The sequence below is a fragment of the Mucilaginibacter sp. RCC_168 genome (assembly GCF_041355315.1).
Lineage (GTDB): Bacteria > Bacteroidota > Bacteroidia > Sphingobacteriales > Sphingobacteriaceae > Mucilaginibacter.
The window spans coordinates 1-57671 of record NZ_JBFUPN010000016.1 but is presented as its reverse complement, the minus strand read 5'-3'; the positions used below and the strand labels follow the sequence as shown (position 1 = coordinate 57671).

The 57671-nt window shown below is 42.9% G+C and carries 53 protein-coding genes (1 of these 53 running past the window's edge); 21 read left to right on the top strand and 32 right to left on the bottom strand.

The window, feature by feature from the left end:
* From AB6735_RS16330 to AB6735_RS16310, 5 genes are all read right to left on the bottom strand, one after another.
* A protein-coding gene (locus AB6735_RS16330) for a rhomboid family intramembrane serine protease (protein ID WP_370996914.1) crosses the window boundary here: on the bottom strand, positions 1–34 show its 5' portion. 596 nt of this gene lie to the left of the window's left edge; only the first 34 of its 630 coding nucleotides appear in the window; its start codon is at positions 32–34; its stop codon lies off the left edge, out of view.
* On the bottom strand, positions 35–1780 hold the full coding sequence (locus tag AB6735_RS16325) for a M14 family zinc carboxypeptidase (protein WP_370996913.1): 1746 nt from the start codon (positions 1778–1780) through the stop codon (positions 35–37).
* Between the two features lie 67 nt (positions 1781–1847).
* Complete coding sequence (locus AB6735_RS16320) at positions 1848–2249, bottom strand: ribonuclease E inhibitor RraB (protein ID WP_370996912.1); 402 nt, start codon at positions 2247–2249, stop codon at positions 1848–1850.
* A 33-nt stretch (positions 2250–2282) separates the two neighbouring features.
* Complete coding sequence (locus tag AB6735_RS16315) at positions 2283–2636, bottom strand: MmcQ/YjbR family DNA-binding protein (RefSeq protein WP_370996911.1); 354 nt, start codon at positions 2634–2636, stop codon at positions 2283–2285.
* Positions 2633–3385: a hypothetical protein gene (locus tag AB6735_RS16310; protein ID WP_370996910.1), complete on the bottom strand. Its 753-nt coding sequence runs from the start codon at positions 3383–3385 to the stop codon at positions 2633–2635. Before AB6735_RS16310 ends, AB6735_RS16315 begins: the two co-directional genes overlap by 4 nt.
* A gap of 78 nt (positions 3386–3463) precedes the next feature.
* Between AB6735_RS16310 and pepT the strand changes: the two genes are divergently transcribed.
* The 3 genes from pepT (at position 3464) to AB6735_RS16295 (ending at position 5840) form a co-directional block, all read left to right on the top strand.
* Positions 3464–4714: a peptidase T gene (gene pepT / locus AB6735_RS16305; RefSeq protein ID WP_370996909.1), complete on the top strand. Its 1251-nt coding sequence runs from the start codon at positions 3464–3466 to the stop codon at positions 4712–4714.
* A gap of 10 nt (positions 4715–4724) precedes the next feature.
* On the top strand, positions 4725–5219 hold the full coding sequence (locus AB6735_RS16300) for an N-acetyltransferase family protein (protein WP_370996908.1): 495 nt from the start codon (positions 4725–4727) through the stop codon (positions 5217–5219).
* A 63-nt stretch (positions 5220–5282) separates the two neighbouring features.
* Positions 5283–5840 carry a hypothetical protein gene (locus AB6735_RS16295; protein ID WP_370996907.1) on the top strand — a complete coding sequence of 186 codons (558 nt, stop codon included), beginning with the start codon at positions 5283–5285 and terminating at the stop codon, positions 5838–5840.
* 377 nt (positions 5841–6217) lie between these two features.
* Here the strand turns inward: AB6735_RS16295 and AB6735_RS16290 are convergent, their stop codons facing one another.
* Together AB6735_RS16290 and AB6735_RS16285 are read right to left on the bottom strand one after the other, a co-directional pair.
* Complete coding sequence (locus tag AB6735_RS16290) at positions 6218–8269, bottom strand: M13 family metallopeptidase (RefSeq protein ID WP_370996906.1); 2052 nt, start codon at positions 8267–8269, stop codon at positions 6218–6220.
* 84 nt (positions 8270–8353) lie between these two features.
* Positions 8354–8596 (bottom strand): helix-turn-helix domain-containing protein, encoded by a 243-nt coding sequence (locus tag AB6735_RS16285; protein WP_076373966.1) that lies wholly within the window; start codon positions 8594–8596, stop codon positions 8354–8356.
* A 402-nt stretch (positions 8597–8998) separates the two neighbouring features.
* Between AB6735_RS16285 and AB6735_RS16280 the strand changes: the two genes are divergently transcribed.
* Positions 8999–10138: an acyl-CoA dehydrogenase gene (locus tag AB6735_RS16280; RefSeq protein ID WP_370996905.1), complete on the top strand. Its 1140-nt coding sequence runs from the start codon at positions 8999–9001 to the stop codon at positions 10136–10138.
* A 332-nt stretch (positions 10139–10470) separates the two neighbouring features.
* Positions 10471–11712, top strand: coding sequence for a peroxiredoxin family protein (locus AB6735_RS16275; protein ID WP_370996904.1), 1242 nt, complete (start codon positions 10471–10473; stop codon positions 11710–11712).
* An 87-nt stretch (positions 11713–11799) separates the two neighbouring features.
* Here AB6735_RS16275 and AB6735_RS16270 read toward each other — a convergent pair whose 3' ends face one another.
* The 5 genes from AB6735_RS16270 to AB6735_RS16250 all read right to left on the bottom strand — a co-directional run bounded on the left by AB6735_RS16270 (position 11800) and on the right by AB6735_RS16250 (position 16034).
* Positions 11800–12537 (bottom strand): ABC transporter ATP-binding protein, encoded by a 738-nt coding sequence (locus AB6735_RS16270; RefSeq protein WP_370996903.1) that lies wholly within the window; start codon positions 12535–12537, stop codon positions 11800–11802.
* A 1-nt stretch (position 12538) separates the two neighbouring features.
* Positions 12539–14014: a DUF5687 family protein gene (locus AB6735_RS16265; protein ID WP_370996902.1), complete on the bottom strand. Its 1476-nt coding sequence runs from the start codon at positions 14012–14014 to the stop codon at positions 12539–12541.
* Between the two features lie 158 nt (positions 14015–14172).
* Entirely contained in the window at positions 14173–15453 is a 1281-nt protein-coding gene (locus AB6735_RS16260; protein ID WP_370996901.1) for a replication-associated recombination protein A, read from the bottom strand.
* Positions 15454–15513: 60 nt separating this feature from the next.
* Positions 15514–15816, bottom strand: a complete 303-nt coding sequence (locus AB6735_RS16255) for a type II toxin-antitoxin system RelE/ParE family toxin (protein WP_370996900.1) — start codon at positions 15814–15816, stop codon at positions 15514–15516.
* Positions 15801–16034, bottom strand: coding sequence for a hypothetical protein (locus tag AB6735_RS16250; protein WP_370996899.1), 234 nt, complete (start codon positions 16032–16034; stop codon positions 15801–15803). The genes AB6735_RS16255 and AB6735_RS16250 overlap by 16 nt, the downstream gene beginning before the upstream one ends.
* A gap of 65 nt (positions 16035–16099) precedes the next feature.
* Here AB6735_RS16250 and AB6735_RS16245 point away from each other — a divergent pair, with 65 nt between their 5' ends.
* A complete protein-coding gene (locus AB6735_RS16245; protein WP_370996898.1) occupies positions 16100–16765 on the top strand; it encodes a DNA-3-methyladenine glycosylase in 666 nt (221 codons plus the stop codon).
* An 85-nt stretch (positions 16766–16850) separates the two neighbouring features.
* Here AB6735_RS16245 and cphA read toward each other — a convergent pair whose 3' ends face one another.
* Positions 16851–19484: a cyanophycin synthetase gene (gene cphA / locus AB6735_RS16240; protein ID WP_370996897.1), complete on the bottom strand. Its 2634-nt coding sequence runs from the start codon at positions 19482–19484 to the stop codon at positions 16851–16853.
* Positions 19485–19751: 267 nt separating this feature from the next.
* On the opposite strand from cphA, the gene AB6735_RS16235 reads away from it, so the two are divergent.
* From AB6735_RS16235 to AB6735_RS16175, 13 genes are all read left to right on the top strand, one after another.
* On the top strand, positions 19752–20672 hold the full coding sequence (locus AB6735_RS16235) for a cyanophycinase (RefSeq protein WP_370996896.1): 921 nt from the start codon (positions 19752–19754) through the stop codon (positions 20670–20672).
* A 199-nt stretch (positions 20673–20871) separates the two neighbouring features.
* On the top strand, positions 20872–21714 hold the full coding sequence (locus AB6735_RS16230; RefSeq protein WP_370996895.1) for an isoaspartyl peptidase/L-asparaginase: 843 nt from the start codon (positions 20872–20874) through the stop codon (positions 21712–21714).
* A gap of 346 nt (positions 21715–22060) precedes the next feature.
* On the top strand, positions 22061–22684 hold the full coding sequence (locus tag AB6735_RS16225; protein WP_370996894.1) for a tetratricopeptide repeat protein: 624 nt from the start codon (positions 22061–22063) through the stop codon (positions 22682–22684).
* Between the two features lie 185 nt (positions 22685–22869).
* Positions 22870–25011: a carboxy terminal-processing peptidase gene (locus AB6735_RS16220; RefSeq protein WP_370996893.1), complete on the top strand. Its 2142-nt coding sequence runs from the start codon at positions 22870–22872 to the stop codon at positions 25009–25011.
* Positions 25012–25197: 186 nt separating this feature from the next.
* A complete protein-coding gene (locus tag AB6735_RS16215) occupies positions 25198–26316 on the top strand; it encodes a ligase-associated DNA damage response exonuclease (protein ID WP_370996892.1) in 1119 nt (372 codons plus the stop codon).
* Entirely contained in the window at positions 26313–27929 is a 1617-nt protein-coding gene (locus tag AB6735_RS16210) for an ATP-dependent DNA ligase (RefSeq protein WP_370996891.1), read from the top strand. Before AB6735_RS16215 ends, AB6735_RS16210 begins: the two co-directional genes overlap by 4 nt.
* 64 nt (positions 27930–27993) lie before the next feature.
* The gene (locus tag AB6735_RS16205) at positions 27994–28455 is read left to right on the top strand and encodes a MaoC family dehydratase (protein ID WP_370996890.1); all 462 of its coding nucleotides are present in this window, start codon (positions 27994–27996) and stop codon (positions 28453–28455) included.
* Between the two features lie 227 nt (positions 28456–28682).
* The gene (locus AB6735_RS16200) at positions 28683–29693 is read left to right on the top strand and encodes an LLM class flavin-dependent oxidoreductase (RefSeq protein WP_370996889.1); all 1011 of its coding nucleotides are present in this window, start codon (positions 28683–28685) and stop codon (positions 29691–29693) included.
* 315 nt (positions 29694–30008) lie between these two features.
* Positions 30009–30743, top strand: a complete 735-nt coding sequence (locus tag AB6735_RS16195; RefSeq protein WP_370996888.1) for an acyl-CoA desaturase — start codon at positions 30009–30011, stop codon at positions 30741–30743.
* A gap of 405 nt (positions 30744–31148) precedes the next feature.
* Positions 31149–32405 (top strand): pyridoxal phosphate-dependent aminotransferase, encoded by a 1257-nt coding sequence (locus AB6735_RS16190; protein ID WP_370996887.1) that lies wholly within the window; start codon positions 31149–31151, stop codon positions 32403–32405.
* Positions 32406–32614: 209 nt separating this feature from the next.
* Positions 32615–33199, top strand: coding sequence for a DUF4142 domain-containing protein (locus AB6735_RS16185; protein WP_370996886.1), 585 nt, complete (start codon positions 32615–32617; stop codon positions 33197–33199).
* A 523-nt stretch (positions 33200–33722) separates the two neighbouring features.
* Positions 33723–34742 carry a Gfo/Idh/MocA family oxidoreductase gene (locus AB6735_RS16180; protein WP_370996885.1) on the top strand — a complete coding sequence of 340 codons (1020 nt, stop codon included), beginning with the start codon at positions 33723–33725 and terminating at the stop codon, positions 34740–34742.
* A 42-nt stretch (positions 34743–34784) separates the two neighbouring features.
* Positions 34785–35273: a TlpA family protein disulfide reductase gene (locus AB6735_RS16175; RefSeq protein ID WP_370996884.1), complete on the top strand. Its 489-nt coding sequence runs from the start codon at positions 34785–34787 to the stop codon at positions 35271–35273.
* 104 nt (positions 35274–35377) lie between these two features.
* Here AB6735_RS16175 and AB6735_RS16170 read toward each other — a convergent pair whose 3' ends face one another.
* From AB6735_RS16170 to AB6735_RS16160, 3 genes are all read right to left on the bottom strand, one after another.
* Positions 35378–36343 carry a transglutaminase domain-containing protein gene (locus AB6735_RS16170; RefSeq protein ID WP_370996883.1) on the bottom strand — a complete coding sequence of 322 codons (966 nt, stop codon included), beginning with the start codon at positions 36341–36343 and terminating at the stop codon, positions 35378–35380.
* Between the two features lie 15 nt (positions 36344–36358).
* Positions 36359–37294, bottom strand: coding sequence for an alpha-E domain-containing protein (locus AB6735_RS16165; protein WP_076373942.1), 936 nt, complete (start codon positions 37292–37294; stop codon positions 36359–36361).
* 138 nt (positions 37295–37432) lie between these two features.
* The gene (locus tag AB6735_RS16160; protein WP_370996882.1) at positions 37433–38881 is read right to left on the bottom strand and encodes a circularly permuted type 2 ATP-grasp protein; all 1449 of its coding nucleotides are present in this window, start codon (positions 38879–38881) and stop codon (positions 37433–37435) included.
* A gap of 264 nt (positions 38882–39145) precedes the next feature.
* Here AB6735_RS16160 and AB6735_RS16155 point away from each other — a divergent pair, with 264 nt between their 5' ends.
* A complete protein-coding gene (locus AB6735_RS16155) occupies positions 39146–39508 on the top strand; it encodes a hypothetical protein (protein ID WP_370996881.1) in 363 nt (120 codons plus the stop codon).
* 63 nt (positions 39509–39571) lie between these two features.
* On the opposite strand, the gene AB6735_RS16150 is transcribed toward AB6735_RS16155, so the two are convergent.
* The 4 genes from AB6735_RS16150 to AB6735_RS16135 all read right to left on the bottom strand — a co-directional run bounded on the left by AB6735_RS16150 (position 39572) and on the right by AB6735_RS16135 (position 47381).
* Positions 39572–40702 (bottom strand): acyltransferase family protein, encoded by a 1131-nt coding sequence (locus tag AB6735_RS16150; RefSeq protein ID WP_370996880.1) that lies wholly within the window; start codon positions 40700–40702, stop codon positions 39572–39574.
* A gap of 105 nt (positions 40703–40807) precedes the next feature.
* Positions 40808–42577, bottom strand: a complete 1770-nt coding sequence (locus tag AB6735_RS16145; RefSeq protein ID WP_370996879.1) for a RagB/SusD family nutrient uptake outer membrane protein — start codon at positions 42575–42577, stop codon at positions 40808–40810.
* A gap of 22 nt (positions 42578–42599) precedes the next feature.
* Positions 42600–46088 (bottom strand): TonB-dependent receptor, encoded by a 3489-nt coding sequence (locus tag AB6735_RS16140; RefSeq protein ID WP_370996878.1) that lies wholly within the window; start codon positions 46086–46088, stop codon positions 42600–42602.
* A 234-nt stretch (positions 46089–46322) separates the two neighbouring features.
* The gene (locus tag AB6735_RS16135) at positions 46323–47381 is read right to left on the bottom strand and encodes a FecR family protein (protein WP_370996877.1); all 1059 of its coding nucleotides are present in this window, start codon (positions 47379–47381) and stop codon (positions 46323–46325) included.
* Between the two features lie 243 nt (positions 47382–47624).
* Here AB6735_RS16135 and AB6735_RS16130 point away from each other — a divergent pair, with 243 nt between their 5' ends.
* The gene (locus AB6735_RS16130) at positions 47625–48191 is read left to right on the top strand and encodes an RNA polymerase sigma-70 factor (RefSeq protein ID WP_370996876.1); all 567 of its coding nucleotides are present in this window, start codon (positions 47625–47627) and stop codon (positions 48189–48191) included.
* An 18-nt stretch (positions 48192–48209) separates the two neighbouring features.
* Here the strand turns inward: AB6735_RS16130 and AB6735_RS16125 are convergent, their stop codons facing one another.
* The 12 genes from AB6735_RS16125 to gcvH form a co-directional block, all read right to left on the bottom strand.
* A complete protein-coding gene (locus tag AB6735_RS16125; protein WP_370996875.1) occupies positions 48210–48695 on the bottom strand; it encodes a hypothetical protein in 486 nt (161 codons plus the stop codon).
* 26 nt (positions 48696–48721) lie between these two features.
* Positions 48722–49393: a TonB family protein gene (locus AB6735_RS16120; protein WP_370996874.1), complete on the bottom strand. Its 672-nt coding sequence runs from the start codon at positions 49391–49393 to the stop codon at positions 48722–48724.
* Positions 49394–49456: 63 nt separating this feature from the next.
* Entirely contained in the window at positions 49457–50143 is a 687-nt protein-coding gene (locus AB6735_RS16115) for a peptidoglycan DD-metalloendopeptidase family protein (protein ID WP_370996873.1), read from the bottom strand.
* A gap of 9 nt (positions 50144–50152) precedes the next feature.
* The gene (rbfA, locus tag AB6735_RS16110) at positions 50153–50524 is read right to left on the bottom strand and encodes a 30S ribosome-binding factor RbfA (RefSeq protein ID WP_172333987.1); all 372 of its coding nucleotides are present in this window, start codon (positions 50522–50524) and stop codon (positions 50153–50155) included.
* Positions 50525–50637: 113 nt separating this feature from the next.
* Complete coding sequence (locus AB6735_RS16105; RefSeq protein WP_370996872.1) at positions 50638–51015, bottom strand: hypothetical protein; 378 nt, start codon at positions 51013–51015, stop codon at positions 50638–50640.
* 99 nt (positions 51016–51114) lie between these two features.
* The gene (locus tag AB6735_RS16100) at positions 51115–52290 is read right to left on the bottom strand and encodes an FtsX-like permease family protein (protein ID WP_370996871.1); all 1176 of its coding nucleotides are present in this window, start codon (positions 52288–52290) and stop codon (positions 51115–51117) included.
* A 118-nt stretch (positions 52291–52408) separates the two neighbouring features.
* Positions 52409–53047, bottom strand: coding sequence for an MBL fold metallo-hydrolase (locus AB6735_RS16095; RefSeq protein ID WP_370996870.1), 639 nt, complete (start codon positions 53045–53047; stop codon positions 52409–52411).
* A gap of 153 nt (positions 53048–53200) precedes the next feature.
* Entirely contained in the window at positions 53201–53812 is a 612-nt protein-coding gene (locus tag AB6735_RS16090) for a SprT-like domain-containing protein (protein WP_370996869.1), read from the bottom strand.
* A 157-nt stretch (positions 53813–53969) separates the two neighbouring features.
* Positions 53970–56084, bottom strand: a complete 2115-nt coding sequence (gene feoB, locus AB6735_RS16085) for a ferrous iron transport protein B (protein WP_370996868.1) — start codon at positions 56082–56084, stop codon at positions 53970–53972.
* A gap of 11 nt (positions 56085–56095) precedes the next feature.
* A complete protein-coding gene (locus AB6735_RS16080) occupies positions 56096–56311 on the bottom strand; it encodes a ferrous iron transport protein A (protein WP_370996867.1) in 216 nt (71 codons plus the stop codon).
* 406 nt (positions 56312–56717) lie between these two features.
* Entirely contained in the window at positions 56718–57113 is a 396-nt protein-coding gene (locus tag AB6735_RS16075) for a VanZ family protein (RefSeq protein WP_370996866.1), read from the bottom strand.
* Entirely contained in the window at positions 57114–57494 is a 381-nt protein-coding gene (gcvH, locus tag AB6735_RS16070; RefSeq protein ID WP_370996865.1) for a glycine cleavage system protein GcvH, read from the bottom strand.
* Positions 57495–57671: the final 177 nt, after the last annotated feature.

Here is a 57671-nt window from a genome sequence, read left to right as displayed (position 1 = left end):
CAGATGCTACAGGCGTTACTATAAGATATTCCATTTATTTAAGATCGAGTTTTGTATCGGTTAGCAGTCTGCCCACGGGGTAGCGCATAAAAGTTTTTTCAAAATAGGGAGAATTGCGGTAAACAAAGAATAATTGTGCCTGGGCGCTGCCGGCCAGTTTTGGATCTTTACTTTTCGCGTCATCCAGTTTCTTTTTCAGTTCAGGGTCTTTTTTCAACAAATCAGCAGCGATATCTTCAAATACATAATCAGAAAAGTATTCCTTTTCGCCCAGTATCGAATCAAAAAAGTTCCAGGCAAAAAAGGAATCGACACCTTGTGGTTCCAAAGTTTCCACAATATAACGGTTAATAGGCTGGTTGGTATACACCACATAATCGCCGGCATAAAATTTAACCCGCATATCCACCGGCTTTAGTTTAACTGCCGAGTGCAGGTAATGCCCTTCGTAGGGTTTTTGCGGAGTTTTATAATCTTCAATATAATACATCTGTAAAGCCAATGTGGTATCATGCGCCAGCTGCTGCATTTTAACCCCATTCAGTTTAAACAGATCGATCACTTTGCCCCAGGCCTGTGGTATAACGTAAGCCACCGGTTTATCAGCCGTAGCAGTAACCTTATAGGTGTTCCAGTAGTTAATGGTTTTAGTATAGGATTTATCCTGGTCATAATACAGGCGATTTAGGCCGCTTACATCGCTGGTTTTATAATCGGCCTTATAGCCTTTAAAAGTGATGGTATCTATGGCTTGCCGGTCGACGGTCCAGTTGAGCGCGAAGGTTTTTTGTTGTGCCACCTGTTCATCGGCCTTTTGTTTGAGTTCGCCTATCAGTTTGGCATCGCGTTGGTTAATATCAATGAGGTGCTGCATAAAATCATACGTAGCATATACCCGTTTGTCAAATTCCTTTAGCATATGCGTTTCGGTAATATAACTGATGATGTTATGCTGGGCGGCAAAGCCGGTAGCAAAGCGCGGGGTTTCTAAAAAGCTTACAATGCCCGAGTCGGGCAGGCCTTCTTCACCAGCGCCATAAGGTATCATCTCGTACCCACTCTTTTTCATGTGGCTGTACAGGTAGGGGGTAAGCGTTTTGGTAGTATAATTAGCCAGGATTGGGTTTTGCTTATCCTTTTGTGTTTCTATCAGAGTCATTACATACTGGTAATCGGCGCCATCGCTGGTATGGTTATCCAGGAAGATCTCCGGTTTCCAGGTATTGAGTATTTGTGTAAATGCCATAGCATTGCGGCTATCGGCTTTAATAAAATCACGGTTCAAATCCAGGTTGCGGTAATTCCCCCTGAAACCATAGGCCACCGGTCCGTTCTGGCTCACCCGGCTCAAACCACGGTTCAGACTGCCATCAATATTATATAAAGCAATAAGGCAGATCACCACATCTTTGGGTAGTTTATTGCCTTTAAGCAGATCGCGCACCAGCATCATGCTGGCATCAATACCTTCGGGTTCACCCGGATGTATGCCATTGTTGATGAGCAATACCCGCTTGTTTTGTTCCTTGATCAGCGCAGGGTCAAAAACCTTATCGCGCGACAGCACAACGAGCGTCAATGGTTTGCCCACATCGGTAGTGCCGTAATTGATCAGTCTCATTTGTTGGGGATACAGCTTATTCAGGTTCTGATAATAAGCTATAACCTCGGCGTAGGTAGCGGTATAGTTGTGGTCTTGATGTTGCTCAAATGGGCTTAATTGGGCTTTAACTGAAAGGGCAGTAAAACAAATAAATAAAATAGAGAAAACGATTTTCATAGGGTACGTTATTGCCCAAATATAAGATTATGTATAAAAAGAGGGCGGAGATGCAAAGGTATTTTTACTATTGATCAGGTGTTGTGCCCCACCCATCAAATTCACAGTCGAAATCTTTTCCTAATTCACACATTTGTTTTGTCCAGGCTACCACAACAGCATCCCCCATTTGCATCCTTGTGGTCCAGCCGGTAATGACAAAGAGTTTTTTATCAGCCGCGGATGGACCAAATCCAACTTCGTAGTTTAGTTTTTGGAGCTCGTTGGCTAAGGCATTCGCTTTTTGGTCAGTATTTGTGTAAAAAAAGAATTCAAGTTTAAGGTAATCATCGTCTTTTACTTCAATTTTCCTTAGTTCAGTCATAGTCAGAGGTGCCATACTCATCTGCTTAGCTTTGCTATTTTCAAAAGTATCTTCAGATAAAAACTGTTTGTCACTTTGTTTTTTAAGAAAGCTAAATAATCCCATATATCTATGATTAAAAATATACTTGCATTTTTATTATGATCCCTTAATTTCGGCCTGCGCTTTTTTGGGTAATCCAAGAATCACCTGTTCATAAGAATGATCTATCATTTCGCAAAGTTGCCTGTGAGTTAGCGAACCATCCATATAAACGGTATTCCACATTTTTTTGTTCATGTGGTAGCCAGGCTGGACTTCAGGATAACGCTCGCGCAGGTCAACGGCAAGCTCGGGCTCACACTTAACATTAAACCGGTTACCGCTCCCCAGCCCGATGAGTAAAAACAATTTACCGGCAACTTTAAAAACAAGCGTATCTTCCCCAAAAGGAAAACCTTCTGTTACTCCTGGCTTTTGCAGGCAATAATCACGTAGTTCTTCTATATTCAAAATCCGTAGTTTCTAACAAGTTTATTATAAGACACCGAATTACCAAAATTGTACCGGAAACCTATGGTGAAGTGGGCATATTGGTCGGGGGCATTGTTTTTAAACTGGGCCGGAGGGTCATTGTATCCATCAAGTCCTTCGCCAAAAGCATAGCTATGTTCATAGCCCAGGGTAACGGTATAACCTACCTGCTCGTAAGAATCATAAATTTTAAACTCATAGCCAAATCGCAATGGCAACACCACATTGGTGCTTTTGTCTTTCCCCTGAAAACCATTGGTGCTGCCCACCGGGCCATTTTGAGCATACGCGGGTAAGTTGGTCCGTTGTATATCCTTCATGTTGTTGGAGATAGCGCCTATCCCTGTGCCTACATAAAAACTTTTGATCACGTTTAAAAAACCATTATCGGCATAATCAATAAAACTTCCCAGCTGTACATCGGCATGGATCAATAAAGCTTTATACGCGTTTTTATAGATACGGCCAAAAGCATCTTTATCAGGCGTGCGGCCACCGCCCGAAAGCGTGCCAAACTGGTACTCCAGCGCGATTGGTACGTAGGGATTAAAATTGTAGGCTATGTTGAAGTTATAAATAGGGTGGCTGTCCTGTCTCTTAGTATCGGCATAAGCCCTGCCATAGCCAATGCCGCCGCCAATACCCCATTCATAATAGTTGTATCCATCCTGCGCTTTTGCTGCAAACCCTGCAACCGTTAAAACAAAAAACAGAATAAATTTTTTCAAAGCTAAATTTTAATCAATATTTACAAATGGAACATGCCGGATACGGTTGCCGGTAAAACTTTACTAATATAGAGCTTTATGAATTTTAATTCATCACTAAACTTTACCGTAACCGAACGCTTTTTACGTTACGTTACCATTGATACGCAATCAGACCCCTCTTCTGTTTCATTTCCATCAACAGAAAAACAAAAAGACCTGGCCCGCCTGCTGGTTGATGAGCTTTTGGCTATTGGTGTGGCCGATGCGCATATGGACGAGTACGGCTATGTATACGCTACTATACCTTCCAATACAAACAAACAAGTACCTGTAATTTGTTTTTGCTCGCACATGGATACCGCGCCAGATTGCAGCGGGAAAAACGTAAAACCTATTGTTCATCAAAATTATCAGGGACAGGATATTATATTACCTGATGATGCAACGCAAATTATAAAGCAGACGGAACACCCCGATCTGAAAAATCAGGTAGGTAATGATGTGATAACCGCCAGTGGTACCACCCTATTGGGGGCGGATAATAAAGCCGGTGTTGCCGAGATCATGGATGCCTGTTACCAACTGATAAACCATCCCGAAATAAAACACGGAGATATCCGCATATTGTTTACCCCTGATGAAGAGGTAGGCCATGGCGTGGATTATGTAAATATTGCCAAGCTGGGTGCTTATGCCGGTTATACCGTGGATGGCGAAAGCGCGGGTAATATGGAGAATGAAACTTTTTCTGCAGATGGGGCAAGGCTAACTATCAATGGCGTAAGCTCGCACCCTGGTTTTGCCAAAGGGAAAATGGAAAGCGCCATCAAAATTGCCGGCGAGATCATCGCGGCTTTACCTGACGACTTGTCGCCAGAGCATACTGAGGGAATGGAAGGATTTATCCACCCCGTAGCTATTGAGGGACATGTAGAAACCGCCGGTATTGATTTTATCATTCGTGATTTTGATGCCAAAAAACTAAACGATCATGCTGATGTAATCCGTAAAACGGCGGATGAGGTGCTAAAAAAATATCCGGCATCAACTTATAGTTTGACCGTGAGTGAGCAATATCGAAACATGAAGATCGTATTGGATAAGCATCCGGAAATTGTGGAGTATGCTATGGAAGCGATAAACCGTACCGGCCTTACCGCTAAATTATGCAGCATCAGGGGCGGTACTGATGGATCCAGGTTATCATTCATGGGTTTGCCTTGTCCCAATATATTTGCTGGTGAACATGCTTTTCACGGCAAACAGGAATGGGTATCGGTACAGGACATGCAGAAAGCCGTAGAAACCATATTGCACCTGTGTATGATTTGGGAAGAAAAAAGTTAATAAATTGAATATGTATACTATAAGAAAAGCTACCGTAAGCGATGTAGAAACCATCATACAAATTGCCGACCAAACGTGGTGGGTAACTTATGGTCCGATATTAGAAAAAGAGCAGATCACCTATATGCTGAATGAGATCTATTCGGCAGATAAGATCAGGAAGCAGATTGAAACCGGTGAGCAAATTTTTATATTCTTATTAGAAGAGGAAGAGCCGGTAGCGTTTGCTGCCTATTCGCCACGCGAAGAAAACGCCGACATTTATAAATTGCATAAATTATACTGCCTGCCCAAAACGCAGGGCAAAGGCTATGGCAAAGTACTGATCAATGAGGTGATCCAAAGAACTAAAGATGCCGGCAAAAAAGTGCTGGAACTGAATGTAAACCGCTATAACAATGCCAAAACCTTTTATGAAAAAATGGGCTTCGCCGTTGCTTATGAAGAAGATATAGCCATTGGTCCGTATTGGATGAATGATTACGTAATGCGAAAAGAATTATAGGTAAAGTAAGGCTTTTGGAATGCCACTTATAATGAATAGATTAGTGCTATTAACCTGAATTTTATGCAGCCATTCACAAGTTCAAGATCTAAACTAAAGTTAAAAATATTAGGTTGGTATCAGATAGTAGGAGGCATCGTTGGATTATTAATTACCATTTGGCTTTTAGCTCATATCGGCCAGATAAACGGGCTAATATTGTTGTTGCTTTTGATTGTCTTTGGGCTTTATAGTTTTTCTATTTACTGCGGTCGGCTGTTATTTACAAACTATGATAAAGGGCTTAATTTATCTGTGATTAATCAAATACTTCAAATAGCTCATTTTTCTATGCTCGGATACGCTTACCAATACGTATCTGGTTTAGTTTTTGAAATCGGAATGAGCAAAAAACCAGGGTTCAATTTGATTTTTAATTTCAATTTTACTAACTCCACTTGGCAACTGTCAGTTGGAACCAGTGACAGATCATTCGTTTTAGCAATTAACCTTGTGGCTATCGCTTGGTTATACTACATTGAAAAGCTAAGAAAGACTTTAAATGCCGAACGTGAAAGTTTTGAAAACCTGAGTACGGACAAGACTCCTCAAGCTGATGTAAACATTTCGGCTGTTGAATAATGACTTTATAAAAATTAAAAGAGAATAGCCCGATAAGGTCGATTCTTTATCAGATTATTTTTCAGCCCGCGATCGGTATTATCACCGTACCACTTTTATGTTCGTTCGTTATTAACATCGCATTTATGGTACGGTGATAACACCGACCTTAAGCTGAACGCCAAAACCTTTTATGAAAAAATGGGCTTCACCGTTGCTTATGAAGAAGATATAGCCATTGGTCCGTATTGGATGAATGATTACGTAATGCGAAAGGAATTATAGGTAATAAACGTATGTCATTGCGAGCGATAGCGTGGCAATCTCTTCGCGTTTATATATGCGAGGAGATTGCTTCGTCGTCCCTCCTCGCAATGACATTATTTATATATTCTACCCTACCAGATCTTAACCCGTTTATCAGGATCCAACCACATTTTATCGCCTTTTTTAATGTGAAATGCTTCATAAAACTCAGGTACATCAGTAAATGGCCCGTTTACGCGCATAAAGCCGGGAGCATGCGGATTGGTCAATATCTGGTTAGATAAAGATTCCTGGCGATCCTGCCCAAGCCAACCCAATGCATAGCCCAGAAAATAGCGTTGTACAGGAGTTAATCCGTTGATAGTTTTTCCTTCCTTATACTGTTCGGTTTTCTTAAAAGCATCGAGCCCTATCACAATGCCCCCGAGATCGGCAATGTTTTCACCCTGTGTAGCTTTACCGTTTACATGCAGGCCGTAAATGCTGTAACCGTTAAACTGGTTCACCAGCATTTGCGCGTGTTGGGTAAACTTCACGGAATCCTGTGGCTGCCACCATGCCTTCAAATTACCTTCGGCATCAAACTGGCGACCCTCGTCATCAAAACCGTGGGTCATCTCGTGACCGATAGTTGAGGCCGCTGCATAGCCATATATTACCGCGTCATCAATATTCTCATCCTTGGCGCCAGGAATAGTAAATATGCCTGCAGGTAATACAATCTCATTATTTGATGGATTGTAATAGGCATTATAAGTTTGTGGGGTCATGCTCCATTCAGTACGGTCGACAGGTTTGCCCAGTTTGGCTGCACTGTATTTATGCCAAAAGTTATTGGCACGCATTATATTTAAAGCATAAGGACCACGATTAATTTCCAGGGTCGAAAAATCCTTCCATTTGTCAGGATAGCCTACTTTTGGCATTACCTTGCTCAGTTTATAATAAGCCTTTTCTTTCGTTTGCGGACTCATCCAGTCCAGTTTTTCAATGTGTTCCTTAAAGGTGGCACGCATGGTTTCTACCAGTTTTACATAGCGCTCTTTGGTTTTTTCGGGGAAATACTCTTTTACAAATATCTGCCCCAAAACCTCGCCCATAACTCCGTTTTCGGTATCCAGTACACGTTTCCAGCGGGGTAGCTGTTCTTTTTTGCCGTTAAGGATAGTGCCGTAAAAGCGGAATAGCTCCCGGTCAAAAGGTTTGCTCAGAAATGATCCGAAACTGGAGACCAGGTTTTTGCGGAGGTAATTTTTCCAGTCGTCTATACTATAGGTGTGAAGAGCCTTGCTGAACGCCCGGTAATATTCAGGCTGACCAACTATAACGGTATCCACATTTTTGTAATCCATTTTTTCAAATGTCGGCTCCCAGTCTACCTCTGGCACCAGCTTACTTAAACCAGCCAGCGGCATTTTATTATAGTTGTGGTAAGGGTCGCGCAGATCTTCGAGTTTACGGCTGCTATCGGCCAGCGATTTTTCAAGGGCATATGTTTGTTTGGTAGCCAACGTAGCTGCGTCAGGCTGCAAACCGATCAGTTTAAATATTGCAGGTAAGTGTTTTTGCTGATAATCGTTCCGTACAGCAACGCTATGTGCATCTGTATTAAAATAATAATCACGATCAGGCAGACCTATACCATCCTGACCAAGCTGCAAAAGGATCTTAGCGCTGTTTTTAGCATCCTGCCCGGCATAGGTACCCAGGGGGGTAGTAACGCCTATAGTACCCAGATGTGCAAACTCTTCTATTAATCCTTTGATATCTTTTACCTGGTCAATTTTGGCCAGCTCGTCTTTAAGGGGTGATAATCCTTGCTTTTCGATATCAACAGTATCCATTCCGCTGAAATAAAAATCACCTATTTTTTGGGTATTACTGCCTTTGGGGGCACCGGCTTTAAGCGCATCCTCATTTATTTTTTTCATGCGGTTGCGTAACTCCTCTTCTACCACATTCCCTATTCCCCAGGCTGAATAGGCCGCAGGAATGGGATTTTTTTTGAGCCAGGTACCATTCGCATATTTAAAAAAATCATCGCCGGGTTTTACGGAAGTATCCATGTTTTTAAACACAGGGTCATTGTCGGCATAAATTTTAGTTTTATCATTACATGCGTTAAGTACAAGCATGCTCATGGCGCATAGGATAAGGGCCACCGGCGATTTTTTTTTGATCATAAAGATTTAGTGTATGTTATAAAATACAACGGATGTATGGAATAATAGAATTTGAAATAGCAATTTAATAAAAAAAATACCTGTTTAATAAATGCCTTGAAAAAAACCTGCCAATGAAACATCAAAATAGTAACAAACCTTCCTTAATGTGTCCAACCTGATATCAATTTTTCCGGATTCTAAGCGGGCAATATTGATGTTTGTTTCGGTAAAGAATTTTTCCTGGGTTACCTGATTCTGCCTTCTCAGGTTTTTGATTTGCAGCGCTACTTTTTTCTTAAAAGCTTCGTCAGAATTGTTAAGGTATTCAAAATCAGTAAGTAGCATAGGTGGTGTCGGCTTGGATTGTAGATTGGGAAATTACTCTTATAAAAAAATAAATAACTATAAGTATTTAAAATTGCGTAAAAATATTGATAATAATATATGTCGGAACAAATATTTACTGACGTTTAAGTTAGGGAAAATAAAAAATTGTGGCAACAAAATTGTTTAGTACAACTCGCCCTGCATTTGATCTGTGAAAAAATTAAAAAATCATCTACCAATGAAAAACTTTTTTTGAATTCTCAGACGCCCAAGTTGAGATTTTTTGTTCTTTGTTTTGGGTTTAATCAATAGTTTAAATTAATTAGGGGAAAGGGAGCTTTGAAAAAAGCTCTCTTTTTTTTATGTAATAAATTTGCTATGCGTGCATAGTAATTACTATATTTATTTTTTTAAAATATCATGCATTTCGAATTTACAGAAGAACAATTAATGATTCGCCAGGCGGCCCGCGATTTTGCACAAGCAGAATTAAAGCCAGGAGTGATAGAACGAGACGAGCACCAAAAATTTCCGGCCGAGCAGGTAAAAAAACTGGGGGAACTTGGTTTTTTGGGAATGATGGTTTCGCCACAATACGGGGGGAGCGGTATGGATGCTATATCTTATGTGCTGGTGATGGAAGAACTATCCAAAGTTGATGCATCGGCATCGGTAGTAGTTTCTGTAAATAATTCGCTGGTTTGCTATGGCCTGGAAAAATATGGTTCCGAAGCTCAGAAACAAAAATACCTGATACCATTAGCCAAAGGCGAGGTGATAGGCGCGTTCTGTCTTTCGGAACCGGAAGCAGGCTCAGATGCCACCTCGCAACGCACTACAGCCATTGATATGGGCGACCATTACCTGGTTAACGGCACCAAAAACTGGATCACCAACGGAAATTCTGCGTCAACTTACATTGTAATGGCCCAAACAGATGCCGCTAAAAAGCATCATGGCATCAATGCCCTTATTATTGAGAAAGGCATGGAAGGTTTTACGATTGGGCCCAAAGAAAATAAGATGGGTATCCGTGGGTCTGATACGCACTCTCTTATGTTTACCGATGTGAAAGTGCCTAAAGAGAACCGTATTGGCGATGAAGGCTTCGGGTTTAAGTTTGCCATGAGCACTTTAGAAGGCGGCCGTATCGGTATTGCCGCGCAGGCGTTGGGAATAGCCGCAGGTGCTCATGAACTGGCTGTTCAATACGCCAAGGAGCGTAAAGCCTTTGGTAAAACCATTGCCGATTTGCAGGCCATCCAATTTAAACTGGCCGATATGGCTACAGAGATTGAAGCCGCCCGTTTACTATGCCTTAAAGCGGCCTGGTTAAAAGATCATGGCAAATCATATACCCAGGCAGGCTCCATGGCCAAGCTTTTTGCCTCAGAAGTGGCTATGCGCACTACAGTAGAAGCCGTGCAGATACATGGCGGCTATGGTTTTGTGAAAGAATACCACGTAGAACGATTAATGCGCGACGCCAAGATCACCCAGATATATGAAGGTACGTCCGAAATTCAGCGGATTGTAATTTCACGCGAAGTTTTAAAATAGTGCCTTATTATTTATAAAGAATATGTCATTGCGAGCGCAGCGTGGCAATCTCGTAGAATACAAGGCCGTCTTGCATTGTTCGCGATTGCTTCGTCGTTCCTCCTCGCAATGACACGAGGGCCACGCGTCATTAGTAACGCCGTCGAAGCATGGTGGGTAGGCCTCCGAGCTCTACCCTTCGACGGAGCTCAGGGTGACATTCTTTTTTTGAGCGTTACTTATTTGTCATATCTTTTCATACGCTATAGTCCCCACAGGTAAATAGTTTTGAAATAGCTGCCGGTTTTTATACTTTTGACAAAGTATATCAACTTAGTAGACTATTTTTAAAAATGAACTATAGATCCATCGTTACAACACTGATACCCGTTTTAATTTTACAGGCATCATTCGCGCAAACCAAACTTAAAACCGGCATATGGCGTGGTGCCCTTAAATCGAAGTCGGGTATTGATATACCTTTCAACTTTGATGTAAAAGATAATGCAGGCAAACAAGAGTTGTTTGTGTTAAATAGTACCGAGCGATTGAAAGTAACCGATGTGGTTACCAAAGGCGATTCTGTATTTATCCACATGCCCCTATTCGATTCAGAATTTAAGCTGAAACAGGAAGCCGGTAATTTAAAAGGAAATTGGGTAAGGCACCTGGGCGAACGGGATGCTTTGATCGAATTTTCGGCAGAGCCAAATACATCATGGCGTTTTACCGCAACGCCCCAAAAGCCTGCCTTTGATATTAGCGGACGATGGTCTGCTGTGATTGGTGAGGGTGACCGGGCCGATACTACAGTTGGCGAATTTAAGCAAACCGGCAACAAACTAACCGGTACCTTTTTAACCACAACAGGCGACTATCGTTTCCTGGAAGGATCGGTATCGGGTAATCAATTATATCTTTCCTGCTTTGACGGTGGACATGCTTATACTTTTACCGCAACTATTAAGGATGCGCAAACTATAACCGAAGGTAAATTTGTAAGTGTAGCATCGGCCCAATCATGGACAGCGGTGAAAAATGCTAATGCTAAACTACCCGATGCCTATTCCCTTACTGCATTGAATCCGGGGTATAAGAAAATAGATTTTACCTTTAAGGATATGAATGGCAAAGAAGTTTCACTGCAGGATGCCCGCTATAAAAATAAGGTGGTTATTGTGCAGATATTAGGTTCCTGGTGCCCCAACTGTATGGACGAGACCGCCTTTATGGTAAACTATTATAAAAAATTCCATGCCAAAGGGGTAGAGGTTATCGGTTTGGCTTACGAACGTACCAATGATTTTGAAAAGTCAAAAAAAGTACTGCAACAGGTAAAAAGCCGTTTCAATGTGCCTTATCCCTTACTGATAACGGGTTACACCAGTAACAAGGCCGAAACGGCTAAAAGCCTGCCCATGCTGGCCAAAGTAGTAGGCTTTCCCACAACCATTATTATTGACAAAAGCGGCGATGTGCGTAAGATTCACACCGGTTTTAGTGGCCCCGGCACCGGCGAATATTATACCGAGTTTATCAGTGAGTTTGAAAAACTGACCAACGATTTGCTAAAGGGGAGCCCCCCGACCCCCTAAAGGGGGAGGATGTGCAAATATGCAAATGATCCATACCGAATAAGATATTAAAAGCATTTGCACATCTGAAATCTGCACATCTGCACATCAAAAAGCGCCCCCTTCAGGGGGCTGGGGGGCGAATGTTTGCCCTACACCAAAATAATCTTCCAACTCATTTAAAGTAGATGAACTGGTGGCGATATCTTTAATGATCATGCCTTTTTCCATCAACAGGATCCGGTCGCATACATCGGTGATGTGATTTAAATCATGACTGGATACAATGGTGGTAATACCTTTATTCTTATTCGCGTCCTTCAGCATATTTTTCAGCCTGAATTGCGTGCTGGGGTCGATATTGGCAAAAGGTTCATCGAGCATTAATAATTGCGGATTTTGAAGCAGGCATGATGCCACACCAACTTTACATTGATTCCCTTTTGACAGGTCGCGAATGTATTTGCCCCGGTTTAATATCTCGCCATTGAAAAAATCGCCCAAACCAGCCAGCGTTTCATCCACCTGTGCACGGTTTTGCTGATGTAGGCCGCCGATAAAATACAGGTACTCTTCCGGAGTAAGGTATTCAATCAAAAAGCCTTCATCCAGGTATGATGCTGTGTAGGATTTCCAGTTTTCGTGCCCTGCCACTACTTCGCCGTTTGATGTTATTTCACCGCTTTCGGGTAGTATCAGGTCCAGTATCATCCGGAATAGGGTGGTTTTCCCCGCGCCATTATTACCCACCAGGCCAACGCTTTCACCTTTGGCTATACTGAGGTGCGGAATGTCAACAACGGTAACGTCGTTATATACTTTTTTTAAGTTCTTTATCTCAATCATATTATTTATTTCTGAAGCCCTCGGCTATCTGGTATCTTTTGGAGTAATAGTCGGCCTCCAGTTGTTTTATCCAATAATTACGGGTTAGTATAAACAGAACGGCTATAATAGTCAGCGCAATTAGTCCCATATCCTGATGTTTAAAAACCATAAAGGGCAGGTAAATAAGATATGGTGCCAAAATGAGCGGGAACGACAATAACAATTGCGTTGCGCCAACACCCTCCCAGTTAAATGATGCGCCTTTTGACAGATCGATGCGTTTATAGTTGCGGTTAGCAAAAAACAATACCATGGTAGTATTGATGCCGATGTTCCATAGATACATCACAAAATGCACTGCTAATATCTTCCACCCAAAATAAACATACGGAGTGGTTAATAAAAAGGCTACGGTTGATACCATGGTAAACAGCAGGTATTTTGCCTTTAAAAAATCAGAGAAACTAATGTTACTCACCAGCAGGCCGTCAAAATGCGAGCCCTGCCAGCTAAACATGAACTGACCGTAACTGATAATAAATATACCGGTCATGAACATACCCACAAAAATATACATAGCCTGACCGTACTCCCTGTTGGTATAAAATATAAGCCCGTAAAACATAAAGAACAAACCCATAACCAGGGCCGAGCGTGGGCGTTTATTACGGAGTATCAGCTTTATTTCGTTGGCTGCCAGATCACCAACAGCGCCAAAGCGGGCAAGGATCGGAATATCGGTACTGCTTTTATAGTTTTTTATTTTGTGCGCGGTAAGCGTTTCCAGATACATGTTTTGTTTCAGGTACAGGAAGTTAAAGTAGTACATCACAATCCCTAATGCCAACGGCACAATGGCCAATGCCGGTATAGTAACAAAGCGACCGAAAAAAGCATAAGATATATCATGCAGGGAGTACAGGTGCCACCTAAAATCGCAGGTGGTGATCAATATCAGTACAGCAGCGGAAACCAGGAAAACCCAACCGTTTAAGTTCGATTTTCTTTTGATGTACAGCGCCAGGTAATTATTAAAAACGGTAAGCCCAGCTACAGCCACAATAAAAGCAAACGCGGTTATAAAACCAGAGTCGGGAGCAATGATCTTGAATATAAAGGGCAGAAATAATACAAATGGCCATAAGTTAAATACCGAAAAAACAGCGGTGAGCGCCAGATACCTTACCAGAGTATTTCTTTTAATAGGCAGGTGCAGATAAGGCTGTACCCTTAACGTGGGTAATTCCTGTAACTGCAGGCGCATCAACAGATCAAACAGAAAGTAGATCAGAAGGATACCACAGAATGATTTAACCAGATCATCATTGGTAAATATTTCGCCCAGGGCCTTATCTAAAAAGATGCCTACAAATAATACATTTAAAAATAAATAAAGGATAAGCAGCGCCATAACCACACGTATGGTAACACTTTTACCTGTGTTTTTTGATCGCCAGAAAGCTTTTAGTTCATGCCTGATGAAAGTAGATACCATGGGCTGTTTAAAGTATTAGGTTAAGATTGGGCTCAATATACAAAATAAGAAACAAGATATTTTAGAGTCAAGAAATAAGAGTCAAGAGTGTGAAAATAAAAACGCTTAACTTTTTCTCTTGTCTTAATCTTGACGCTTATTTCTTAATTCTCTCATCACTAATATTTATATCTGTCGCCCCAGAGCTTTCTTAGTTTTTCTTTTGATTCGTTCTCTTTGGCATTGTTGCCGGGTTGATAGATCTGGGTGCCGCGGATAGCATCGGGTAAAAAATCAAGATCGGTAAAATTGCCTTCGTAGCTGTGGGCGTATTTATAGTCTTTACCATAGCCCATATTCTTCATGAATTTGGTTGGCGCATTGCGCAGATGCAGCGGCACAGGCAGATCGCCGGTTTGACGCACCAGTGCTATAGCCGCCCCAATAGCCGTTGTAGCGGAATTACTTTTGGCCGATGTAGCCAGATAAATAGCTGTTTGCGATAAGATCAACTGCGACTCAGGCATGCCGATCTTGTTAACCGCTTCAAAACAGCTTTGTGCCAGTAAAAGGGCGTTGGGATTAGCATTGCCTATGTCTTCGGAGGCCAGGATAAGCATCCTCCGGGCAATAAACAGCGGGTCTTCGCCACCTACGATCATGCGGGCCAGCCAGTACACCGCGCCGTTAGGATCGGAACCACGCATGGATTTAATAAAGGCCGAAATAATATCATAATGCTGTTCACCGGTTTTATCGTACAGGGCCATGTTTTGCTGCACATGTTCCAATACTACTTCATCGGTTAAAACTATTTCAGGTGTATCAAAGGCATTTACCAGCAGCTCGAATATATTGAGCAACTTACGGGCGTCGCCGCCGGAAAGGCGGAGCAGTGCCTCATGATCTTTAATGACGATCTTTTTATCCTTCAATACTACATCCTCCTGCATGGCTTTGTCCAGCAGGTTAAGCAGGTCTTCTTCGGCCAATGGTTGCAGGATATATACCTGGCAGCGCGACAGCAAAGCCGAGATCACTTCGAACGAGGGGTTTTCTGTAGTGGCGCCAATGAGGGTTACGATGCCGCGTTCCACAGCGCCCAACAGCGAGTCCTGCTGTGATTTGGAAAAGCGGTGGATCTCATCAATAAACAGTATAGGTAATGTTTCGCCCAGTTCTTTCAGTTGCGATGCTTTTTCGATCACCTCCCGTACATCTTTTACACCTGAGTTAATGGCGCTCAAAGAAAAAAACGGCCGGTATAATGACTGTGAAATAATATAAGCCAGAGTTGTTTTACCAACCCCCGGAGGTCCCCAGAATAACATGGATGGCAGCGAGCCCGATTCAATGGCTTTACGTAAAACCGCGCCCGGCCCTACAAGGTGTTTTTGCCCCACATAATCGTCGAGCGATCCCGGGCGCATACGTTCGGCTAAAGGAGGCAGATTGTTCATAAAGGTAAAATTCAGAAAACTAAATGCTAAATCCTAAAAAAATTAGTAATTTAATCGGCGTTAGATCTTATTTTTCCTGGGATTTTGCCTGTTATCAATAAAAGCAATCAGTTCAATGCGTTGGCTTTTGGGTTTTACTCTATAAACCAACGAAACTTGTTTAATGATTACACCGATATGGGTATGTTTTATTCTGGCAGATTTACGAAACATTAATGGTTGAGTTTGTAATGTTTCGAGATATTCGTTTACACGGGTTGTAAAGTTGAAGATCTCTTTTTCTGTCCAGTGTTCTTGTAGATAAGCTATTCTTTTGCCAAATGTTTCAACAGCTTTTCTGGTCCATACTATTTCAATCCCCATTTTCCGAATAGTTTTACCACTTCGGCATGCGGTACAGTTTCGCCACGATCAGCTTCTGAGATACCCTCCAATATGTCTTTTTGCTGCTCAGTTCCCAGTTCATCAAACCAATCGGCTTTTCTGCCAGATAAAAAAGCTTTCACATCCATAATTAAACCCTCATCATTGGAGTTCAGGATAGTTTGTAAAAGACTCAACTTTTCTGCTTGAATGTCCATACCATTGAATTTAATGCTAAAATAATTATTTATTTTGTGAAAAGCACCAATTGATCAACATCCCCATGTTAAAACAGTTTAACCATTCTAATTACCATTCCATTTGTGATAAACTGGCGCAAGCTGATGCAGACCTGGCCAATATTATCAAGGCGCACGGTTATCCGCCCTTATGGTCGCGGCCCAATACTTTTGAAACTTTGGTACATATTATTCTGGAGCAACAGGTTTCGCTGGCATCCGCTTTATCAGCATTAAATAAATTGCGGGAGTATATACAGGAGATCACCCCGGCAAGGGTATTGCTTTTAACGGACGAAGAATTTAAAGCCTGTTATTTCAGTCGTCAAAAAACCACGTATACCAAATACCTGGCCGAGGCTATCATCAGCGGACAGATCAACCTGACCGAACTGGAACAATTGCCCGACGATGTTATCCGGGCCAAATTAACCGCCCTTAAAGGCATCGGCAACTGGACTGCCGATGTATACCTGATGTTTGTACTGCAACATGCCGATATTTTCCCCATAGGCGACCTGGCGGCAGTGAATGCGCTGAAAAGAGTAAAATCATTACCCAAAGAAACCACACGGGAAGAATTGATAGCTGTAGCCGAAAAATGGGCGCCATATCGTACGGTGGCCAGTATGTTGTTGTGGCATTATTACTTGTCAGCTCCAACCCCCCGGCCCCCTAAAGGGGGAGTGGATAAGCAGGTTGGCTCTTAAAATTGTGATATAAAAAACGCGCGGCTCCAAAGAGCCGCGCGTTAAAATAATATTTTCAAAAGCTCCCCCTTTAGAGGGCTGGGGGTTACACATTAAACAGCCCGTTCCGTTCCTGTTCCTGGTAATTTTGTACGGTTTCAATGGCGTTATCTATCACATCGCTCAGGGCGGTAATGAAGGTGCCGGGTTTGGCCAGGCTCATGGCGTGCTTTATCGCGTCAACTTCTTTGGGGACTACTTCTACCGGCTTGTTGGCATCAACAGATTCGATACCTTCTCTGAGTAAACCGATGATGTTTTCGGCGGTACGGCCGCGCAGGTGTTTTTCCTGGCGCAGGATGATGTAATCAAACATCTCGGCTGACAATTTGCCCAACTCACGGATGTCGTCATCGCGCCTGTCGCCGGTGCCGGCTATGATACCTATTTTGAGCGGAGAATCGATATGGCTTAAAAAAGCTTTAATACCGTTATAGCCATCAGGATTGTGCGCAAAATCGATCATAAAGCGGAAATCTTTGAACTCAAAGATGTTCATACGGCCAGGTGTTTGTGCCGCCGAAGGGATAAAGGTTTCCAATGACATTTTGATATCCTCGGTCTTGAATCCCCATAAAAATGAGGCCAATGTAGCAGCCAGCACGTTCTCGATCATGAAAGGCACGGTGCCACCAAAAGTTAAAGGAATAAGTATAGTACGCTGCACGCGGATCTTCCAATCACCTTTTTGAATGGTGATAAAACCATTTTCGCAGATAGCGGCTATACCACCCTTGCGGCAGTGTGATTTAATGATGGGGTTGTTTTCGTTTAAGCTGAAATAGGCGATGTTACAATCAGCCTTATTGCCAATACGTACGCAATGCTCATTATCGGCATTTAAAACGCCCCAGCCATCTTTCTTGACTGAATTGAGCACCACGCTTTTAACACGGGCCAGGTCATCAAGGGAATGGATGTCGGCCAGTCCCAAATGGTCTTCCTGGATGTTGGTTACCACACCTATATCGCAAAAGCCAAAACCCAGGCCCGAACGAAGGATACCGCCACGGGCGGTTTCCAGAACGGCAAAATCAACTGTAGGGTCGCGCAAGATAAACTCGCTGCTTACCGGGCCGGTGGTATCGCCCTTCAGCATCATGTTGTTCTGTACGTAAATACCATCTGAAGTGGTAAAACCTACCCGGTGGCCATTATTTTTTACAATATGGGCAATCAAACGCGTGGTAGTGGTTTTACCATTAGTACCGGTAATGGCAATAATAGGGATCCTTGCCGATTTGCCGGTAGGGTAAAGCATATCCAGCACATGGCCGGCTACGTTGCGCGGTAAGCCTTCGCTGGGTGCAATGTGCATCCGGAAGCCCGGCGCTGCATTTACTTCCAATACCACGCCGCCGTTTTCAGTCAGCGGCTCGGTCAGGTTTTCGGCCATGATATCGATACCGCATATATCCAGACCAATAATTTTGGAGATACGCTCGCAGATAAAAATATTTTGCGGGTGCACATGGTCGGTTACGTCAACAGAAGTGCCGCCGGTGCTCAGGTTAGCTGTTGATTTTACAAATACCTTTTCACCTTTGGTTGGTACGGTTTCCAGTGTATAACCTTTCTTTTCCAGCAGGTCGAGGGTATCACGGTCAATGTCGATAAGCGTTAAAACTTTCTCGTGCCCGTAACCACGACGTGGGTCGGCATTTTCTTTGTCGATGAGTTCCTGTATGGTGAGAATTCCGTCACCTATAATATGTGCCGGATCGCGCAGGGCTGCTGCTACCATTTTATTATCGATCACCAGCACACGGAAATCATAACCGGTAATAAAACGCTCTACAATTACTTTGTATGATATTTTGGCGGCATGCTGGTACGCGGCAATGGCTTCTTCTTCGGTTTTAATGTTGATGGAGATTCCGCGACCATGGTTGCCGTTAAGCGGCTTAAATACCAATGGGAAACCTATTTTACGGATCGCTTCGGCCACACCTTCCAAAGAGGATATCGTGATGCCTTTGGCAACAGGGATGGCCTGTTCCTGCAGCATACGTTTAGTCTCGTCCTTATTGCTGGCAATGTCAACAGCTATGCTGCTGGTTTTTTCGGTCATGGTGGCCCGGAAACGTACCTGGTTTTTACCGTAGCCCAGTTGTACCAACGATTGATTGTTCAGCCTGATCCAGGGGATATCGCGGGCAATGGCTTCTTCTACAATGGAACCTGTGCTCGGGCCCAGGCGGGTATTTTCCCGTATCTCGCGCATCTGCTGTATATCAGCCTCTAATTGCAGGGTATAATCTTCACCTGCTATCAGGGCTTCGGCTATACGGACTGCCGATTCGGCTGCAAAAACACCCACCTTTTCTTCCAGGTAGGCAAACACTACATTATATACACCTTTGGTTTTGGTTTCGCGTGTGCGGCCAAAGCCGGTATCCATGCCTGCCAGGGTCTGGATCTCCAAAGCGATATGCTCTATCACATGGCCCATCCAGGTACCAGCTACCACCCGCTGAAAAAATCCACCGGGTACGCCGGGCGAGCAGCGATGGCTGTACAGGCTGGGCAGCAGTTTTTCCAGCCGGTCATAAAAGCCCTCAATTTCGTTGGTGGGCTTATGCTCCATCTCCTGCAGGTCAAGCCGCATTTGTATTAATTTTTTACGACGGATGCTCCAAATATTTGGTCCACGTAACACTTGTATATTCTCGATCTTCATACCTTGTTTACAAAAATTTAAGCCGGCTTAATTTCTCTAAAACTATAAAACTTAATAGTGTAAATAAAACTTTTGAAGGTAAAAAGCATTAAATGTTCACAACAGCCTACGTTTGTGCGGGTTTTTATCTTAATTTGTATTTAAAACCGGTTGATTAGGTGAAAAAGTTGACGGAGTAAAAGGTTATTTATGGCATATTGCCCAATTTAGGCTCACTCGGTCGGCCTGATATAGCCCAATCAGCCCCTGCAACTAAACAAAAGAACTATGACTGTCCCGAAAGGAAAACTAATCATTATAGGCGGAGCTGTTGACATGGGAAGTAACGTGACCATCCAGGAGCACATCATGCAGCCCGACTATATTAAATTTTTTGAGCAGGGAATTTTAAAGCGAATTATTACAGAATCTGACAAACACGAAGGCTCATTAATTGAAGTAATAACCACAGCCTCGCAGATTCCGGAGCTTGTTGGCAATGAGTATGTGAAGGCTTTTGGGCAGCTGAATGTAACCAATGTAAACGTATTGCATATTAAAAGCCGGGAGGATGCGGGTAACCCTGAATATCTCAACCGGATTCGCAAGGCAGATGTGGTGATGTTTAGTGGAGGCGACCAACTGAGGCTTACAGCCATTTTTGGCGGCACCGAATTTTTACAGATCCTGAAACGACGTTATCAGAACGAAAACTTTGTGATAGCCGGTACTTCGGCAGGCGCGGCGGCGGCCTCCACACACATGATATACCGGGGTCAAAGCAACGAGGCCCTGATCAAAGGCGAAGTGCAGATCACGGCTGGCTTGGGTTTTATCGACTCGGTAATTGTGGATACCCACTTTGTACAGCGTGGCCGTATTGGCCGGTTAATGTACGCCGTAGCTACTAATCCCGGCATTTTAGGTATTGGTTTAGGCGAGGATACCGGTTTGCTGATCACCGAAGGCAGTATGATGGAAGCTATTGGTTCGGGACTAATTATCCTGGTAGATGGCCGTAATATTGTGGCAACCAATATTTATGACGTGGAGATGGGCTCGCCGGTATCTATCGATAACCTCAAAGTACACGTCATGTCTATATTTGATATATATGACCTCTCTGAACACCGTTTGATCATCAAAAAAACGGTGAAAGTAGAAGAGGGTGTTTTTATACAGGCTCCCGATAGCGATTTGTTGCAATAAAACCCCACCCAACCCTCCCCGGAGGGGAGGGCTAAAATAAAAAAAGCGTCCCTCTTTCCGCCGAAGGCGAAGAGAGGGTGGTCGAGCGAAGCAACGACCGGGTGAGTCGATCGCCGATAGGCTTACCGGATACACCCAAAATAAACCCATCACAAAAGAGTTATAGTTATACAACTTTGATCAATTAACTCAGTTTAATATGAAGATCATTATACACGGCGGTTTCTTTAGCGAATCGCGAACCAATCAGGAAGTAAAGCAGGCCAAGCAACAGGCTTTGAAAGAAATAGTAGAGGCCGGTCACAAATACCTGCAAACCCATAACGCGCTGGAAACGGTAGTATACACGGTTAGGTTGCTGGAAGATTGTGATCTTTTTAATGCAGGTACCGGTTCACAGATCCAGAGCGATGGCAAGATCAGACTGAGTGCTTCGCTGATGGATGGTAAAACGCAGCGCTTTTCGGGCGTGATTAATATCGAGGATGTTAAAAACCCCATTTGTATAGCCGAAAAGTTATTAACCTATGATGATCGGGTGCTGAGCGGCAAGGGTGCCCGTGATTTTGCTACCGAAAATGGCATAGGGTATTATAATCCTGAAACACCACAGCGCAGGCATGAGTATGAACAAAAATTGCGCGATTCTATACGCTTGGGTACCGTAGGCTGCGTAGCCCTTGATATTTATGGCGATCTGGCGGCGGCTACTTCAACCGGAGGTAAAGGTTTTGAAATACCGGGCCGTGTAAGTGATTCGGCCACTACTGCCGGTAATTATGCCAATGCTTATGCAGGTATATCCTGCACCGGTGTTGGGGAGGATATTGTAAGCGGTTCAGTCGCTTCAAAAATTGTAACCCGGGTTACCGATGGTCTGCCTATATCTGCTGCCACCGATAAATCATTGGATGAATTAAAGCCTTTTAACGGTTTTGCAGGCATCGTCGGAATATCAGCCGACGGTCATATTTATCATGCCGATACCCACCCCTATATGGTTTGGGCCTTGCATGACGGCGATGTAGAGGTTTTTGAATAGGAGCTGTTATTCATTGCCGTTGACTTTAGTCAACGGTAAAAGAAAGTATTAAGGCGGGCTTCAGCCCAATTATCCAAGCGGTATTTTGGCTAAAAGCCTCTTGTTTTTCAGTCATTATCCCGTTGACTAAAGTCAACTGCAATGATTTTTACATGCTACATAAATAGTCTGAATCAATTCAAGTAGCGTCTAAATTAAAATAATTAATTATAACATTAGGTTGCTTTCCTGCGTTAAAGGAGCTGGTTGCATAACAGCCCACATACAGGGTATTGCATATAATAATATTTATATTATTATATTTGTTTACTGATTAATTTAAATTAAACCCAGTTAAAAAGATTAAATGAGAATCATTTTACTTGTATTCTTATGTTCACTTAGCCTTTCTGCATCTGCACAGTGGTATAAGTACAACCCCTTCAGGAAGCATGAACGCTATCCGCAGATCGCGCTTTTGAAAGATCATTCTATCAAAAGACTGCCTGTTTCCCAGATCGCGAAACCTAAGATCTTGTACGCTAAAATAGAACGCACTCCATACGCGCTTTTCCTGATGGAAGCATCGGTAATGAAAACGGCCCAGCATAATATGCGTTTCCGGGTTTATAATTCGGCCAGTTATAACTTTAGTGATCTGGCTCAGATGTATCTGAAACAGAATAGGTTATCTGAAGCTAAATGGTATTTGCTGCAAAGTTTGCAGATCTCGCGCCAGCAAAATGATAACCGGCATACTATCACTAACCTCATTAACCTGGCCGCGGTAAAAACAGGCTATGGCGATTTCCCCCAGGCCAAGCAGGATCTGTTGGAGGCCCGTACCATTGCTAATTCATTGGGCCTTACCATGGATGTAGCGGCGGTTGATAAACAAATGCGTTACCTGGAAGAGAACAAAACCCGTTTAAAAACCGAGATCCGCTACGCCGAAACCCCTGACACTGACGCCACACCAGCTATAAAGTAAAATTTTTATGTAACAATAGCGTAAAATGCTGGTAGTTATATACTACAAGCAAAACATTATCGTATAATTGTTATTGTAATTAAGAGACAGTATTTCACTGTCTCTTTTTATTTACATTAGCAAATTAATAAAAGGCACAAGTATTGATGTTTTACACAAACCCCGATTTAACTACAGTAAAAGATATGTTGAAGAAAGTATATTTAGTATTGCTACTGGCTGCCGCGCTTGCTTGTAAAGCGTCGCCGTCAAAACCAATAAAAGTCCCTGGCTCCACCGATCTGCAACCTGATGAACAACAAAGCGTTGTTTGTAAGCAGATCACCTCATTGATATTAAACCATAACTATAAAAAGGTTGATCTGAATGATTCTATTTCAACCGTTGTTTTTGATCGTTACATTAAATTATTGGACGAAAATCATAGCTATTTTTTAGCATCGGATATCAAAGATTTTGAAAAATATAAAACAGTTTTAGACGACGACCTGAAAAGTGGCAACTTGAATGATGCGTTTTATATCTTTAATGTTTTTCAAAAAAGATATCTGGAGCATGTGAATTATTCCCTGGCACAGATCAATAACAATTTTGATTTCAATAAAAACGAAAACTTTGTTTATGACCGCGATAAGTTGCCATGGCCCGCTACACAGGCCGACATGGATGCCATGTGGACACAACGTGTAAAATACGATCTGCTGAACCTGAAACTGGCCACCAGCGATATGGCTAAAAACAAGGAAACACTAAAAAAGCGTTACCAGAATTTATTAACGCAAGCCAATAAGTTATCCAACCAGGATGTTTTTCAGTATTTTATGGATGCCTTTACCGAGGCTATAGATCCGCACACCAATTACTTTAATCCATCAAACGCGGCAAACTTTAATATCGAAATGTCGCGCCAGTTAGAAGGTATCGGTGCATCGCTGCTGACAGAGAACGAGTATGTAACTATTAAAACCATAGTACCGGGCGGACCGGCCGATAAAAGTCACCAGGTTAACATTAACGACCGTATAGTTGGCGTAGCACAAGGTAAAACCGGTGAATTTCAAAACATCATAGGCTGGAGGGTTGATAACGCTATTGCCATCATCCGCGGATCAAAAGGAACTGTGGTTAAGCTGGAGATATTACCTGCTGGTGCAAGTGCAGGAGCCAAACCTAAGGTTGTAGAATTGGTACGCGAAAAGATCATCTTGAAAGATCAATCGGCTAAAAAAGAAATACGAACTTACAACAGCAACGGTAAAACGGTTAAAATAGGAGTAATATCCATTCCTGCTTTTTATATCGACTTTAACGATTATAAAGCAGGTAACCCCAATTACAAGAGCACCACACATGATGTGAAGCTGATACTTGACTCCCTGAAACAACAAAATATAGATGGTGTAGTTATAGACCTGCGCGAAAATGGCGGTGGTTCCTTAATGGAAGCTATTGAGCTTACCGGCTTATTCATCAAAACCGGTCCGGTAGTGCAGGTAAAAGATACCCAGGGACAGATAGAGGTTGATAAAGACGATGACGCGGCAGTGGCCTATTCTGGCCCGCTAAGTATCCTGGTTGATCGTTTCAGCGCTTCGGCATCCGAAATATTTGCCGGTGCGATACAGGATTATGGCCGTGGTATTATTATGGGTACACAAACCTATGGTAAAGGATCGGTTCAAAGCGCTATTGATCTGGACCGCATCTTAGGTTCGCCGATACGCGATAAAATTAACCAGCTGGCCGGCGCGGCAACCGGAGGAAAAAAAGCCATATCAACCGGTAGCCAAAGTACCTATGGGCAGCTTAACTTAACCATTGCCAAATTTTACCGCATTAGTGGTAACTCAACACAGCATAAAGGTGTAACGCCGGATATTTCATTCCCATCATTAATTCCGCTGGATAAATATGGTGAAGATACCGAGCCTTCGGCTATGCCATTTGACATCATCCCCAAAACCGACTTTACTAAAGTGGGCAACTTTAACACGGTTTTACCGCAATTGCAGAAATTGCACGATCAGCGTATGACCACCAGCGACAGCTATAAATACATGCTGGAAGATATAGCCGATTTCAAAAAACACGATGCTGAAGATAGCGTAACCTTGAACGAAGCGGCCTTAAAGAAACAACGCGATGCCGACGAGAAGAAAGCCTTTGAACGCAATAACCTGCGCAGGATAGCTTTAGGATTACCGGCTCTTAAAAAAGGCCAGGCCAAACCAAAAGACGAAGATCTTGACTTTGTAAAACGCGAAGCCGGTCAGATCATGACTGATTACATTAGTCTGGAGCCCAAGCTAACAAGCACAAAGCCATAAGCCCACCAGCCCCCTAAAGGGAGTTGGGATGTGCAGATTGTAGATGTGCAGATATGCAAATAATGAGGATTAAGCGGAATATAAAAATCTGCATATCTGAAATTTGCACATCTGCACATTTTTGTTTTCTCCTTTCGGGGGAATAGGGGGCAAACCAATTTGCTTTCCGTAGGTTATGTTAACACCATGGCTAAGAAACCATTATTAGAGTTTACCGACCAGGGGATTTACTGTTCCCGGGGCAAGTTCTATATCGACCCCTGGAAACCGGTTGACGATGCCGTGATCACTCATGCCCATGCCGACCATGCCTATCCGGGAAACAAACGCTACCTGGCACATCACTTATCAAAAGAAGTATTACTTTACCGGCTGGGCGAAATACAGCTGCAAATCGTGGAATACGGTGAAACGGTAATGAAGAACGGCGTATCCATTTCGCTATACCCGGCAGGTCATGTGATCGGGTCGGCACAGGTTAGGGTTGAATACCAGGGTGAGGTTTGGGTAGTATCCGGCGATTATAAGGTAGAGGACGATGGCATTTCGGCGCCGTTTGAACCGGTAAAATGTCATCACTTTATTTCGGAATGTACCTTCGGCATGCCGGTTTATACCTGGAAACCGCAAGTGCAGGTATTTGAAGATATCAATAACTGGTGGCGCGCTAATTTACACAACGGCGTAGCTACTGTGCTGGTAGGCTATTCGTTAGGCAAAGCGCAGCGCATCCTGCAAAACCTGGACCTGTTTAATGGCAAAGTATACACACATGGCGTTATCGAAAATACAAACGAAGCCTTGCGCCGTAACGGAGTATTGTTAAATCCAACGGAAAGAATTACGCCTGACTCTGTTAAGGAGGAAGTGAGAAAAGGAATTGTCCTGGCGCCGCCATCATCCGTGGGTACGCCCTGGATGCGCAAGTTCCATCCCTATAGTTTTGGCTATTGCTCGGGCTGGATGGCCATTCGCGGGGCCAAACGCCGGCGGGCTGCGGATCGCGGTTTTGTACTCTCGGATCACGCTGATTGGAACGGGCTCATCAGCGCCATCGATGATACAGGTTGCGAAAGCGTTTACCTTACGCATGGCTATACCGCCACATTCGCCAGGTATTTAAATGAGATAGGCTTTGATGCTCATGAGGTGCATACTTTATACGGGGACGATGAAGGCCCCTCCAACCTCCCCGAAGGGGAAACCTCCTCCCAGCCTCCCCCAAAGGAGGATGAGTTTGACAGTTCTGATAAAAATGCTAATGAAGTCCTCCCCTTTGGGGAGGATTTAGGAGGGGTTTCATGAAAGCCTTCGCCCAACTCTTCTTATCGTTAGATGAAACCAATAAGACCAATGAAAAGGTAAGGGTATTGAAGGATTATTTTAATTCTGTGCCCGATACCGACAAAATGCACATGCTCGCCCTGTTTACCGGGCGTAAACCCAAGCGGCAGATCAATTCCACTCTGGTGCGTAACTGGGCCATCGAAGCATCAAATATACCGGCCTGGCTGTTCGAGGAAAGTTATCATGTAGTGGGCGATCTGGCCGAAACCATGGCGCTGCTGATGCCCGAAACTGCCAACAGCAGTAATAAAACCCTCACCGAATGGATAGCCGAGATCAACGCGCTGAATGATAAAACTGAAGCCGAAAAAAAGCTTTGGCTACTGGATTCATGGGCCATGTTGGATAGCCAGGAACGGTTTGTATTTAATAAACTGCTGACGGGCAGCTTCAGGGTGGGGGTATCACAAAACCTGGTGATCAAAGCGCTTGCTGATATTTCCGGACTGAAAGCTACCGTACTTACCCACCGTATTATGGGTAGCTGGATGCCCGAAACCTATCAATACGCCCAATTGATGGATGAACAGGATACCGCCGAAAATATATCACGGCCATATCCGTTTTTCCTGGCCTATCCTATACAGGAAACATCCGAAAAACAGAAAACACCTGCCGAGGTTGGCGCTGCCCTGGGCGATGCCGCTGATTGGCAGGCCGAATGGAAATGGGACGGGATACGTGCCCAACTCATCAAAAGGAGTGGCGAAATATTTATATGGAGCAGGGGTGAGGATCTGGCTACCGAAAAGTTTCCGGAGCTGCATCCATTTTTAAACGCCCTGCCCGATGGTACGGTGATCGACGGTGAGATCCTGAGTTTTCAAAACGGGCAACCCATGCCCTTCAATGTGCTGCAAACCCGTATCGGTCGCAAAAACCTGAGTAAAAAGATACTGGAAGAGAGTCCGGTGGCCGTGATAGCCTATGATTGCCTGGAATACAAGGGCGAAGATATCCGCTATAAAATCCAAACGGAAAGACGGGCCATACTGGAGCAGCTACAGGTAGTTACCCCATATCCGGAAGTGTTCCGGATTTCGGCATTAATAAAATTTGATACCTGGGACGAACTGGGAAGTATCCGGGAGCAATCACGTGCTATGATAGCTGAAGGTATTATGCTCAAGCGAAAAAACGCCGCTTACCAGGTAGGCCGCCGCCGGGGCGATTGGTGGAAGTGGAAGATCGATCCGCTGTCGGTTGATGCCGTGATGATCTACGCGCAGAAAGGTCATGGTCGCCGGGCGGACTTGTATACCGATTATACCTTTGCTGTTTGGGATGGGGATAAGCTGGTGCCTTTTGCCAAAGCTTATTCGGGCCTTACAGATGCCGAGATCAGCAAGGTTGATTATTTTATCAAGCGCAACACCATCGAAAAATTTGGTCCGGTACGTACCGTAAAGCCCGAACTGGTGTTTGAGATAGGCTTTGAAGGGATTAACAGATCAACGCGGCATAAATCGGGCATAGCCCTGCGTTTTCCACGGATATTGCGATGGCGGCATGACAAACCCAAAGAGGAAGCCGATACTTTAGATAGTTTAAGGGCTCTTTTAGGCGATTGATAATTTTATACCAGTTCACATAATTAATTTATTACTTTGCTGTACAAATTATAACAGCATACTGATGATCATTGTAAATAACTATAACGAGTTTGAAGCGCAATTAGGTAATGAACTGGGCGTATCCGACTGGCATATCATTACGCAGGAGCAGATCAATAAATTTGCCGATGCCACGCTCGATCATCAATGGATCCATACCGATCCGGAAAAAGCCGCGGTCGAAAGCCCTTTCAAAACAACCATTGCCCATGGTTATTTAACACTGTCGCTTATTCCGTATCTGTGGAAACAAGTGGCCGATATCCGTAACCTCAAAATGGAGATCAATTATGGTATAGAAACCCTGCGCTTTGCACAGCCGGTGCTGGTGAATGACAAAGTACGATTGAAGGTAAGGCTTTTCAACCTCATTAACCTGCGCGGCGTTACCAAAGCTACCATGGCCGTTGAATTGGAAATTGAAGGCCAAAAGAAACCCGCCTTTTCCGGAGATGTGGTTTTCCTTTATCATTTTATTGATTAGTTGAGGTGTGTATAAGTGCGGGTGTGTGAACGAGGTGCGTGAGGACAAAGCTATGCGCCTCACTCTCACACCGACACCCCGCGCTCTCATTCAGTCGCGCATCTCATATCCAATCCTGCTCTGGCACCGACACCCACTCCCACACTAACAAAGTAATCCCAATGCCATAAAAAGCCCCTTATAAACCCGGGCATCAACCCTATTATTACATTTGTGTTTATCATATTATGGACACAAAGAAAATCCGTTTAAGCGTGCTCGATCAGTCGCCGATAAGAAAAGGGGCTACTGCCGAGCAGGCCGTAAAAGAAACCATCGAATTAGCAAAATATACCGAACAGCTTGGCTATACCCGTTACTGGGTTTCCGAGCATCATAACACCGGCATCCTGGCTGGCTCAACACCCGAGGTGCTCATTGCCTACCTGGCTTCACAAACCCAGCGCATGCGTATTGGCTCGGGGGGTATCATGATGCCTAATCATAGTACTTTAAAGGTTGCCGAAAACTTCAGGATGTTGGAAGCGCTTTTTCCGGGTCGTATTGATCTGGGCATGGGCCGAGCGCCGGGTACCGACCGTATTACGGCTTCGGTGCTCAATCCCTCAAACCAGTTCAGGGAAGATGATTTTGTAGAACAGTTGACCGATCTGAACAATTATTTTCATGATACTTATGAGCCAGGTACCGTACAAGCCAGGATAAGGGCCATCCCGCAGGTGAAAACTGTACCCAACAAATGGCTGCTGAGCTCCAGTGGACAAAGCGGCTTATTTGCCGCGCACTTTGGTATGGGCTTCTCCTTCGCGCATTTTATAAATCCCAACGGCGGCCCGCTTAACGTAAAGCTATACCGCGAACGTTTTCAGCCATCAGATGATCTGGCGCAGCCGGAGGTGAACGTAGCCATATTTGTTTTTTGCTCGGAGGATGAGGAGAAAATAAAACAGCACCGGGCTGTGATGGACCACCGCTTTTTACAATTTGAAAAAGGCGGTCCCATTGTACCACTAAGTTATGCCGATGTAAAGGATGAGGTATATACCCCGAGCGAACTGGAGCGCATCAGGCAGAACAGCTATCGCGTAATTACCGGTACACCATTGGAAATAAAGAAAAAATTAACCTGGCTGGCCGAAGATTACGATGTGGATGAAATTATGGCCGTAACCATCACCGAAAACTTTGATGACAGGCTAAAATCATATGAATTGCTGGCCCGGCAATTTGAATTATAATGCGCTGAGTGTCAATTAAACTTCACACGTCATTGCGAGGTACGAAGCAATCCCTAACTATACAGAGTGGCTCTGCTGATCGGGGATTGCTTCGTCCCTCGCAATGACGCGTGGAGAGAGATAGCAGAATAGGGAAGATCTGAGAGGCAATTACCCATTCTGAATTATTTCAAAAAAGGCCATTCTTTTAAACATAGAATGGCCATTCTTGCGTTAAATAGTAATCATTCTGAAACTGTAAAAACTTTATTTCGGTTTTAATCGTATCTTTGGAAAGATTATAAATAACATTCAAATTCTAATTTATTTAATTCAGTGGTAATCATCATATTCTTTATAGCGCACTGGTTTTTGTCGCTATTCTTCCAAACGTTCTTTTTACACAGGTACGCTTCTCACAAAATGTTCACTACGAACAAGTTTTATGAAGGTGTATTTTACCTGCTTACTTATATCTGCCAGGGCTCCTCGTTTTTAAACCCACGGGCTTATGCCATTATGCACCGCGAGCACCATGCTTACAGCGATACTGAAAAAGACCCGCATTCGCCGCATTTTTTTAAGGATGTTTTTCAAATGATGATCTACACCTCAAAAAGCTACAGCATGCACGTTAAAAGGTTATCAAACCCCGAAGAACGTTTTAAAGGAAATATACCCGAGTGGCGTTTTGTTGACTACGTAGGTTCATCCATGGTATCGCGTATTTCATTTGGCATATTGTATATCGCTTTTTACGTGGTATTTGCCACACAATGGTGGATGTACCTGTTAATTCCGATCCACTTTTTAATGGGACCTATCCATGGCGCTATTGTAAACTGGTGTGGTCATAAATACGGTTACGCCAATTTTGACAATGGCGACAAATCAAAAAACACAACTCCTTTCGATTTTTTAATGCTGGGCGAATTGTTTCAGAACAATCACCACAAAAACCCCAACAGGGCCAATTTTGGCGCCAAATGGTTTGAGATCGATCCGGTTTACCCTGTAATGAAACTGATGCACTGGATGCGCATTATTAAACTCAGAAAAGCATATTTGTAAACTGAAAGCCGAAGGCAAAAAGCTTAAAGCGAAAAGTAAAGATCTCCAGATGTTTACTTTTCGCTTCTTTGTTGATGGCTTTTGCTTTCAGCGTCCCCTCGTATACCTGGGGTATAGTCGACTCACCCTGTCTGCGCTTCGCCGGACATCCCTCTCTTCACCTGCGGTGGAAAGAGGGGGATTTGGAATTGATAAAATATAAAAAGTTGTCATGCTGAACGGAGTGAAGCATCTTCTTCAACAAGCATGTCGCAGATTAGATGCTTCACTCCGTTCAGCATGACAAACTAACTATTTAAAATCTCCCCCTTTCGCTCCACACGCCTAAAGTCCTTTATCTTTGTTCCTTCTATCCTTAATCCCCCCAAATACCTATATTTGCCGCTCATAAAATTCATATTTCCAATGAGTATTTCTGTATTAGCTCAAAATCTGCGCGGCTCTGAGATCATCAAGATTGCAGGCGAGATAAACGAATTGAAAAGACAAGGCCAGAATATTGCCAATTTAACCATCGGCGATTTTGACTCTAATATTTACCCCATTCCTGCCGAATTGAAGGATGGTATTGTTGCGGCATATAACCACAACCAAACCAATTATCCACCGGCTGATGGGATGCTTGACCTGCGCCAGAGCGTTTCGACATTTTTAAAAAAGAGCTTTAACCTGGATTATTCTGCTAATGAAATACTGATCTCCGGTGGTTCACGTCCGTTGATCTATTCTACCTTTCTGGCTGTTGTTAACCCCGGCGAAAAGGTAGTATTCCCTTTACCATCATGGAACAATAACCACTACAGCGATCTGTTAGGCGCCGAGGCTATCATGATACCAACTACTGCCGAAAATAACTTTATGCCTACGGCCGACGAGATCCGTCCGCATTTAAAAGGCGCGGCATTGCTGGCTTTATGCTCGCCATTGAACCCTACCGGTACCATGTTTGCCAAAAAGGACCTGGAAGAAATTTGCGACCTGGTGATTGCCGAAAATAAAAGCCGTGCAGCAGGCGAAAAGCCATTGTATTTAATGTATGATCAAATCTATTCTCAACTAACCTTTGGCAGTTTTCAGCATTTTGATCCGGTTACCCTGCGCCCTGAACTGAAGGACTATACCATATTTATCGATGGTGCTTCCAAATGTTTCGCCTCTACAGGGGTACGGGTAGGCTGGGGTTTTGGTCCGGCACATGTTATTGATAATATGAAGGCTATTGTAGGCCACATGGGTGCATGGTCGCCTAAGGCCGAGCAAGTAGCTATGGCCAGCTTCATTACTAACGATGCCGCGGTAGGTACTTACCTGGCCGCTTTTAAAGCCAAAATTCAATCCAGCCTGAATGCGTTGCATGAAGGTTTCCAGTCTTTAAAAGCCGAAGGTTTTCAGGTAGATTCTATTCAGCCGATGGGAGCAATCTATTTGACCTTAAAAATTGATTACGCCGGCAAAACTACGCCCGACGGTACTATACTAAAAGACTCTGCCGATATTAACTTCTACCTTATTAAAGAAGCCAAAGTGGCCCTGGTTCCATTCTCGGCCTTTGGTACCGGCGATGATGTAAACTGGTTCCGCGCCTCGGTAGGTACTATCACTGCCGAAGATATTAAGGAACTGATACCGCGTGTAAAAGCCGCGCTGACTAAATTGGAATAGTTAATAATATTATAGTGTTGCAAAAGGCCATCATGCAAGCATGATGGCCTTTTTTATACCCCTTCTTTCACATGTCATTGCTTCGTGCCTCGCAATTGACGTGGCAGATATGGCGCATTATTTGTGTTAAATTATTCTACAAATAAGAAAATAAAACTTATCCAGGTGAAAATTGTTGACTATAAAAACAATATAAACATATATTCACTATGAAAAGATTAAGTTTAATGATGATGTTCGTGCTATCGGCATGGATATTTCAGGCATGTAACAACGGTGCCAAAACCGACAGCAAAGACAATGCTGACAGTGCAAATACCACCAAAGATACCACAACAACCGGAGCAACCGGTATTGCCGTTGACCAGGGCGACGCCAAATTTGCTACCGATGCGGCAAACGGGGGCTTAACTGAAGTAGCCGTAGCTAAAGTAGCCGAGCAAAAAGCCGTTAATCCGAAAGTAAAGGCATTTGCCGAAATGATGGTGAAAGACCACAGCAAGGCCAACGAGGAATTGATAGGCATCGCCAAAACCAAAAATATTACCCTGCCCGCCGCGCCAAGCGACGATAATCAAAAAAAGCTGTCGGATCTTTCGGCCAAATCAGCAACCGATTTTGATAAGGCTTATGTAGATGCCATGATCGATGATCATAAAAAAACCATCACATTATTTGAGGATGCCTCCAAAAACTGCAAGGATGCCGATCTGAAGGCTTTTGCCACTAACACCCTGCCGGTAATAAAAGGTCACCTTACCGAAATAGAGTCTATTCAAAAAGGATTGAAATAAACTGATAGATGTGCAGATATGCAAATGTGCTCATGTGCAGATGAGCTTCATTGAAGACTTCACAGTTTCATACTATGTAAGCCATTCTGTTAATTCTAAATTCTGTTAATTCTGATTCAGACAAAAATAATCAGAAATAATTGCGTATCTTTAGGTGTATCACACCCACGGCCCTGCTTGCTTTGAAAATTGTAAGCAGGGCCGTTTGGTTAAAGGAATAAAAAGGTTCAAAACAGATCGTTTGGTACGCAGTTCATTGATTGTCAATAATCAAATACTTTTTAAAGTTTTCAAAACGCATTAAAATCGCGTAGAGATTTGTTAAAAAGTGTTAAAATCGATGGTTTTGAATGAATTTTGAGCCGTTTTTGTACCGATTTTGATCAGAAATTTGTTAAAATTTGAGGTTTAAAAAGTATTTTTGAGATACACGTTGTTTGATTTTTGCAATAAGGCTAAAAAATAAATAAGCAAAAGCTTTCGGCCTTGGGCATTGAGCTTTCAGCTTGAATAAATTCTATCTATGTCATCAAAACCAATCGTTACCGGCCTTATGGCCTACGGCATGTCGGGCCGGATATTCCACGCACCATTTTTAACCACCAATCCTGGTTTTACCTTTAAAGCAGTGGTTGAGCGCCATGAAAAAAAAGCCGGCAAGGTATATCCCGATGTGATCAGCTACAATACCACCAATGAATTGCTGAACGATGAAGAAATTGAACTGATCATCGTTAATACCCCTAACAATACTCACTTTGACTATGCCATACAAGCCCTTAACGCAGGTAAACATGTACTGATAGAAAAGCCGGCAGCTGTAACATCGGCGGAAGTAAAAACCATGTTTGACTTGGGTAAAAAGCTGAACCTCAAGGTGATGATCTACCAAAACCGCCGGTATGATAGTGGCTTTATCTCGGTAAAAAAGGTAATTGAAAGCGGTAGGTTGGGCGAACTGATCGAAGTGCATTTCAGGCTGGACAGGTACCGGATGCCTATTGGCCCTAAAGTATTTAAAGAAACCAAAGACACTCCAGGCAATGGACTTACTTATGACCTCGGCGCGCATTTGGTGGATAACGCCATCAGCATATTTGGCAAACCGCTGAGCTATGTAAAAACAACAGCTTCGCACCGCCCCGGCTCGCAAGTTGATGATTATTTTAACATCCACCTTTCATATCCTAACCAGCTGAATGTATACTTAACCTCCGGATTGCTAATAGCCGAACATTTACCCGGTTTTGTTATCCACGGCACGCTGGGTAGCTTTGTAAAGCTGCGTACCGATGTGCAGGAAGCACAACTGGATGCCGGCATGAAGCCAACCGACGAAGGTTTTGGCATTGAACCTGAAGGCAGTGAAGGTAAACTGGTGCTGATGGGAGTTGATAATCAGAAAACAGTGGAATGGATAGCGTCAGACAAGGGTAATTATAATGGTTTATTTGACGCGGTTTATCATACCGTGCGCGAAAACGCGTTATTCCCAATAACCGAAGAGCAGATAGCCTGGCAGTTGGAGTTGCTGGAAAGTTAAAAATATCGTAAATATGCTTAAATGAAATTCTATATTAATCTAATGAAAAAGATATATCTGTTCCTTTGTTTGCTTGTAGCGGCTGGCTGTACACAGGCCCAAACCCTTGGTGCCAATACGGGCATTCCACCATATCATATATTGACTACTGATAGCGTGTATGTTACCCCGGCCAACCTGAAAAAGAATAAGCCTGTAATGGTGATTTACTTTCAACCTGATTGCGGCCATTGCCAGCACTTGATGTATGATCTGAAACCGCAGTTAAAAAACCTGCAGGATGTACAGATCGTGATGATAACTTTTGTTACGCAGCTAAAGGCAATCCAGGTTTTTCAGCGCGATTTTGATTTAGCCAAATATCACAATATCATTATAGGTACCGAAGGATATACTTATTTGGTGCAAAAATATTACCAGATAAAAAACACACCATATATTGCTATTTATAACCGTAATGGCAAATTATCGCAGTCCTATCCAATGGTACCAAGAATCCCAGTACTGATGGCGGCTCTTAAAAAAGTTTAAATCCCGGATGTGCGAATGTGCAGATTTTAGATGTGCAGATGATTGGAAGATTTTCATTCACTTTTTCATCTGCATATCTGCACATCTGAAATCTGCACATCAATTCATTGCTGCTGTTGCTGTTGAATGATCTCCATATGTCGTTGATAGCTGTTTTTGGTGTATTCGGTCACCGGTTGCAACGGGGCGGTTTCATGGAGGGTATGGTTATCGTAAGCAGGGGAGTTCTCATCATCAACCGTTACAGAAACTTCCAGTTTATGCCCCGACGACCCCTTATATACGCCTTTTACGGGTGAGCAGTCAGGGAAACTGCGGCCAACAGCCAGACGTACGTGGGTTTCATTAGCAATGCAGTTATTGGTAGGGTCGATACCCAGCCAGCCATAATCCGGGATATAGGCCTCGGCCCAGGCGTGGGTTGCACCTTCACCTCGCATGGAGCTGCTGTGAGTGCAGATATAGCCGCTTACGTAACGTGCCGGTATTTTGAGCAGGCGAAGCATCACCATTAAAATATGGGCAAAATCCTGGCAAACGCCGGCCTTTAATTTCCAAACCTCGTCGAGCGTGGTTTCAACGGTGGTAACGCCTTTAATGTATTCAAAGTTCTGATAAACATAATTGCAAAAACGAAGCGCTATCCGGTAAGGCGTATCGTCCTTTGAGCGTTCCTGGTCTACAATAACCTGCAGCTCGGGCAAGCCCTCAAAATATTCCTGCTTTAAAAAATCAATATAGGGTACCATATATTGCAGGCGTTTCAGATCTTCCCATTGCTGCTCAGGGAAAATATCGTTCACGGGCAAAGGGCGCTGACGAGTGATCACATCCAGTTTGGAGTTGATGAGCAGCTGAGAATGCTGCTCGCTATAGGTAAAACTGCCTACCTCGTTGCCATAATAATCAATATGAGTGTCAACAACCGGGTTGCCGGTAATATGGAGTTCCTGTTTTACCACATCCTGGTACTCATCTTTTATGGGGAAAAGAATGATCTGATTGGCACTGTCACGTACCAGGCCTTCATAAGTATAGCGGGTTATATGTTGTATTTTAAATTCAGGCATGATCTTCAAATTAAATTATGAATTGGCGAAATAATATTCGTTCAGGGAGTTCCCTACGTTGTATAATTCGGTCCGGATCTGGGTCAAAAAACCGTGCAGGCCTTCCTGTTTAATACTGCGCACCGAACTATATTTAATACGGCTTTGCAAACGCCCTATCTGGAACGACATTTCCCGGTAGGTATCCACATTGGTATCATTCTTCAATCTGTCGAAGTAACGCTGAATATTGTTGACCGCGTAAATAACCGACCGCGGGAAATCATTATTGAGTACTACCTGTTCCAGGATATTCTCGGCCTCAAAGCCCTCGCGATAGGTTTTCAGGTACAGCTCATAACCGCCTAAGGAAAGTAACAGGTGTTTCCAATAAGTGGTATCGGTGAGCAGGTTGGGATTATCACTTACGGAGCTGAACTTGGTATCCAGGATATCAACCGATTGTATGGCCCGTTCCAGGTATTTACCGATGTTCATAAAACTGCGGCCTTCGCCGCGTTCCATCGTAATCTCCACAGTGCCATAATATAACATCACCTGTTTTATTAAAACATCCAGCACACCTATAGGGTCTTCCCGTTGTAGGGCACGCTCAATCCGAGGGTCTTTTACCGTATGGTAATACTCATTGAGGCATTGCCACAGATCCTTGGTGATATGTTCCTGAACGCCGCGGGCATTTTCACGGGCCAGCGTAATAATATTGAGTATGGAATTAGGGTTGTTTTTACCCGTAACCATATATTTTAAAACCGACCGGCTATCGTTATCCAGGGTATCGGCATCGGTCTCATGAAGACCAACAAATATCCTGATCACCGGTTCCCAGGTAAATTCCTGTACAGTATCCTGCGATGAGGCGTAGTTTATTTTGAGCATTCGCAGCATGCCATCGCTGCGCTCAATGTAACGGCTTAACCAATAAAAACTTGCTGCAACCCTGCTTAACATATATCTTTTTATTTCGGATATCGAATTTTCGATTTCGGATTTATTTTCAATTATTACGATGCCTGTTTGATTGCGGAATTAAATAAGGAAGGTAATGGATATCCATTAAATCCGAAATAAAAATTCCGAAATCCCAAATCAGGCCAGCACCCAGGTATCTTTACTACCACCTCCCTGCGAGCTGTTCACTACCAGCGAGCCTTCTTTGAGGGCAACACGTGTTAGACCACCGGGAACTATTTCAATCCCATCCGGGCCGTAAAGCGCATAAGGGCGAAGGTCAACACGGCGGGGTTTTAATAAACCCTGCATATAACAAGGTGCCGCCGAAAGACTGATGGTGGGCTGAGCAATAAAATTGCGCGGATCTTTCAGGATCTCTTTTTTATAGTCGTCAATTTCCTGTTCAGTAGCGGCGTGGCCCATGAGCATACCATAGCCCCCGCTGCCATTGGTTTTTTTAACCACCATGTTGTTCAGGTTTTTGAATACATGTTCGCGCTCGTCTGGGTTGCCTAATTGGTGGGTGGGGACGTTCTTCAGAATGGGTTCTTCGTTCAGATAGTAGCGTATCATATCCGGAACATAGGCATAAACCGCCTTATCGTCGGCAACGCCGGTACCAATAGCGTTTACTATGGCAACATTTCCTTTGCGATAAGCGCCCATAATACCGGCAACACCCAGCATGCTTTCGGGGTTAAACACCAGCGGGTCAAGGTACTCGTCGTCAACACGGCGGTATATTACATCTACCTGCTGCAGGCCGGTGGTGGTTTTCATGTATACCTTATGGTTATTAACCACCAGGTCGCGCCCTTCCACCAGTTCGACGCCCATGAGGCGGGCCAGGGTAGTATGCTCAAAATAAGCCGAGTTGTATATACCCGGACTCAGCAAAACAATGGTTGGGTTTGATATTTGTCTGGGCGAAAGCGCCAAAAGGTTTTTATACAATATGGTTGGATATTCGGTTACGCTGCGAACCCCACATTGCGGCAACAGATCGGGGAATAAACGCTTGGTAATCTCGCGGTTCTCGAGCATATAGCTTACGCCAGATGGAGTACGCAGGTTATCCTCCAGTACATAAAAAGTACCGTCCTCATCTCGGATCAGATCAATGCCAGATATGTGTACATAAATATCATAAGGCACTTTGAGCTGATACATCTCGCGCAAAAAATGCGGGCAGGAGTAAATAATATCAATAGGTACTATGCCATCCTTTACAATAAATTGGTTGTTGTAAATATCCTTCAGGAACAGGTTAAGGGCGGTAAGCCGTTGTTTGATGCCTTTCTCTACAAAGGCCCATTCGCTTGCTGTAATAATACGGGGGATGATATCAAAAGGGAATATCTTTTCGATACCCTCACCGCTGTTATAAACCGTAAAAGTAATACCCTGGCTCATGAACAGGCTCTTGGCCAGTTCTTCCTTTTTGTTCAGGTCATCGGCCGATTCTTTTGAAATATACTCGATCACTTTCAAATAATGGTCGCGAACGCTGCAATTGGCGCCATACATTTCATCCCATACATCGCCAATGGGATTGTATTGGTTAAAATAAGCTGATTCCTCCATATAAAATCACAATTAATTAGAAATCTATCAATCAGTTATTTTTAAAAATGTAATTTATGAAGTGTTTTTGATAAAAAAGCAAGTTTTTATTAAAAAAAATCAATTATTTATATCAAATTTTCATTTTCGATAGATTTATACTTGATATTTTATTTTTTAACTCGCCATTTACGTAGTTATTAGCTTTTATTTTAGATAAATTATAGAATGGATTAGTTGAACTTAATAATGGGTCAAGTTTTATCTTTACATTTTAAATGTACGATGAATTTTAAGATCACTTTTCCGGCGGGATATAACGAAATCAACGAACTTGATGGTAATATTGATGTACACATCATATTGGAAAGCGGTGATGTGTTTGTGGCTACTTTGTTTACATTACCCAATATTCAAAAAATGATCGCCCAGTTTAATTCGGCAAGTTTCTGGGCCTCTGATATGATCATTGTTAAAAGTCTGGGCCATGAAACCATAAGGAAAGCTATACAGGAAATAATTGACGATGAGTACCTGGAGCATGCCTGTACACATATTGGCAGGATTGAAAAACGTTATCCAGGATTGGGTTTTGAGCAAATTCCGGATATGGCTGATGGCTATAAGCTCCTGGCAAACCGGGGATGAAAATACAACAAAGGGCAGCCGTATTAACAGCTACCCTTTGAGTAATATATTTAGGTTGAAAATTTAAACACGGATATAGATCTTCTTTTTATCCAATATCCAGCCCACGCACCAGCAAATAAGCATATAGCTTATAGCAAACAACAGTGAACCAATTGCTCCCGGGGCTATTACCTGGTAAACAGAAGTATTTATCCAATCGTAAAAACTGGTTCCTTTTACGCTGAGCATGTAAAAGAATATCACCAATATCTCGGACAATACATAAATGGGTAATGGGTTTTTACCCAAAATGGTAAAAAAACGGGTCCAATTCCCTTTATTCCAGTTGTTGATCTCAAGTGCGTAAACAAGGAACGAAAGGATCACCAGGTCAAGTCCGGTAGTCACCAACACAAATGAGCTTGTCCACAGTTTTTTATTAATCGGGAATACCATGTTCCAGCACAAGGCCAAAAATATGAACAAGGCCCCTGTAAGCAGCATTTTAGCTATGGTATCATAACCTTTGCCTTTTTGTTGTATGAATTTACCGGCGTAGTAGCCAATAACCACATTCACTATAGCCGGCAGAGTACTCAGGATGCCTTCGGGATCAAAGGCGATTTTTTCGCCGTGATACATGTGACTATCGCCCAGAATAAACTTGTCCAGGAATATACCGGCATTGCCGGTCATACTCAAGGGATCATTCGGGTCGCCAAAAACCAGTAACAAGATCCAATAGCCAACTAATAACAGAACAGATAAAACAACCACCGATTGCTTTGACAGAAAATGGATCATAAGCGAGGCAAAGCAATAGCATAACGCTATACGTTGCAATACTCCCATGATACGGGTATCTGCAATAGGTGATAAGGAAATGTGGCCTCCCTTTAAATTAAAAAATGGGAACCAATACATGAGGTAACCTATTAAAAAAATAAGCAGGGTACGTTTAAATATTTTGCCTAAAACCGCGGCATTACCCATTTCCTGGTAACGTTTCATGGAGAAACTCATGGCATTACCCACTGCAAACAAAAAAGAAGGGAATACAAGATCAGTGGGCGTAAAGCCATGCCAGGCAGCATGTTCTAATGGCGAAAACGGAGCAGCGCCGCTACCTGGCGTATTTACGATGATCATAAAGCAGATAGTCATGCCACGAAACACATCGAGCGACAAAAACCGCGTTGATGATTTATTCATAATTTATTATTTAGGTTTGGTGTGCTTAAAAAGCAGGTGCATGATAAGCTATAGTTCAACCCTTACCTGGACGAATTATCCGGGTAAGGGTTGAATGAATTTTTATTAATAACCTGAGTTTTGTTTAAGTACAGGGCTGCCGCCACTTGCACTTAAATCAATTTGTCTTTGCGGGATAGGGTAGTAATCATTTTTACCCTTTACATACTTTCCGCTTCTAAGGTCGGTTGTAACAGTGTTTTGATATTTAAAGTAGTTGTTCAGCTCGGTATCGGCAATACCCCATCTAACCAGGTCAAAAAAGCGGTGCCCTTCCATCGCTAATTCAATTTTACGTTCAAAATAGATGGCTTTGAGGGCGAAGGCCTGGCTGGAAAATGCACCAACGGGATATGCGCTTACTTTATAATTTGCCGCTGGTATATTGGTAAAACCCTTAGTAGGATTTGCAGGATCTATGTAGGTATGTACAAAGCCAATTGGATTTGCAGCTCTGTTACGTACTGTATTTACATAATTTTCTGCCTGATTCAGGTTGCCCAGTTGTGCCTCGACTTCGGCAGCCATTAAGAGTACATCGGCAAAGCGGATCACATTATAATTAATGGCCGAGCCCGGTGCCCAGGAGTGGTTATCGCCGTCGGTATTTTGGGTTGCATTCCAATAAACATTTTTTATTGGCGAGTAGGGGCCAGCATAGCTTTGATCCCTTACCCATGAATCGCCGGGATGTATACCCCAGTCAAGATACGGAATACCCCGGCGGCCTGCTGTCCAATCCAGGCGGGGGTCAATATTATCCGCATCAGGCGTAAAATCATCAGATGACGACAAATGCATATCATTTTTTATAGGATGGCTATTGAAATCGTCCAGGTAAGGCAAGCCATTTTTATCAGTACGGAAGTGGTTAACCAGATCTGCTGATGGCTGATAAAAACCGCAGCAAGGGAAAGGACTATCCGTGCCATATGGGAAATTCAACATATCGCCGTTGTTGGCATTGGTAGGACCATCCGGGTCAACATTGGCTGCCATTTGTATAGCAAAAACGGCTTCTTTTGAGTTTTCGGTCTCCGGTGTAAAGTTATCATCAAATTTATCATTCAAGCCATATTTAAGGCCATTTGAAGTAACACCATTTAAGATAACATCGTCAAATACGGTTTTTGCCTGTGGGTATTTTTGTTCGTACAAGTAAGCTTTGGCCAAATAAGCGCCAGCAGCCCATTTATTTACCATGCCTGCGCTGGCTTGCGTTGAAGGCAGATTTTTATAGGCAAAATCAAGATCAGCCTCTATTTTTGACCATACATCGGTATTGTTAGGCTGATTAAAGTTAGTGGTGGTTTCATCGATATAAGGCACATTTTTAAAGATCTTTCGCAGATCAAAGTAATAGTGTCCTCTTAAAAACCGGGCTTGCCCAATGATATTGGCTTTTTCGGCATCGGTGAGGGTAGGCACCTTGGCTACTACCTTTAAAACCGTGTTGGCCCTTGAAATGCCTTCGTAATCAGCCTTCCATTTACTGTTATAAAAAACGTTGGTCGGGTCGCTGTAAAACTGCATAATGGGTTCAATCTCAGATACGTCGCCGGCTATACTGCCTTTATTGGCATCGCCGCCGGCCACGCCACCTAAAACCCAGTTATCCGGAGAAGTTTCCCAGGGGTTACCACCGCCAATGGCCGATGTCCCAGCCATGCCATCTAAAGCGGCATAAGTACCTATAAGCAGGCCATTAACACCATCTTTTGTTTGAAGCAGCGGAGACTCCAATGCTCCTAAAAGAGGTTTATCCAATGATTTTTTACATGAACTGATTGATATGGCAAGCGCCATACTTAAAGCGATATATATATTTGTTCTCATTGTAATCGTGCTTAATGATGAATTATAATGTTAAACTAACACCAAATAAGAAGGTGCGGGGGCTTGCATACGTGCCTTCGTCAATTCCGAAAGTGGTATGCCCCTGACTGTCCGGCTGTCCCTGTAATTCAGGGTCGATGCCGGAGTACCCGGTTATAGTAAACAGGTTGGTACCGGATATATATGCTCTTAGTTTTTGAATACCTAATTTTTTAAGACCGTTTGGTGAAAAGGTATAGCCTATCTGTGCATTACGCAGGCGTACATACGAGCCGTTTTCAACAAAATATGAGTTTGGCTGCGAATTGCTGCTAAATGAAGAATTAATTTCCTGTATTGGCGCCTTAGCGTTGTGGTTTGTTGGCGTCCAGGAGTCATAAAGCGCGGTTTGACTTTTTGCTGTTGTGAACGAGGAGTAAAAATCTCTCCAGCGCTTAACGTTGTTCCATATTTTATTGCCAAAAACGCCATAAAATAACGCGTTAAAATCAAAGCCGGCATAGGTAACGCCCAGGTTTAATCCCGAAGTGAATTTAGGGTTTGGATTACCGATAAAAGTTCTGTCGGCGTCTGTGATCTTACCATCGCCATTAACATCTGCATATTTGAAACGCCCAACGGCAACATCGGTTTGATAAGTGGCATTAGGATCATTTGAAGCTTGTTGAACTTTTGCGTTAGCCGCATCTATTTCCTGTTGCGAATTCCAGAAGCCCACTATTTTATAGCCGTAAAATTCGCCATAAGAGTGTCCTACCTGGTTGCGTACAAAGCCTACGTCAAAACCCCTTGTATTATCACTATCAAAATAATTGGCGTCGTTGGATACTTTGGTTATTTTATTGCTAAAAGTAGTGATGTTAAATGTAGCGTTAAACCCAACCTTATTTACTTTAAAGTTGGTAGCCACACTGGCATCCAAGCCGTCTGTTTTCATTTTTGCGATGTTTACAAACGGTGGCGCGCCGTTGCCGATAGTACCTAAAACCTCAGGATTGTACAACAGGTCACGGATATCTTTGCGATAATAATCAACTGTAATGGTAATGGCGCTGTTCAGTATAGAAGCGTCAAAGCCTATGTTGGTGTTGGCGTCTTTTTCCCATTTAGCGTTGGGGTTACCAATTTGCGACTGATAAAAACCCGCTACAACATTGTTGCCTCCGTTAAGCGCATAATAAGACTGGCCTACGGCGCTGCTAAACGCATCAAACCGGTTTGATGAGGTGATGTTAAGCTGGTTACCCATAATACCATATCCACCACGTATTTTTAAATCATTAAGCCACGTAGCGCCTTTCATGAAGCTCTCCTGAGATATTCTCCAGCCTGCACTGAAAGCCGGGAACCAGCCGTATTGATGAACTTGTGAGAAATTGGAAGCCCCATCACGACGAACAGTGGCATTGAAAAGATACTTACCATCAAAGATGTAGTCGGCCCTGGCAAATAACGAGAACAGAGATGATTCGCCACGATAGCTGTAGTTACTGGCGCTGCTCACGTTACCTGTGCTTAAATCAACATAGTTAGGGTCAAAACTGAAATATCCTTGTCTTGCACCACCAAGGTTGCTGGAATAGCTCTGATTGGCTTCAGAACCTACAACTACTTTAATATCATGCTTGTTAATTGTTTTATGATAAGCTAAAGTATTGGTCCAGGTCCAGTTATAGTTACTGTACGAGTCCTCGTTATATTGATTAGTTTGTGAGTTCTCTACGTTCTCATATTGAGGATAAGTAAAGCTATGAGCAATGCCCGAAGCTGTTTCACCACCAAAACTGGTTCGGATGGTGAAATCATTTAAAAAATCGGCTTCCGCAAACACGTTTCCAAACAGCCTGTAGGCCAATGATTTATTGTTTCTTGTACGTTGCTGCATAGCTACGGGGTTAAAGGCATCGCCTAAGCCAGATCCGTTATCACCGGCGTAGTTGCCCTTAATATCATATACCGGAATGATGGTTTGCTCCCTGAAGGCATGCGCTATAACCGCATCACCATTATTGTAACCAACTTGTGGGTTATTGACTATAGAATAAGCCAGGTTTTCGCCAATACGCACATGTTTGTTGAAATTGTGCTGACTGTTGGCACGGATGGTGTACCTTTTTTCGTAAGTATTGATCAACGTACCTTGCTGGTTGAAATAATTTAATGAAAATAAGTAGCTGCCCTGTTCATTGCCAGAACTTACGGCCAGGTTATGGCTGGTCATAGGGGCGGTTTTAAATATTTCGTGATACCAGTCTGTACCTGCTTTATTCGCTTTGGTGATGCGGTAAAAGCTGTTATAGTCATCAGAATTGGTATAATTTGGATTTACATAATATAGGGATGGATCGGTAGTCGGATCTCCGTTTTTTGCACCTGCCGGTGAAATGTAATCGGGTAAAGTATAAGTGGAACCCGTACCGTCTGGATTATACTGATCATCCTTGAAATCGGTAACACCAGAATTTGTCTGAGCCAGGTGTTTTAAGTCGGCCAGTTCCTGCGGGGTTAGCGTATGCCATACGTTACCGCCTTTGGGTACTTGCCTGCCATAATAAGCATCATATTGTATTGTTACTTTGCCCTTGCCTTTTTTGGTGGTAATGATAATTACACCATTTGATGCACGCGCGCCATATATAGAAGCTGAGCTAGCATCTTTTAGTATTTGAAAGCTTTCAATATCATTGGGGTTAATGGTGCTGATATCCTGTGTTGGTATACCATCAACCACATATAAAGGATCATTATTGCCAAAGGAATTGAATCCCCGTATACGTACCTGTGGTTCGGCGCCTGGTTGGCCTGATCCGATGATAGTGACACCAGATGCCTGGCCCTGCAACTGGCTACTGACCGAACCCGAAGCTTGTTTGTTCATAGCTTGTACATCAACTACAGCCACGGCGCCTGTCAGATCCTTTTTCCTTTGTGTTGCATACCCTACTACCACAACCTCATTCAGCGATTTTGATTCTTCTGCCAGGGTAACGTTGATGGAGGTTTTACCATTAACGGGTATCCGCTGGGTGGTAAAGCCCAGGAATGTAAATTCCAGCGTACCATTACCATCCGGCAGGGTAAGACTGTATTTACCATTAACATCAGTTACTGTGCCTAATGAACTACCAGCCAGTTTAACGCTTACTCCAGGAAGCGGTGTGCCGCTGGCATCTTTAATTACCCCGGTTACGGTAACCGTTGCAATGGCTTTACCATCGGCAGGTTTAATGATAATAATATCGTCAACTACCTGGAATGTCAATGGTTGGTTCTGAAGCACATTTTTCATCACCGTTTCGATGCTGGCGTCTTGCAGCTCTACGTTTATTTTTTTGTCTGCGTTTACCTGGTCAAGCCGGTAAAAAACGGTGTATTTACTGTTTTTTTCTATCTGCTTGAACATCTGTTTTAACGAGATGTTGTTAAGATTAAAATTGTAAACGTTTTGTGAATAAACGGCAGCATGTATGTGCATTATACCCGTAAAGAGCAAAACAGTAACAAGCTTCATAATTTTAATGGTTTTTTGCCATGCATGCGCAGGCCATACAGATTTTCTGTCAAAATTTATCATAAATTTGTGTTTGTTAATTAGTTAATACTATGCTTCCCCAAGCGTAGGGTATTAGCTATTAATTTTTTACATAGCCCGGAGTGTTAGCGCACACCGGGTTTTTTATTGAAAAGCGAGGGAGTTATTTTTTTGCCATATATTGTTTTTTAATGGTTAAGTTGTTATGGTTGATTAGTTGTTTCTGGTAATGGTTACGGTATTTCCGTTTATGGTATAATCAATGTCGGTATTTCCTTTTATCAGATTCAGCACTTTATCAATCGATGCCACATTCTTAAAACTTCCGGAGTACCTTATGCTTTGCAGGCTGGCATCATCCATAACTATTTTTACGTTATAATGGCGTTCCAGCACTTTGGATATTTCGTCAAGCGTGTTACCATCAAATACCAGCAGATTTTCTTTCCATCCGTCGTATTTATCCATTTTTGCCGAATCGATCTGTAAAACCTGAATCTCATTCAGATCTTTAAGATCATGCTGATCATCGGGTTTATAAGCGTATTTTTCTTTCTGCTGCTGATAATATATGCGCAATACCTGCCGCGGCTTAACATATATACGGCTCATTTCGCGGGCATTGTTATCAATATTGCCTTCAACGGAAACCTCTCCTTTAACAACCGTTGTTTCAAAGAAAGAGTCGTTCGGGTACGATTTCAGATTAAACTTGGTACCGATATCCCTGATGGTATAATTCTTTGTGTTAACAATAAAGGGAATAGTTTTTTTGCCAGGTGCTATTTCAAAAAATGCTTCGCCTTCCAAATAAACTGTCCGGTTATTTTTACCAAAATCAGTGTTGTAGTTCAGTTTGCTGCCCGCGTTTAACCAAACAAGCGTACCATCTGTTAAAACAATCTTTTTAATTCCCCCTTTGCTGGCAGATACCAATCGAATGCTTTGCGCATTTTGTGAATAATGCCGTATTAAAAAAAACGAAAGCACACTAAATAGTGCTACAACGGCTGCTATCTTACTCCATTTATATAATTGCCTGTACTTTGTTTCCTGTGGTATTATTGACAAAAATTTTTGATATGCTTTTTCTTCATCCACAAGCTCCGGTTTCAGGTACATCATATTTTGCCAGGCTTCATACAACTGGGCAAAATACTGCTCATTTTCTGGATGTGCTTTAACCCATTCCCTTACCCGGTCTGTTTCCTGTTCATCAGCCTCGCGGGTAATGTACTTTACTAATAATTGTTTTATCTCTTCGTTATCCATTCTTGTTATAATAGCAAGACAATTAAAAAAGGGCTTACCCTCAAAGACTTAGAAAATATTTTTTATAAAAATTCGGCAGAGGGCTTTAAAAGTCCGGAATAATTGTGTTTGTGCTACACTGTGCAGAATGTTTTATAATTACCTTATCATTATTTCCATATTAAATTTGAAACATTTAAATTTTTTTATCTAACTTGTTAAAGTTTTTTAAAAAGTGCTTCATTTTGATCTGATTATGAATAAATGATTACTAAAAGCGACGAAATCCTTATTACTAATCTTACGCAAGGCGACACAAAAGCTTTTGAGGCTTTATTTAAGCTTTACTATACCCGGCTTACGCTTTTTTGTAATCGTTTTGTAAATGACCTCTCGATTTCTGAAGAAATTGTTGCTGATGTTTTCACACTTTTATGGGAAAAAGGCCATGAGGTTACTTTTTCAAGTTCCGTAGGTTCTTATTTATTTAAAATGGTTCAAAATCGGAGTCTGAATTATTTGAAACATCAAAAAATAGAGAACCTATACGTAGCTTATCTGGAAAAGAATAATCTTTTTGATGAGGTGCGCAACACCGTAGAAAGCGGGTATGAAGAAAAAGAATTAACCCGCCAAATTAACGCGGCTATCAATACGCTGCCCGAAAAATGCCGTGAAATTTTTGTAATGAGCCGTTTCAGCGATATGAAATATAAGGAGATTGCCAGTAAACTCAATATCTCACCAAAAACTGTTGAACGGCAGGTGAGCATTGCGCTTGAAAAATTAAGGCAAACCTTAAAACATGTTACCTACATGTTTTTTCTATAGCAAACAATTATTCTTCCTTCAAGAAGTTAAGGCTTCCAGCTTTTTAATATCGCGATAGCAGATGTAAAGCGGGATAATGCCGAAAATGCCAAAGCAGCAATCAATAAAACGCCAATAAATAGGGATGCCACGTATAGGGCCGGCGATGAAAGCCAGCGGAAACACCATAATGCAGGCGATCATCCCGAACTGTATAACCCAGATATTTTTTACAGGATCTTTTAAAGGGCCGATAAATACCATGGCTATGACCAAGTGACCAAATGCCAGCCAGTCGGTACCGTAACTTAAATAAGGATAGTTTTGATTAGTGGTTTTTACGGCGAGGTATACTTTCATGATCCAGGGCTGCATAAAGGTTGAGAATGATTGCACATGTGCTGCAAAAAAGCCCAGTTCGGTTTCTATCGGGAAGGCAGTCACGCCGCTCAATACTAAGCCGATGATGAATATAATGATCCAAGTTTTTACCTTTTTGCGTAATTGCTGCTCGTGTTGAACCATGCAGTGAATGTAGCGGTTTTATAAAATTATTGCCCGCAGTATTTCTTAATAAAACTGTCGGCTTTATCGCTTCCTATGTTGCGGATAAAGGTCCAGTCGGTACAGGCGCCTTCTTTATCGCCCTGTTTTAATTTCTGATCGGCTTGTTTTAGCAGGTCGCTGATCAACTCGTCATCAAAACCCAATTGTTTTTTTAAGGCTATAATGGTAGGCTCCTTACTGGTATCGGCCTTGCCTTTATATTTGTTGATATAATAATTGGTAACGGCGTTCTCCAGTTCCTGCCGGTTCTTATAATCGTCGATAGCGGCTTGCATATTGTTAGCGTCAATAACGCCACAACGGGTTCTGTCGGGGTCAAAACGAATAGGTTGTACTAAGTTGGTATTCTCATTATAATCGGTAGGTATGGTCCAATGGCCAGATGTTAATTTAATAACCCGCAGAGCTTCATCATCCAGATCAATACCCAATCCATGCTGCACGCTGGCACTGGTAACATTACCTTGGCGATCAAGCCGGAAGGATACATCGATGGTACCTGAAATACAATTTCTGCTGGAATATTCGGGATAGACAATTCTTGTTCTTAAAAAATCCATCAGGGCATTTTGGCCACCCGTGAAAGCGGGCTGGGCAACAGCCGTAAGCGCGGTGGCCGCTGTGAGCAAGACGAATATAAATAAACGCTTTATCATAATATAAATATCGACAATAAAACGGATATAAAGTTTAATTCAAAAGTCGCTTTTATTAGGGTCTTAAAATCCCAGGACGAGACCCGGATCAGGAACATTCAGGCTGTACTTTTCCTTTTCAGAGTATTTGCATACACCGGGGTAATCGCCATATTTACCTTCCATATCATACATGAGCTGAAAGTGCAGGTGCGGAGGCCATTGACCATTCTCCTGGTTATTACCCAGCGTGGCTATCTGTTGGTTTTTATGGATAGGCATACCAACGGTCAATCCAATTAAACTTTTACGACTCAGGTGCCCGTATAGGCTGTACAGGGTTAAGTTATCAAGGTTATGCTGTAATATAATAGCGGGACCGTAATCACCCAGGTTATTATTATCCTGAAAGCTATGCACGGTACCATCAAACGGCGAATAAACGGGTGTACCGGCATCGCCCCAGATATCAACACCCAGATGCAGGCGGCGCGGCTCGTTATCCGTATCAAAATGCGGACTTACGGCATAAATGGTACGGTGCTCCATATAGCCGCCAATACCATAGCGGCAATTATTGGTTTTTAACTTTTCACTTACCCAACCACTAAATTGCTGCGTATCTGCAATAATGGTCATGTTGAGCTCGGTGTTGGCCGCGGTAAAATCCAACTGAAAAAGCCGGTCGGTGCCGGCATTATAGTCAACCACTTTGCCAATGGCAGTGGGGTTGTTTCGCAAATAAGTTTTTAAACGGGCATGCGGGTCCATCCGGCAATATTATTCGGTATCGGGCTGGCGCTCTTCTTTGCTTAGTTTTTCAAATATCTTGTCCATACGCTCTACGTATTCGCTGGTATCATCCACAAAAAATTCCAACTGAGGAATGATCCTTACCTGGTCTTTAATTCGGGCACCCAGTTTATACCTGATCTCGGAGGCATGCGATTTGATGGTTTGCAAGGCCAGCTGCAGGTTGTTGTTGCCAAAAAAGCTTAAAAATATACGGGCAATGGCCAAATCGGGGGTTACGCGTACTTTAGTAATGGTTACCAGGGTATTGGGCAAATAGTTCATGCCTTCGCGCTGAAATATGGCGGCCAGGTCCTGCTGTATTACTCCGGCGAATTTTTGCTGACGTTTTGATTCCATAATAATTGGTTTTCAGTATCAAGTAGTTAGTATCAAGTATCAAGATTTAAAAGGTTATCAATAGCAAAAGTAGTCTCGATACTTGATACTAACTACTTGATACTATTTAGTCATTAATTGCAAATATCCTGAGGGATCTCTTTGGTTATTTTTATAACTTTCTTTACAACCAAGGTGCTGTCATACTCAGACCCCATACCTTCTTTTCCTGATTTTGATTTAAGGCCTTCTACCTCAACATATACGGGCTCGTAAGGTTTTTCGAAATTAAGCTGCGAATATTGCAGTTCTAACTGGGCCGAACTGTCGGCAACCCAAAATTCTCTGCCGCTATCGCAATCCTTGAATGATTTTATTTCGGGGCCAAAACTGTATAATCCTTTAAAAACCGTTTGCTGGTTGGTTTTTGATGGGTTCCGGTTACATGAGCATGCAGCAATTAAAACAAATAAGAACGCGAAATATTTAATACACCCAACATGTTTAGTCATAAGTCTAAAGTTATAAGTCCGAAGCTTGGGAAAAAGAACTTTCGGCTTAGTACTTCCGACTAAAGACTGTTGGCTTGATACTATCCTCATACCGCAAATTTACAAATCCTGTTTGATTTCATCTAAACCTTTAATACTTAATCGTGCGCTGATGCCTGATGCTATTACAGAAATGATGCCAACTGTTAAAAGCACTAGGCCAACATCAACGGGGTTAATATCAACCGGGTAGGCATCAATTACCGACATCTGCGCGCCCATTTTTATCCAGCCAAAGTGCTGTTGCAGCAGACAGAATATCAGGCCTAAAACAATACCAGCAATACAGCCGATCAACGATATCATCATTCCTTCAAAAAAGAAAATGCCTTGTATGGTCTGCTTGTTGGCGCCCAGGCTGCTTAATATGGCAATGTCCTTTCGCTTATCAATCACCAGCATGGTTAACGAACCAATGATGTTAAATATTGCTATAATGAGCACGAAGGTAAGTATCGTGAATATCGACCAGCGTTCATAATTCAACGTTTTATATAGTTCGGTGTTTTGCTGCTTCCGATTTTTAACGGTGAATTTAGTGCCGATATCATCTGTTAATTTGTTTTGGATCGATGTCAGATCTGTACCTTTTTTATAGGTAAGTTCAATGGAGGATACTTCTTTGGGCTGATCGAGCAAATCACGGGCAAACTCCAGGGGTGTTACCACTATATCATCAAACTCCTGCTGTATACCAAATACACCGGATGGATTTATAGAGCGAACCACAAACTCATTAAGTGGATTATCCGAACTTTCTGACCCTCGCCTTGGCGAATATATTTGTATGGGTGAAAGCTCATCATGAACATTAATGCCCAGGTTATTTTGGATAGTGGCCCCAATAACCGCGAAGTTGCGCCCTCCGCTTTTTAAAGTGAAGGAACCTACTTGCACGGTGCTATCCAGTTGTTTGTTTTTCAAAAAATCGTCACTTACACCTTTTACGGTCGCCAAGAAAGTTTTGTCGCCATATTTGATCAAGGCTTTTTCCTGCAGTACCTCAGTGTAGGAAATAAGGCGTTTATCCTGATGTAGGGTATTGAAGTAGGTAGTGTCCGGATTAAAAGTTTTACCAAAACGTGGTTCTATCTTTATTTCGGGTGTAAAGTTGCTATACAGCGAAAGGATCACTTTTTCGAAACCGTTGAATACCGACAAAATAATGATCAGCGCCGCGCTGCCAATTAAAACACCGAGCATCGAAATACCCGAAATGATATTTATAGCGTGCATTTTTTTGCCCGAAAATAGGTACCGTTTAGCTATATATACCGAGGTGTTCAATTAGTTTTGGAGTTGTAAGTTGCAAGTTATGAGTTGCGAAGGACTTTTGACTTTTTAATTTTGACTTTTAGTTTAAAAACGGGTTGTTTTGTTTTTCGTAACCGATGGTAGTTTCGGGGCCGTGGCCGGGATAAACCGTGCAATCATCGGGCAGGCGAAACAGTTTTGTGGTAATGCTATCCATCAATGTGCTGAAACTTCCGCCGGGCAGGTCATACCGGCCAATGCTTAATCTAAACAATACATCGCCGCCTATCAGGATATTGGCTTCCTTATCATAAAAACACAACGACGCAGGTGAATGGCCAGGGGCGAAGATCAAATGGAGTGTGGTATTACCAAACTGTATGCTGCCGGTTTCAGGTAGGAACTCATCAGGCAGGGGTGATGCTTCATAACGGATGCCCATTTGTGGCGCGTAGGCTACCACTGCTGCCAACACTTCCGACTCACCGGCATGGAACTTTGGTTTTAGCCCGTATGTGTCAAATACAAATTTGTTACCCAGTACGTGGTCAATATGGCAATGGGTGTTTAAGAGGATTACCGGCGTTAAATTATTATCCTTTATAAAATTGGTTACCACATTTTGTTCGGAGGCGGTATACATACCAGGATCAATGATCACACATTCGCCGGTTTCATCGTATAAAAGGTAGGTGTTTTCCTGGTAAGGGTTATTTACAAATGATTTCACTTTTGCCATGCCGCAAAAGTAAGGATGTTTTTTGATTTCGGATTTCGGATGTTCGATTTCGGATTTATTTGGCTGAGCCTTGATGATCTCCAACTAAAGGAAAGTTGATTTATTACTGCGTCTTAAAGGCAAATCCGAAATCGGACATCCGAAATCCAAAATTTAATCTTCCACCAACTCCACCTCGGCAACCGGACTAAACAGGTAAACTCTTTTGGTGGCTATCTCTGTGCATTTAAAACGCTTGCGTAACTGTTCTTCCTTACGGAAAATACGGCCGCCTTTTATTTTGAACAAGGCTTTCAGAGGGACTTTCTCTACGGTAAGTACAGATTCTTTTGGCGCGTCATATTTGCGCAGGGATCGGTACAGGTTCAGATCTGAGCAGCTGGAGGCCGCCGGATTATTCAGATAGCTGGTGATGGCATGTTTTACATCGGCGGGGAAAATATCCTTTTCAAAAAAAGGCTGCATCATTTTTTTAAAATTAGCTTTCCACTCAGTGCCGTGCGGTTTGGCTTTTTGTTTATGCTCGTTCCAGGTATGCAGGTGTGCAAACTCATGCACCGTAGTTACCAGGAAAGCGTAGGGGTTCAAATCGTAATTAACGGAGATGCGGTGCCCTTTACCGCCGTAAGGCGAACGATAATCGCCAAATTTACTGCCACGGTTGCGCGAAATTTTAAACTCACATTTAAAGTAATCAATCCAGCGGCCAATCAGGGGCGCAGCGTCTGGCGGAAGATACTTTTCTAAAACTTTTACTTTATCCAATTTTTACCTCAACACAAATATAGGGATTTCATCAGTTCATAGTTGATGGTTCATAGATCATAGCCAGAAGTTTTTAAGTAATTACAAAGAGATTATTTTTGCTATGATTCGGAGGTCAAATAGCTATGAACTATGGTCTATCAACCATGAACCAATATTATTTCAGCCAATGGTAAACGATAAAGCTGGCTGTATAGGCCAGAGCCGTCATGTAGGCAAACTGCACTGCGGGCCAGCGCCAGTCTTTAGTTTCGCGGTACACCACGGCAACGGTGCTGGCGCACTGCATGGCAAAGGCATAAAACATCATGAGCGAAAATGCCACAGCCAGAGTGAACACCGGCTGCCCGGTATCAGGGTTAGTGGCACTGTGCATTTTTTGCTGTACCGATTCCATTTTATCTGCGTCGCCTTCCACACTGTAAATGGTGGCCATTGTGCCTACAAACACTTCGCGGGCAGCAAAAGAGCTGATGAGCGCAATGCCAATCTTCCAGTCGAAACCCAGTGGTTTGATCACTGGCTCTATCACATGACCAAATACGCCTGCATAGGAGCTTTCCAGTTTTTCTGAGGCGATAACCTTAGTCAAACTATCGGGCGTCATGGTTTTGGTGTATTGTGTTTGATGATATTTTTGATCGATCCTGGCAAAAGTATCCCCCGGACCGTATGATTTCAATACCCATAATATAACCGATACGGCTATAATAACCTTGCCAGCCTGCAGCACGAATGTTTTGGAACGGTCATACATGGTAAAGCCTACATTTTTCCACCGCGGCATGCGGTACACAGGTAGTTCCATGATAAAGTAACCGCGTTCGCGGGCCTTTAAAATAAATTTCATAACAAAGGCTACCGTAACTGCCGATACAATGCTGAGCAGATACATAGCCGTAAGTGCCAGGCCCTGCAGGTTAAATATCCACCATACATTACGGTTGGGCACCACCAGCGCAATCATCAGGGTATAAATAGGCAGACGAGCAGAACATGCTACCAAAGGGGTAACCATAATAGTAATCATCCTGTCTTTCCAGTTTTCGATGTTGCGTGTACTCATGATAGATGGTACCGCGCAGGCAAAACCACCGATAAGTGGTACAACCGATTTGCCGTTGAGGCCAACCTTACGCATCACCTTATCCATCATAAACGTAACACGCGACATGTAGCCGGTATCTTCCAGTATAGATATCAGGGCGAAGAGAATAGCTATCTGCGGTATAAATACCATTACGCCGCTTAACCCCGCCAGCACACCATCAACTATTAAACTTACCAGCGGACCGGCAGGCAGAACCTTAGTGATTAGGCTTTGCAGCCAGAGAAAAAGATCCTCGATCAATGACATAGGATAGGCCGACCAGGAAAAAATAGCCTGGAAAATGAACATCAATATGGCAAAGAAGATCACAAAGCCGAACACTTTATGCGTAAGTATCTTATCAATTTTATTGCTTACGGTTTCGTCATGAGCCGTTTCGGGCTTTTTAACGGTATCGTACAGTAAATCGTTGATGAAACTATACCGTGCAATGGTTTCTGCCGCCTGTGATTTTTGCGAATGGAAAGAAAATTCATGTTCCAGTTTCTCAATACGGTCGCTTTGCTCGGCCGAAAGGTAGCTCAGCGTTTCATGCTGATGCGCCAGCTGCAGGGCCAGATATGGGTTATCGATTTTCAGATCGTTCTTGATCTGTGCTATAATTTGCGGGGCAATAGCTTCAACATCAATGGTGTCTTGCTGCAGTGCAATTTTATTGGTGTAGGCGATCGCGTTTTTAAGTTGATCGATCCCTTTGATCTTGCGTGCCGAAATGGGAACAACCAGCACTCCTAATTTTTTAGCGAACTGATCAATGTCGATATCAATACCCGCTTTTTTAGATACATCGATCATGTTTAAAGCTACAACTATGGGTATTTTCAAATCGGCTATCTGGGTATAAAGCAACAGGTTGCGTTTAAGATTGGAGGCATCCAGTATCACCACGATCAGATCGGGTGTTAGTCCTTTGGCTTTATCCGCCAAAACCGAAAATACGATGGATTCGTCTTTACTTTTAGGATAGATGCTGTAAGTACCGGGCAGGTCAATGATCTCGGCAGTACGGCCATCAGGCAGCTGGCAAAAGCCTGTTTTTTTATCAACAGTAACCCCCGGAAAATTTCCTATTTTTTGATTAAGACCGGTTAGTATATTAAAGAGAGTTGATTTACCGGTGTTGGGATTTCCTACAAGTGCAACTCTTATATCGGCTTTCAAATTTTACAAAACTACTGCAATACGATGGTGGAGGCTTCAAATTTACGCAGACTTAACTGGTAGCCCGAAACATGGATAGCAATCGGGTCACCAAGAGGCGCAATGCGTGAAATTTTAATCTCTTCGCCAGGCAGGCAACCCATTTCCATCAGCTTTACCGACATTTCCAGATCAGTAAATTCCTTTACAATTCCTATTTCGCCTACTTCAAGTTGTGAAAGTGTCATCGTATAATTTTAAACCACAGCAAATGTAATCTTATTTATATTAAATCCAAATAACAACAGTGAAATTGATGTGCAAATGTGCGGATGTGCAAATATGCAGATGCGAAATGATAAAATGATGACAAGGGAATGCGGATTTCAGATTACATACACGCGTCATTGCGAGGTACGAAGCAATCCCCGATAGGCAGAGTCACTCTGTACAGTATAGAGATTGCTTCGTACCTCGCAATGACGAATCGCGAGTTAAAAGCCGTCTAAGATAGGTAAAATCTACCCCATCATCTGCACATCTGCATATTTGCACATCTGCACATCAGAAAAATGGGGACAATTACAGCTTTTTTTGAATATGCCGCATGATGACAGGCTCGTCACTAATAAGAGTGCCCCTAATACAATGAATTTATTTTTTACCATAACCCGTTGCTCCTAATGTAACCAGTACTGCAAACATACCCATGCAGGTACCCAGGGTATCTGCAAAAAGATCACTCCAATCGGCGCTGCGCCAAGTAAAAATGGTGAGCTGAAGGATCTCTATCAGCCCACCAAAAAAAATGGCAACTATTGTAACTAAAACTATTTGTTTATACGAGAATCGTTCTGGTTTTTGTTGCCTTATTATTCCGTTGCAAAAAAGTACTACCAGCGTGAAAAAGAAGCCGGTATGCGTCAGTTTATCAAAGCCCGGAAAAAACATAGGCTCCTTATCTACATCGCCTAAATTAACCGCGCACATCGTAAAAACAAATAAGGCCCACAAAATAGTGAGCCCATGAAATTTTAGAAATATTTTCATTTAAGCATTTACCAAAGCCTCGTAATCTTTAGCCGATAAAAGTGAATCAACAGCGCTTGCATCAGCAAGTTTAACCTTTACTATCCAACCGTCGCCGTAAGGATCTGTATTCACCAGCTCGGGTTCCCCGTCTAAAGCCGGGTTCACTTCTATAATGGTAGCGGCAACGGGTAAAAACAGGTCAGATACGGTTTTTACAGCCTCTATCGTTCCAAAAACTTCATCTTGTTCGAGTGCTTTTCCTTTGGTAGGAACATCAACATAAACAATATCACCTAATTCGCCTTGTGCAAATTCGGTAATACCTACAGTTGCTTCCTGTCCTTCAACCCGTATCCACTCATGATCTTTAGTGTATTTTAACTCAGCTGGAAAATTCATATCGTTAATTTTGTGAGCCCAAAAATAGTAAAACTTTGGGCTATCTCAATATTTTAAGATTTATTGTAAAAGGAGATACGAAAGGGGCCTGGGTGGAGCGATTCCCTCCCCACGGGCTACTGTGTGGACACATCTTTTAGTTGTAATCTTGATAGAGTAGCCATCCTTCATAAACGT

Bases quoted from the DNA above. Each gene is read 5' to 3' on its own strand.
- AB6735_RS16325 (WP_370996913.1), bottom strand. From the start codon at position 1,780: ATGAAAATCGTTTTCTCTATTTTATTTATTTGTTTTACTGCCCTTTCA.
- AB6735_RS16320 (WP_370996912.1), bottom strand. From the start codon at position 2,249: ATGGGATTATTTAGCTTTCTTAAAAAACAAAGTGACAAACAGTTTTTA.
- pepT (WP_370996909.1), top strand. From the start codon at position 3,464: ATGAATTTTAATTCATCACTAAACTTTACCGTAACCGAACGCTTTTTA.
- AB6735_RS16300 (WP_370996908.1), top strand. From the start codon at position 4,725: ATGTATACTATAAGAAAAGCTACCGTAAGCGATGTAGAAACCATCATA.
- AB6735_RS16295 (WP_370996907.1), top strand. From the start codon at position 5,283: ATGCAGCCATTCACAAGTTCAAGATCTAAACTAAAGTTAAAAATATTA.
- AB6735_RS16290 (WP_370996906.1), bottom strand. From the start codon at position 8,269: ATGATCAAAAAAAAATCGCCGGTGGCCCTTATCCTATGCGCCATGAGC.
- AB6735_RS16285 (WP_076373966.1), bottom strand. From the start codon at position 8,596: ATGCTACTTACTGATTTTGAATACCTTAACAATTCTGACGAAGCTTTT.
- AB6735_RS16280 (WP_370996905.1), top strand. From the start codon at position 8,999: ATGCATTTCGAATTTACAGAAGAACAATTAATGATTCGCCAGGCGGCC.
- AB6735_RS16275 (WP_370996904.1), top strand. From the start codon at position 10,471: ATGAACTATAGATCCATCGTTACAACACTGATACCCGTTTTAATTTTA.
- AB6735_RS16270 (WP_370996903.1), bottom strand. From the start codon at position 12,537: ATGATTGAGATAAAGAACTTAAAAAAAGTATATAACGACGTTACCGTT.
- AB6735_RS16265 (WP_370996902.1), bottom strand. From the start codon at position 14,014: ATGGTATCTACTTTCATCAGGCATGAACTAAAAGCTTTCTGGCGATCA.
- AB6735_RS16260 (WP_370996901.1), bottom strand. From the start codon at position 15,453: ATGAACAATCTGCCTCCTTTAGCCGAACGTATGCGCCCGGGATCGCTC.
- AB6735_RS16255 (WP_370996900.1), bottom strand. From the start codon at position 15,816: ATGGGGATTGAAATAGTATGGACCAGAAAAGCTGTTGAAACATTTGGC.
- AB6735_RS16250 (WP_370996899.1), bottom strand. From the start codon at position 16,034: ATGGACATTCAAGCAGAAAAGTTGAGTCTTTTACAAACTATCCTGAAC.
- AB6735_RS16245 (WP_370996898.1), top strand. From the start codon at position 16,100: ATGTTAAAACAGTTTAACCATTCTAATTACCATTCCATTTGTGATAAA.
- cphA (WP_370996897.1), bottom strand. From the start codon at position 19,484: ATGAAGATCGAGAATATACAAGTGTTACGTGGACCAAATATTTGGAGC.
- AB6735_RS16235 (WP_370996896.1), top strand. From the start codon at position 19,752: ATGACTGTCCCGAAAGGAAAACTAATCATTATAGGCGGAGCTGTTGAC.
- AB6735_RS16230 (WP_370996895.1), top strand. From the start codon at position 20,872: ATGAAGATCATTATACACGGCGGTTTCTTTAGCGAATCGCGAACCAAT.
- AB6735_RS16225 (WP_370996894.1), top strand. From the start codon at position 22,061: ATGAGAATCATTTTACTTGTATTCTTATGTTCACTTAGCCTTTCTGCA.
- AB6735_RS16220 (WP_370996893.1), top strand. From the start codon at position 22,870: ATGTTGAAGAAAGTATATTTAGTATTGCTACTGGCTGCCGCGCTTGCT.
- AB6735_RS16215 (WP_370996892.1), top strand. From the start codon at position 25,198: ATGGCTAAGAAACCATTATTAGAGTTTACCGACCAGGGGATTTACTGT.
- AB6735_RS16210 (WP_370996891.1), top strand. From the start codon at position 26,313: ATGAAAGCCTTCGCCCAACTCTTCTTATCGTTAGATGAAACCAATAAG.
- AB6735_RS16205 (WP_370996890.1), top strand. From the start codon at position 27,994: ATGATCATTGTAAATAACTATAACGAGTTTGAAGCGCAATTAGGTAAT.
- AB6735_RS16200 (WP_370996889.1), top strand. From the start codon at position 28,683: ATGGACACAAAGAAAATCCGTTTAAGCGTGCTCGATCAGTCGCCGATA.
- AB6735_RS16190 (WP_370996887.1), top strand. From the start codon at position 31,149: ATGAGTATTTCTGTATTAGCTCAAAATCTGCGCGGCTCTGAGATCATC.
- AB6735_RS16185 (WP_370996886.1), top strand. From the start codon at position 32,615: ATGAAAAGATTAAGTTTAATGATGATGTTCGTGCTATCGGCATGGATA.
- AB6735_RS16180 (WP_370996885.1), top strand. From the start codon at position 33,723: ATGTCATCAAAACCAATCGTTACCGGCCTTATGGCCTACGGCATGTCG.
- AB6735_RS16175 (WP_370996884.1), top strand. From the start codon at position 34,785: ATGAAAAAGATATATCTGTTCCTTTGTTTGCTTGTAGCGGCTGGCTGT.
- AB6735_RS16170 (WP_370996883.1), bottom strand. From the start codon at position 36,343: ATGCCTGAATTTAAAATACAACATATAACCCGCTATACTTATGAAGGC.
- AB6735_RS16165 (WP_076373942.1), bottom strand. From the start codon at position 37,294: ATGTTAAGCAGGGTTGCAGCAAGTTTTTATTGGTTAAGCCGTTACATT.
- AB6735_RS16160 (WP_370996882.1), bottom strand. From the start codon at position 38,881: ATGGAGGAATCAGCTTATTTTAACCAATACAATCCCATTGGCGATGTA.
- AB6735_RS16155 (WP_370996881.1), top strand. From the start codon at position 39,146: ATGAATTTTAAGATCACTTTTCCGGCGGGATATAACGAAATCAACGAA.
- AB6735_RS16150 (WP_370996880.1), bottom strand. From the start codon at position 40,702: ATGAATAAATCATCAACGCGGTTTTTGTCGCTCGATGTGTTTCGTGGC.
- AB6735_RS16145 (WP_370996879.1), bottom strand. From the start codon at position 42,577: ATGAGAACAAATATATATATCGCTTTAAGTATGGCGCTTGCCATATCA.
- AB6735_RS16140 (WP_370996878.1), bottom strand. From the start codon at position 46,088: ATGAAGCTTGTTACTGTTTTGCTCTTTACGGGTATAATGCACATACAT.
- AB6735_RS16135 (WP_370996877.1), bottom strand. From the start codon at position 47,381: ATGGATAACGAAGAGATAAAACAATTATTAGTAAAGTACATTACCCGC.
- AB6735_RS16130 (WP_370996876.1), top strand. From the start codon at position 47,625: ATGATTACTAAAAGCGACGAAATCCTTATTACTAATCTTACGCAAGGC.
- AB6735_RS16125 (WP_370996875.1), bottom strand. From the start codon at position 48,695: ATGGTTCAACACGAGCAGCAATTACGCAAAAAGGTAAAAACTTGGATC.
- AB6735_RS16120 (WP_370996874.1), bottom strand. From the start codon at position 49,393: ATGATAAAGCGTTTATTTATATTCGTCTTGCTCACAGCGGCCACCGCG.
- AB6735_RS16115 (WP_370996873.1), bottom strand. From the start codon at position 50,143: ATGGACCCGCATGCCCGTTTAAAAACTTATTTGCGAAACAACCCCACT.
- rbfA (WP_172333987.1), bottom strand. From the start codon at position 50,524: ATGGAATCAAAACGTCAGCAAAAATTCGCCGGAGTAATACAGCAGGAC.
- AB6735_RS16105 (WP_370996872.1), bottom strand. From the start codon at position 51,015: ATGACTAAACATGTTGGGTGTATTAAATATTTCGCGTTCTTATTTGTT.
- AB6735_RS16100 (WP_370996871.1), bottom strand. From the start codon at position 52,290: ATGCACGCTATAAATATCATTTCGGGTATTTCGATGCTCGGTGTTTTA.
- AB6735_RS16095 (WP_370996870.1), bottom strand. From the start codon at position 53,047: ATGGCAAAAGTGAAATCATTTGTAAATAACCCTTACCAGGAAAACACC.
- AB6735_RS16080 (WP_370996867.1), bottom strand. From the start codon at position 56,311: ATGACACTTTCACAACTTGAAGTAGGCGAAATAGGAATTGTAAAGGAA.
- AB6735_RS16075 (WP_370996866.1), bottom strand. From the start codon at position 57,113: ATGAAAATATTTCTAAAATTTCATGGGCTCACTATTTTGTGGGCCTTA.
- gcvH (WP_370996865.1), bottom strand. From the start codon at position 57,494: ATGAATTTTCCAGCTGAGTTAAAATACACTAAAGATCATGAGTGGATA.